This window comes from Hymenobacter sp. BT18 (assembly GCF_012273015.1).
Taxonomy (GTDB): domain Bacteria; phylum Bacteroidota; class Bacteroidia; order Cytophagales; family Hymenobacteraceae; genus Hymenobacter; species Hymenobacter lutimineralis.
Window position 1 is genome coordinate 3,578,304 of record NZ_CP050954.1, and the last position, 57,671, is coordinate 3,635,974.

At 57.6% G+C, this 57,671-nt stretch carries 47 protein-coding genes and 1 tRNA gene (2 of these 48 cut by a window edge); 26 read left to right on the forward strand and 22 right to left on the reverse strand.

Annotated features, from left to right (window positions below):
• Window positions 1-1,055, reverse strand: partial view of a proton-conducting transporter membrane subunit gene (locus tag HER32_RS15390; protein ID WP_168682501.1) — the 5' portion only. 283 nt of this gene lie to the left of the window's left edge; only the first 1,055 of its 1,338 coding nucleotides appear in the window; it begins with the start codon at window positions 1,053-1,055; its stop codon lies off the left edge, out of view.
• Between the two features lie 103 nt (window positions 1,056-1,158).
• Here HER32_RS15390 and HER32_RS15395 point away from each other — a divergent pair, with 103 nt between their 5' ends.
• On the forward strand, window positions 1,159-2,001 hold the full coding sequence (locus HER32_RS15395) for a LysR substrate-binding domain-containing protein (RefSeq protein WP_168682502.1): 843 nt from the start codon (window positions 1,159-1,161) through the stop codon (window positions 1,999-2,001).
• Between the two features lie 689 nt (window positions 2,002-2,690).
• Here HER32_RS15395 and HER32_RS15400 read toward each other — a convergent pair.
• The 3 genes from HER32_RS15400 to HER32_RS15410 all read right to left on the reverse strand — a co-directional run bounded on the left by HER32_RS15400 (window position 2,691) and on the right by HER32_RS15410 (window position 8,708).
• Window positions 2,691-3,485 carry an alpha/beta fold hydrolase gene (locus HER32_RS15400; protein ID WP_168682503.1) on the reverse strand — a complete coding sequence of 265 codons (795 nt, stop codon included), beginning with the start codon at window positions 3,483-3,485 and terminating at the stop codon, window positions 2,691-2,693.
• Between the two features lie 504 nt (window positions 3,486-3,989).
• Entirely contained in the window at window positions 3,990-5,441 is a 1,452-nt protein-coding gene (locus tag HER32_RS15405) for a RagB/SusD family nutrient uptake outer membrane protein (RefSeq protein WP_168682504.1), read from the reverse strand.
• A gap of 27 nt (window positions 5,442-5,468) precedes the next feature.
• Window positions 5,469-8,708 (reverse strand): SusC/RagA family TonB-linked outer membrane protein, encoded by a 3,240-nt coding sequence (locus tag HER32_RS15410; RefSeq protein WP_168682505.1) that lies wholly within the window; start codon window positions 8,706-8,708, stop codon window positions 5,469-5,471.
• Between the two features lie 524 nt (window positions 8,709-9,232).
• Between HER32_RS15410 and HER32_RS15415 the strand changes: the two genes are divergently transcribed.
• Complete coding sequence (locus HER32_RS15415; RefSeq protein WP_168682506.1) at window positions 9,233-10,810, forward strand: M28 family metallopeptidase; 1,578 nt, start codon at window positions 9,233-9,235, stop codon at window positions 10,808-10,810.
• Between the two features lie 110 nt (window positions 10,811-10,920).
• Here the strand turns inward: HER32_RS15415 and HER32_RS15420 are convergent, their stop codons facing one another.
• Together HER32_RS15420 and HER32_RS15425 are read right to left on the reverse strand one after the other, a co-directional pair.
• Entirely contained in the window at window positions 10,921-11,481 is a 561-nt protein-coding gene (locus HER32_RS15420) for a hypothetical protein (protein WP_168682507.1), read from the reverse strand.
• A gap of 10 nt (window positions 11,482-11,491) precedes the next feature.
• Window positions 11,492-12,358, reverse strand: coding sequence for a dienelactone hydrolase family protein (locus HER32_RS15425; RefSeq protein WP_149070124.1), 867 nt, complete (start codon window positions 12,356-12,358; stop codon window positions 11,492-11,494).
• A 191-nt stretch (window positions 12,359-12,549) separates the two neighbouring features.
• Between HER32_RS15425 and HER32_RS15430 the strand changes: the two genes are divergently transcribed.
• The 3 genes from HER32_RS15430 to HER32_RS15440 all read left to right on the forward strand — a co-directional run bounded on the left by HER32_RS15430 (window position 12,550) and on the right by HER32_RS15440 (window position 15,386).
• Window positions 12,550-13,326 (forward strand): hypothetical protein, encoded by a 777-nt coding sequence (locus HER32_RS15430; protein WP_168682508.1) that lies wholly within the window; start codon window positions 12,550-12,552, stop codon window positions 13,324-13,326.
• A gap of 147 nt (window positions 13,327-13,473) precedes the next feature.
• On the forward strand, window positions 13,474-14,514 hold the full coding sequence (locus HER32_RS15435; protein WP_168682509.1) for a sensor histidine kinase: 1,041 nt from the start codon (window positions 13,474-13,476) through the stop codon (window positions 14,512-14,514).
• Window positions 14,515-14,621: 107 nt separating this feature from the next.
• The gene (locus tag HER32_RS15440) at window positions 14,622-15,386 is read left to right on the forward strand and encodes a LytR/AlgR family response regulator transcription factor (RefSeq protein ID WP_149070121.1); all 765 of its coding nucleotides are present in this window, start codon (window positions 14,622-14,624) and stop codon (window positions 15,384-15,386) included.
• Between the two features lie 81 nt (window positions 15,387-15,467).
• Here HER32_RS15440 and HER32_RS15445 read toward each other — a convergent pair whose 3' ends face one another.
• Complete coding sequence (locus HER32_RS15445) at window positions 15,468-15,836, reverse strand: cupin domain-containing protein (RefSeq protein ID WP_149070120.1); 369 nt, start codon at window positions 15,834-15,836, stop codon at window positions 15,468-15,470.
• 12 nt (window positions 15,837-15,848) lie between these two features.
• Window positions 15,849-16,100, reverse strand: coding sequence for a Kazal-type serine protease inhibitor domain-containing protein (locus HER32_RS15450; protein ID WP_168682510.1), 252 nt, complete (start codon window positions 16,098-16,100; stop codon window positions 15,849-15,851).
• A 242-nt stretch (window positions 16,101-16,342) separates the two neighbouring features.
• Between HER32_RS15450 and HER32_RS20365 the strand changes: the two genes are divergently transcribed.
• Together HER32_RS20365 and HER32_RS15460 are read left to right on the forward strand one after the other, a co-directional pair.
• Complete coding sequence (locus HER32_RS20365; RefSeq protein WP_149070118.1) at window positions 16,343-16,777, forward strand: YtxH domain-containing protein; 435 nt, start codon at window positions 16,343-16,345, stop codon at window positions 16,775-16,777.
• Window positions 16,778-16,913: 136 nt separating this feature from the next.
• Entirely contained in the window at window positions 16,914-17,270 is a 357-nt protein-coding gene (locus tag HER32_RS15460; protein WP_168682511.1) for a YtxH domain-containing protein, read from the forward strand.
• 263 nt (window positions 17,271-17,533) lie between these two features.
• Here the strand turns inward: HER32_RS15460 and lysS are convergent, their stop codons facing one another.
• The 9 genes from lysS to HER32_RS15505 all read right to left on the reverse strand — a co-directional run bounded on the left by lysS (window position 17,534) and on the right by HER32_RS15505 (window position 30,320).
• Window positions 17,534-19,093, reverse strand: a complete 1,560-nt coding sequence (gene lysS, locus HER32_RS15465; RefSeq protein ID WP_149070116.1) for a lysine--tRNA ligase — start codon at window positions 19,091-19,093, stop codon at window positions 17,534-17,536.
• 153 nt (window positions 19,094-19,246) lie between these two features.
• Window positions 19,247-20,290 (reverse strand): hypothetical protein, encoded by a 1,044-nt coding sequence (locus HER32_RS15470; protein ID WP_232066274.1) that lies wholly within the window; start codon window positions 20,288-20,290, stop codon window positions 19,247-19,249.
• A gap of 226 nt (window positions 20,291-20,516) precedes the next feature.
• Complete coding sequence (locus tag HER32_RS15475) at window positions 20,517-22,664, reverse strand: carboxy terminal-processing peptidase (protein WP_168682512.1); 2,148 nt, start codon at window positions 22,662-22,664, stop codon at window positions 20,517-20,519.
• Between the two features lie 251 nt (window positions 22,665-22,915).
• Window positions 22,916-23,725: a hypothetical protein gene (locus tag HER32_RS20450; protein ID WP_373281605.1), complete on the reverse strand. Its 810-nt coding sequence runs from the start codon at window positions 23,723-23,725 to the stop codon at window positions 22,916-22,918.
• Between the two features lie 174 nt (window positions 23,726-23,899).
• Window positions 23,900-24,268, reverse strand: coding sequence for a hypothetical protein (locus HER32_RS15485; protein WP_168682513.1), 369 nt, complete (start codon window positions 24,266-24,268; stop codon window positions 23,900-23,902).
• 130 nt (window positions 24,269-24,398) lie between these two features.
• Window positions 24,399-25,589, reverse strand: coding sequence for a proline dehydrogenase family protein (locus HER32_RS15490; RefSeq protein WP_168682514.1), 1,191 nt, complete (start codon window positions 25,587-25,589; stop codon window positions 24,399-24,401).
• A 195-nt stretch (window positions 25,590-25,784) separates the two neighbouring features.
• Window positions 25,785-25,858: transfer RNA gene (locus HER32_RS15495), tRNA-Ala, on the reverse strand.
• A 141-nt stretch (window positions 25,859-25,999) separates the two neighbouring features.
• Entirely contained in the window at window positions 26,000-29,500 is a 3,501-nt protein-coding gene (locus tag HER32_RS15500) for a TonB-dependent receptor (protein ID WP_168682515.1), read from the reverse strand.
• Between the two features lie 145 nt (window positions 29,501-29,645).
• Window positions 29,646-30,320 (reverse strand): C40 family peptidase, encoded by a 675-nt coding sequence (locus tag HER32_RS15505; protein WP_232066275.1) that lies wholly within the window; start codon window positions 30,318-30,320, stop codon window positions 29,646-29,648.
• Window positions 30,321-30,333: 13 nt separating this feature from the next.
• Between HER32_RS15505 and HER32_RS15510 the strand changes: the two genes are divergently transcribed.
• Both HER32_RS15510 and HER32_RS15515 read left to right on the forward strand, forming a co-directional pair.
• The gene (locus HER32_RS15510) at window positions 30,334-31,746 is read left to right on the forward strand and encodes an FAD-binding oxidoreductase (protein ID WP_168682516.1); all 1,413 of its coding nucleotides are present in this window, start codon (window positions 30,334-30,336) and stop codon (window positions 31,744-31,746) included.
• 16 nt (window positions 31,747-31,762) lie between these two features.
• A complete protein-coding gene (locus HER32_RS15515) occupies window positions 31,763-32,173 on the forward strand; it encodes a sugar 3,4-ketoisomerase (protein WP_168682517.1) in 411 nt (136 codons plus the stop codon).
• Between the two features lie 72 nt (window positions 32,174-32,245).
• Here the strand turns inward: HER32_RS15515 and HER32_RS15520 are convergent, their stop codons facing one another.
• Window positions 32,246-32,776, reverse strand: a complete 531-nt coding sequence (locus HER32_RS15520; protein WP_168682518.1) for an acyl-CoA-binding protein — start codon at window positions 32,774-32,776, stop codon at window positions 32,246-32,248.
• 128 nt (window positions 32,777-32,904) lie between these two features.
• Here HER32_RS15520 and asnB point away from each other — a divergent pair, with 128 nt between their 5' ends.
• The 13 genes from asnB (at window position 32,905) to HER32_RS15585 (ending at window position 47,840) form a co-directional block, all read left to right on the forward strand.
• Entirely contained in the window at window positions 32,905-34,809 is a 1,905-nt protein-coding gene (asnB, locus tag HER32_RS15525) for an asparagine synthase (glutamine-hydrolyzing) (protein WP_149070108.1), read from the forward strand.
• 58 nt (window positions 34,810-34,867) lie between these two features.
• On the forward strand, window positions 34,868-36,205 hold the full coding sequence (locus HER32_RS15530) for a UDP-glucose dehydrogenase family protein (RefSeq protein ID WP_149070107.1): 1,338 nt from the start codon (window positions 34,868-34,870) through the stop codon (window positions 36,203-36,205).
• 67 nt (window positions 36,206-36,272) lie between these two features.
• On the forward strand, window positions 36,273-37,226 hold the full coding sequence (locus HER32_RS15535) for a UDP-glucuronic acid decarboxylase family protein (RefSeq protein WP_168682519.1): 954 nt from the start codon (window positions 36,273-36,275) through the stop codon (window positions 37,224-37,226).
• 203 nt (window positions 37,227-37,429) lie between these two features.
• On the forward strand, window positions 37,430-38,836 hold the full coding sequence (locus HER32_RS15540) for a lipopolysaccharide biosynthesis protein (protein WP_168682520.1): 1,407 nt from the start codon (window positions 37,430-37,432) through the stop codon (window positions 38,834-38,836).
• Between the two features lie 131 nt (window positions 38,837-38,967).
• Window positions 38,968-39,852, forward strand: coding sequence for a glycosyltransferase family 2 protein (locus tag HER32_RS15545; protein WP_168682521.1), 885 nt, complete (start codon window positions 38,968-38,970; stop codon window positions 39,850-39,852).
• A 161-nt stretch (window positions 39,853-40,013) separates the two neighbouring features.
• Complete coding sequence (locus HER32_RS15550; RefSeq protein WP_168682522.1) at window positions 40,014-41,090, forward strand: DegT/DnrJ/EryC1/StrS family aminotransferase; 1,077 nt, start codon at window positions 40,014-40,016, stop codon at window positions 41,088-41,090.
• A 3-nt stretch (window positions 41,091-41,093) separates the two neighbouring features.
• A complete protein-coding gene (locus HER32_RS15555; RefSeq protein WP_168682523.1) occupies window positions 41,094-41,750 on the forward strand; it encodes an acetyltransferase in 657 nt (218 codons plus the stop codon).
• A complete protein-coding gene (locus HER32_RS15560) occupies window positions 41,750-42,706 on the forward strand; it encodes a glycosyltransferase (protein ID WP_168682524.1) in 957 nt (318 codons plus the stop codon). Before HER32_RS15555 ends, HER32_RS15560 begins: the two co-directional genes overlap by 1 nt.
• A 38-nt stretch (window positions 42,707-42,744) precedes the next feature.
• Complete coding sequence (locus HER32_RS15565; RefSeq protein WP_168682525.1) at window positions 42,745-43,896, forward strand: glycosyltransferase family 61 protein; 1,152 nt, start codon at window positions 42,745-42,747, stop codon at window positions 43,894-43,896.
• Between the two features lie 34 nt (window positions 43,897-43,930).
• Complete coding sequence (locus tag HER32_RS15570) at window positions 43,931-45,172, forward strand: glycosyltransferase (RefSeq protein WP_168682526.1); 1,242 nt, start codon at window positions 43,931-43,933, stop codon at window positions 45,170-45,172.
• Window positions 45,173-45,202: 30 nt separating this feature from the next.
• The gene (locus HER32_RS15575; RefSeq protein WP_168682527.1) at window positions 45,203-46,375 is read left to right on the forward strand and encodes a glycosyltransferase family 4 protein; all 1,173 of its coding nucleotides are present in this window, start codon (window positions 45,203-45,205) and stop codon (window positions 46,373-46,375) included.
• A complete protein-coding gene (locus HER32_RS15580) occupies window positions 46,375-47,073 on the forward strand; it encodes an HAD family hydrolase (RefSeq protein ID WP_168682528.1) in 699 nt (232 codons plus the stop codon). The genes HER32_RS15575 and HER32_RS15580 overlap by 1 nt, the downstream gene beginning before the upstream one ends.
• Entirely contained in the window at window positions 47,070-47,840 is a 771-nt protein-coding gene (locus HER32_RS15585; protein ID WP_168682529.1) for a hypothetical protein, read from the forward strand. Before HER32_RS15580 ends, HER32_RS15585 begins: the two co-directional genes overlap by 4 nt.
• A 19-nt stretch (window positions 47,841-47,859) precedes the next feature.
• Here HER32_RS15585 and rffA read toward each other — a convergent pair whose 3' ends face one another.
• From rffA to HER32_RS15605, 4 genes are read right to left on the reverse strand one after another with little or no spacing between them, the layout of a single operon-like run.
• A complete protein-coding gene (rffA, locus tag HER32_RS15590) occupies window positions 47,860-49,005 on the reverse strand; it encodes a dTDP-4-amino-4,6-dideoxygalactose transaminase (RefSeq protein WP_168682530.1) in 1,146 nt (381 codons plus the stop codon).
• 3 nt (window positions 49,006-49,008) lie between these two features.
• A complete protein-coding gene (locus tag HER32_RS15595; RefSeq protein WP_232066276.1) occupies window positions 49,009-49,977 on the reverse strand; it encodes a glycosyltransferase family 2 protein in 969 nt (322 codons plus the stop codon).
• A gap of 33 nt (window positions 49,978-50,010) precedes the next feature.
• Entirely contained in the window at window positions 50,011-51,378 is a 1,368-nt protein-coding gene (locus HER32_RS15600) for a hypothetical protein (protein ID WP_168682531.1), read from the reverse strand.
• Between the two features lie 15 nt (window positions 51,379-51,393).
• Window positions 51,394-52,647 carry a tol-pal system protein YbgF gene (locus HER32_RS15605; protein ID WP_168682532.1) on the reverse strand — a complete coding sequence of 418 codons (1,254 nt, stop codon included), beginning with the start codon at window positions 52,645-52,647 and terminating at the stop codon, window positions 51,394-51,396.
• A 110-nt stretch (window positions 52,648-52,757) separates the two neighbouring features.
• On the opposite strand from HER32_RS15605, the gene HER32_RS15610 reads away from it, so the two are divergent.
• The 4 genes from HER32_RS15610 to hpt all read left to right on the forward strand — a co-directional run.
• Entirely contained in the window at window positions 52,758-53,672 is a 915-nt protein-coding gene (locus HER32_RS15610; protein WP_168682533.1) for a M20/M25/M40 family metallo-hydrolase, read from the forward strand.
• A gap of 29 nt (window positions 53,673-53,701) precedes the next feature.
• Complete coding sequence (locus tag HER32_RS15615) at window positions 53,702-54,895, forward strand: acyltransferase family protein (protein WP_168682534.1); 1,194 nt, start codon at window positions 53,702-53,704, stop codon at window positions 54,893-54,895.
• Between the two features lie 130 nt (window positions 54,896-55,025).
• Window positions 55,026-57,272: a sodium-translocating pyrophosphatase gene (locus tag HER32_RS15620; protein ID WP_232066277.1), complete on the forward strand. Its 2,247-nt coding sequence runs from the start codon at window positions 55,026-55,028 to the stop codon at window positions 57,270-57,272.
• A gap of 362 nt (window positions 57,273-57,634) precedes the next feature.
• Window positions 57,635-57,671 carry the 5' end (the start) of a hypoxanthine phosphoribosyltransferase gene (hpt, locus tag HER32_RS15625; RefSeq protein ID WP_168682535.1) on the forward strand. 503 nt of this gene lie beyond the right edge of the window, so 37 of the gene's 540 nt are visible here — the first part of the coding sequence; it begins with the start codon at window positions 57,635-57,637; the stop codon falls past the right edge of the window.

A 57,671-nucleotide genomic window follows, 5' to 3' on the forward strand; every position in this document is an offset into this window, starting at 1 on the left:
GTCCCCGGCAACATGCGCAGCGGGTTGGCCTGGAGGATGGGCAGGGCGAATTGGCTGGCGGTGAGAAAAGCCACGACAACCAGCACGAAGGTGGTATCGCCGGCTAACCAGACTTTACCACTGGAAACGGTGAAGCTGAAACTGCCGGCCAGCCCGCACACCAGAGCCGCCATAAAGGCTAGAGGGGTGGGCGGATAGGCCTGGTCGACGCGTTTTTCTTTCGCGGCACTGCCGCTGGAGAGAAACAGATAGGCTTTGAACATGCCATGCCAGACCAGATGCGCCACCGCCGCCGGGAACAGGCCCAGGCCACACTGCACAAACATGAACCCCATCTGGCCCATCGTCGAACAGGCCAGCATGCGCTTCACATCAGGCTGCAGGAGTTTCAATAAGGTCCCCAGCAAAGCAGCACAGAAGCCAATAACGACGATTGCCGTCAGTAAGACGGGGCTTTGCAAATAAAGAGGCGCAAATCGGGCCAGTAAGAAGCCCCCGCCGTTGATGAGCCCCGCGTGCATAATCGCCGAAACCGGCGTCGGCGAATTCAGCGAGCTAAGCAACCACCGGTGGAAGGGCCAAATGGCCGACTGGGTCATGGCCCCGATCAGCAACAAAACCAACGCCAGCAGCAGCGCCGGGGAAAGCGTTGGCTGTCGAATCACCGCCTGGATACTGGTTTGGCCCGTTGTGGCATAAAACAGCCCGAAAGCGGCGGCCACACCTACAGCACCCACGCCGAAGTTTTTGGTTGCCAGCAGCCCGGCAGCTTTGGCGGCTCGCCAACTGGTTTTGTACATCATTAACCGAACCAGCAGTCCGTTGCTCACGCACCAAGCCACCAGCAGGAGCAGCAGATGATCAGCGCTAACCAGCAGCATGACCGAGCTAATGAGCAACCCGAGCCAGATAAAAAACGATTGGTAGTGACTATCTCCTTTCAGGTACCGATACGCAAAGCTGCCCACGCATACCCCGATGAAAGCAACCAACCCCATCATGGTCATGGACAGCCGATCCACATGAAAAAGGCTACTGAGTACAAAAGTTGTCATGCCAAATTCGGTTATAAGTTATCTTTGTTTGAGCAATCAAAAGTATTAGGCATTCTAATATTAGAAAAACTCGAAATTCTAATATTGTGCATTAGAAAATCTTATGAACATCGATACAATAGCCCTGCAGTGCTTTATTGCCGTTGCCGAAACGGGTAGTTTTACCAAGGCGGCTGAGCGGGTAGGGCGCACACAATCAGCTGTTAGTCAGCAGATGAGTAAGCTGGAAAGCTTGCTGGGAAAGTTGTTGCTGGTGCGGGGTAAAGCGTTTACGCTTACGCCCGAAGGAGAAGTTTTTCTGGGGTACGCGCGCCGGATCTTTGCGCTTCACCGGGAAGCACTGGACCGGTTTAAAGAGCCCGAACTCGAAGGAGAAGTGCGCTTTGGTCTGCCGGAGAATTTTGCCAGTGTCTATTTAGCGGAGATACTGGCTGATTTTTCACGTATTCATCCGCGCATACTGCTCAATATCGAATGTGATTTGACGCTCAACCTTTTTGATCGTTTCAAAAAGAATGAGTTTGACCTGGTCTTGGTGAAAATGAATCGACCGGAAGACTTGCCCAACGGGCTGGACGTGTGGTCGGAGCCGCTCAAATGGGTAGGCGACCAGAGCCTGATCGACCCCGCCAAACCGGTTCCCCTTATTTTGGCTCCGCAACCCTGCGTGTACCGGGCGTCGGCCGTTAGGTCACTTGAGCAAGCGAGCCGGTCGTGGCGACTTGTTTTTTCGAGCCCCAGTTATGCGGGAGCGGTTGCGGCTGTGCGGGCGGGAATGGGCATTTCGGTGATGCCCCAAACCATGATCCCAGATGATTTGCAGGCTGTTGATGCGGCTGTGCTGCCGAAACTGGCCGATACGCATACCTCGCTTATCAAGCACGTAGCCAACAATACCGCGGTCAATACGCTGGAAGAGTTTGTCCTTCGCCGCCTTAAGCACTGACGTTCAATCTACTGCCTACGAAGCGGCTGTTTAAAGCGTATGAGCAAGGCCTTGAAACTATCCAGCCAGAAGTTGGTCCGCTCCACGACGAGGCGTTCCCGCTAAAGTTCCGAGTCCAGATACGGGTCTGCTTCGCCTGGGTTTGTGCGCCAATGTGGGGACCATTTTCCTATGCTCCAGGGCACGTCGCCCCGGCTTCCAGCAACTGTTGTATCAGGGCCAACAACTCCTGTAATTCCTGCAGGTGCTGGGCGAGCTGGTCGGTGGTGATGGGTAGCAAATTCAACTAGGAACACAATGCACCTTTCGCCCGCTCCTTCTCAGCCGGACCAATCAGGTAACTGCTCAAATCGGCGTGCTGCTAGGGGGGCACGTACACATCGTCCGGTCGGGCAGGGAAGAAAGCACGCACAGTTCGTAGGTGTGGTGCACGTTCGGTTCCGGGCTGTCTTCTGCGACGACCAATTTGCGACTGGCCGGTTTCAAAATCCGGTGGGCAGAACTGCCGGCATCTCCCGGCGCCGATACGGTAACGTATGAATTCAATGGTCTTGGCGCGCCGGGAAAGAAAGCTTTTTCGCCGCATTTTGCGCGGAAACTAAATCAGGCTCGCGCTATACTGCCGTGGGTCGTCCCATAGGCATACTGCTCCGCCACGTCCCGGAGGCGCGCAAGGCTTGCCGTCGGTACTACGCCTCCATATAGGCTTCCATGGCCGCCAGCGTTTCGCGCGGGGCACTCACGTGCGGGCAGTGCCCGCTGACGGGCAGCGTCACCAGTGTGGAACCGGGCAGGGAGGTATGCAGGTAAGCCCCGACTTCGAGCGGAGCAATCAGATCCTCGGCGCACTGCAGCAGCAGGCAGGGTGTGCGCAGTCGGGCCAGGTCGGAGCGGTTGTCGGAAAGGAACGTGACGCGGGCAAACTGCCGGGCAATGGTCAGGTCGTTCCGGCAGAAGGAAAGAATCAGCTCGTCCGAGAGGGAAGGGCGGTCGGGGTTGCCCATGATAAGCGGGACGAAGGAATCGGCCCACTCCGAGAAGTCGCGCTCCATAAAGCTGAGCATGCTCTCAATATCGACCCGGTCAAAGCCACCGTGGTAGCCGGCTTCGTTGAGGTAGCAGGGCGAGGGGCAGAGCAGCAGCAGGCGCCGGAACCGCGCAGGCGCGCCAATTGCCGCCAGGGCCCCAATCATGGCCCCCACGGAATGGCCCACCAGCGTCACCTCGTGTAAATCGAGTTCCTCGCAGATTTCGAGTAGATCCTGCGCGTAGCCGTGCAGGGACGCGTACTTAGATGGGTTGTAAGTGGTAGCATCGGAGAGGCCAGCGCCTACGTGGTCGAAGAGCACCATGCTGTAATGCTCAGACAAAGCCGGCAGCATGTAGCGCCAGATAGTTTGGTCGCAGCCGAAGCCGTTGACAAATAGCAGCATAGTCTGGCCCCGACCGACTACGTGGACGTTATTACGTTTTAAGGCATTCATGGGTATAATAGGATAAGTTTGCCGGTTTTGTAGAAGAATATTAAGAATTAATCGGCGATAAACAAGTTTTAGCCATTTGACAGGTCCCTAAGCTCAGCAGTAGGGGCTCTGTAGCGGAGGTCGGATCAAAATGAGAAGCTACCGCAGGGGTTATGGCGTACAGGTACCACTGTAAGCGCTGGATTCGTCCATTCTTTGCTGTGCCGGGTGCCCTCATCCTTGCGCCCTGGAGCAGCTTCGGCCGCGGCTGGAACATTGAGAAGGAGTATGGAAGCTATGCCCGTGCTACTACACCTGCTTAGCGCCCGCCTGCGCGTTAGGCACTGCCCGACCTGGCCGAATCAGGCACTGGCGCTTTGGTCTGCCCGCACGCTACTTCTCCTAAGGCAGTGGGCTTCCATAAGTCCGAGCGGAGAGTAGCTATTTGGAAAATCTATGGTTAAAAGCAAAAAAAGCCTCCCTGGATAACCAGGGAGGCTTTTGTAAGCGGCTTGTAAGTTAAAACTAGTAACCGGTGTTCTGCACGATGAGGCCGTTGCTGGTCTGCAGCTCGCGCTGGGGAATGGGCCACAGGTTGCGGAACTCCTGGGTAACCAAGGGCAGCGTCATCTGTACCAGCCCGGTGCGACGCAGGTCAAACCAGCGGAAGCCTTCGTTGGCTAGCTCTACCCGGCGCTCCTTCAGAATGGCATTTACCAGCAAAGTCTGATCGGCCGTGGTTTCGGCGGATAGTGCTGCCAGACCGGCCCGGGCCCGGACGCGGTTCACCAATGTTGCCGCCGACTCCAACTGTCCAGTGCGGGCCAAGGCTTCTGCCCAAGTTAGGACCACTTCACCGCTGCGAACCAGAATCACGTTATCGTCGCTGGAAGCTATGCGGTAATATTTACGAGTAGTACCGCTGGGAAAAACGCCGGGTACAGCAGTAGCAGCCGTTACCACATTCACGTTCCGACGCAGGTCGCCGGCCTCGTGTGCGGGCCCCAGGCCCGTGGCCGGATCTACTTCATTGCGGCCGCCCGAGGCGGCTGGAAACCAGAAGAAAGCAAGGGTGTTACCGTCTACCGGATCAAAACCTAGCTCCCAAATCGACTCTGACGAGAACTTCTGCGAAAATATGGCGTCGTAGCTAGCGCCTGTAATGTTGGTTGCTAGCGACTTGGCGGGGGTCAAGCCCTGCAGTGTTGCATCTACCTGCGAGGCATAGTCAGCCGCTGCTTCATAGTTGCGCAGACGAAGTTCCAGGCGGGCACGTAAGGCCAGCACAGTTGCCTTACCGATATAAGCCTTGGTGCTACGTTCGCCCGGTAGGGTTTGGGCCGCAAAATCCAGGTCTTCCCGAATAGCGGCTACTACTTCGGCTTCCGTGCTCCGGGCAATGGGCTTGATTTCTTCCCCCGTGATGCTGGTGGTCGGCGTCAGGCGCAGCGGTACGCCTACGCCACCGGCGTAGCCGTAGCCAGCCGGCGTGCCGCCCCAGTAGGCCAGTAGGTTCATATAGTGGAAAGCCCGCAAAGCACGAGCTTCAGCCAGTGCAGTGTTCTTGTCGAAACTGGGGTCGTTCAGGCGCTCCGCCTGCTGGATAACGTAGTTCACGCGGTTGATGCCCGCGTAAATCGTGTTCCACATGTTCGTGAGCTCCACGTTGTCGGGCAGGATGGCTGCGTTGGCAATGTTGGCGAAGCTGGGAAACGTGCCCGTGTGGCGGGCGTTATCGGCCCCCAGATCGGCAAACAGCTGGTAGCGCAGGCCCAGGTAGTTGGCGCTCTGCAGAATGTCGTAGCTGCCCCGGATTGCCGCTTGGATATCGGCCGGCGTTTTCAGGCCCGCCGTGGCATCCAGGCTGTTCTGGGGCTCTACGTCCAGAATTTTCTCGCAGGACGAGCCGCCGAAGCCCAGGGTAAGCATCAGTGCTGCGGGCAGCAGGCGGCGGCTAAAAGAACGAATATGTACCATGAAAATCAGAGAAGTAAAGGGGAGAGATTAGAAACCCAGGCTGATACCGCCGGTGATGGTGCGGGCCTGCGGGAAAACCAGGAAGTCGGTACCCAACGCTGTGTTGGACCCGCTGAAGGTGTTTACTTCCGGGTCGAGGCCGGAGTAGTCGGTGAGCGTCACCAGGTTCTGGGCCTGAGCATACACGCGCAGGGAGCTTAGCTTAAAGCGCTGGGTAACTGCCTGAGGCACGGTGTAGCCGATGGTCAGGTTTTTGAGGCGGGCATAGGAACCATCTTCGATGAAGCGGTCCGAGACCCGACGGTTGTTGTTCGGGTCGCCGTACACGGCCCGGGGCACGTTGGTGTTGGTATTGCTCGGCGTCCAGCGGTTCAGCACGGAAGCATCCTGGCCAAATACGCCGTTCATACCCTGGGCAAAAGCAATGTTGTTGTTGTAAATCTTGTTGCCGTAGCTGTACTGAATAAAGGCACTCAGGTCGAAGCCTTTCCAGCGGATGGTGTTCGTCAGGCCCCCAAAGAACTTGGGCTGGGCATTGCCCAGAATTTCCTGGTCGTCGCCGGTGATGCGGCCATCGGGGCGGCCCGTAAGGTTGCCATTCGCGTCGCGGCCGTTGATGTCGCGGAACTTAATGTCGCCGGGGCGGGTGAGAGCCGCCTGGTAGCGGGCCGTAGCCGAGCCGGTAGCCGCCCGAGCGGCGGCATCCAGCGCATCAATTTCCTCCTGGGTCTGGAAGATGCCTTCTACGCGGTAACCCCGGAAGGCCCCCAGCGGCTGACCTACAGCAAGCCAGCTGGCAAAGCCCCGGGCCGAGCCCTGGTCGCCTTCCGTCAGCTTGGTCACTTCGTTGCGGTTGAAGGCAATGTTGAAGTTCGTTTCCCAGCTGAAATTACCAGGCTCTTCGGCGCGCACGTTCACAGTGTTTAGCGACACTTCCAGCCCGCGGTTACGCATGTTGCCGATATTCTCGCTGTAGGAGAGGTAACCCGTATTGCCGGGTACCAGACGGTCGAGGAGCAGGTCGCGCGTGTCGCGGTTGTAGGCATCTACGGCCAGGTACACGCGGTTGTCAATCAGGCCCACGTCGAGGCCTACGTTGGCAGTAGCCGTCCGCTCCCACTGCAGGTTGCGGTTCTCAAGCTGCCCAATGGCCAGACCACCCACTTGCTGGAAGTTGGCCCCGGTGTTGATCAGGCCGCGGGAGGCGAAGTTGCCCACCTCCTGGTTACCCGTTTCGCCGTAGCTGGCGCGCAACTTCACATCCGAAACGATGCTATTGTCTTTCAGGAAAGCTTCTTCCGAGATGCGCCAGCCCACCGAGGCAGCCGGGAAAATACCGTAGCGGTTGTTTACCCCGAAGCGGGAAGAACCGTCGCGGCGCACACTGGCACCCAGCAGGTACTTGTCCCGGAAGTTGTAGTTGACCCGCACCAGCGTGCCAAACAGGCGGTACTGGGTTTCGCTGGAAGAGGCGTTGGTTTTCACGGCGGCGGCGGCCAGCTGCCGTACCGTGTTGCCGGGGAAGCCGGTGCCCTGGGCAATAACGGAGTTGAACGTGCTCTGCTGGTAGTCAAGCACCACCTGGCCGTTCAGCGTATGGTCGCCGAAAGTCTTGGTGTACAGGAACGAGCTGATGTGGTTGAAGTTGGCGTCGGTGTTGATGGCTGCAATGCCTGAGCCGTTGGTACCCCGGCCCGTGTTCGTGGTGGTCGGGAAGAAGGCTTCGTCCTTGAACTGGAGGTAGTCGAGGCCGAAAGTAGCCCGGTACTTCAGGTCCTTAATAAACTCAAACTCGGTGTAGTGCGTGCCAATCACGCGGGAGCTGATGCCTTTCAGATAAGGCTCCCGGGCGGCGGCCAGGGGGTTTTCGGTGGATGAGGCCGGGTCTTTGGCGTAGGTGCCATCGGGGCGGAACACCGGAATGTCGCTGGCCACCAGCACGGCCGTACTCAGTACCCCGTTGATGTTGTTATCGTTCTGAATCCGGGTGTTCACGCCGCGGTTCAGGCCCAGGTTTAAGCCCATCCGGATGTGGTCCGACAGCTTGTTGTCCAGCACGATGCGGCCGCTGGCGCGGTTGAAGCCCGAGCCGATGATGATACCGTCCTGGCTGAAGTAGCTGCCGCTTACCCGGTAAGAGTTCCGATCCGTGCCGCCGCTGATGTTCAGCTCGTGGTTGGTGATGGGCGCGGTGCGCAGAATTTCATTGGCCCAGTTGGTGTTGGGTGCCGTGCTGGGGTCCTGGAACTGAGCCAGGTCGCGGATGCCGTCCCCGTTGTCGATGATGATGTACTGGCCTTGGTCGTCTACGCCCAGGTTGGCATCACTGAACAGGTAACCCGTCAGGTCGGCGTAGCTGCGCCAGTTTACCCCAAAGGCCGAAATCTGGCCGTTAACAAGCGGGTAGCGGTTGCGTGCCTGATCCAGGAACAGTTCCGTCTGCTGCTGGCCGGTGAGGGCCTCGGGCTTTTTCCAGGCCGTCTGCGCACCCCGGTAGTAGTCGATGCCCACGCGGGTGCGGCCGGCTTTACCCCGTTTGGTGCTGATGAGCACTACGCCGTTGGAACCGCGGGAGCCGTAAATAGCGGCGGCAGCGGCGTCCTTTAGCACTTCAATCGATTCGATGTCGTTCGGGTTCAGGTCGGAGAGGGCGTTAGTGAGCTGGCCCCCGGTGCCCACGTTGGTGTAGCTGCCGGTGTTGATGGGCAGGCCATCAATCACGTAGAGCGGCTCGTTGCCGGCCCCGATGGAAGCACTACCCCGTACGCGCACGGCAATACCGGAGCCCGGTGTGCCGGAGTTTTGCGTAACCTGCACCCCAGCCGCGCGGCCCTGCAAAGCCTGGTCGACGCTGACGATGGGCTGGTTCTCGAAGTCCCGGGCCTTCACGGTGGCAATAGCGCCGGTGAGTTCCTTCCGCTCCTGCGCAATGCCAAAGCCGGTCACTACTACTTCACTTAGCTGGCGGGTGTCGGCGGCCATAATCACATCCAACCGGCTTTCATTGGTTACACTCCGCTCTACTGACGTATAGCCGATGGACGAAAAGGAAAGGGTACCGCCTGCCGCTGGTAACGAAAGAGTGTAGGTGCCGTCGGTGTTGGTGGAAACACCAATGGTCGTGCCCTTCAGCAATACAGTGATGCCCGGCAGACCTTCGTTCGTATCACGGTCCGTGACACGGCCTGTTATGGTGCGGTCCTGCGCTAGTGCAATTTGCCCCAGGCCTACCACCAACAGGAAAGTCAGAAGTAAGAGTTTTCTCATGGGTTAGAGAGTTGTGATTAAAGAGGTTTTAATGTGTTCAGCTGTTTAGGCTGAGTTGGGGGATGGTAAGGCAATTATACATTCGTATTGGCTAAACAACTAGAATTTCTTGTTGTTTTTGACAATAAGCCCTGGATATGCTTGTTTTAGTAACATATAGATAAATGATATGTTTAGACGCTTAATGTAATATTACCTATATGATCAAATTTATTTTAGAGGCGATGCAACCATAGAGGGTGCTGAGTTAAGTCATAAATCGACTTTTTAGCCGAAAATGCTATGTGTTCTTTTATCTCAGATAAATCTTCTCAGGCACCGATTCCCCAACATAGCTATGGTACTGGCTGGCCCTTTAAGGCGGATACCTGACGAGGGTTGTGCAGTCTGACAGGCGCTGACTACTTAGCCGCGCGGGCTCAGGTGGTGGCCGTGTCGTCTAAGGCATTGCCTGGGCGCAACGCCTGCAACGGTCTGCTGATTCGCGGTTCTTTGGCTTCGAATCCTTTATTAGTTGTTCCTGTATGCTTTCATACCAACTCCTCGTATTGGCGGGTGGCCTCACGCTGGCGGCGCCCGTAATGGCCCAGCAAGGCACCAAGGCCGATGCTGCCACTCTGGCCAAAATCAAAGACGAGGGCCTAAACCGCTCCAAGGTGATGGAAACGGCCTTTTACCTGACCGACGTGTGCGGCCCGCGCCTGGCTAACTCTGAAGGCCTGAACCGCGCCAACGAGTGGACCAAAAAGCAGCTTGCCGACTGGGGCCTAGCCAAAGCTGCTATTGAGCCTTGGGGTACCTTCGGGCGGGGCTGGGACATCGAAAAATCGTACGTCGCCATGACGGCGCCGTACTACCATACCCTCATTGGGGCGCCCAAAGCCTGGACGCCGGGCACGAACGGGGCGCTTAAAAAAGCGGTGGTGGTCGTGAAGGCTGCCACTGAAGCCGAGCTTGATAAGTACAAAGGGCAACTGCGCGACAAAATTGTGCTGCTGAACGTGACGAATGTGCCCAAGCCGTCCTTTGAACCCGATGCCTGGCGCTACACCGACGAGGAGTTGAAGAAAATGGCTGACTTCAAGCCCGAAGTGCCCACCGCAGCTCGCCCCGCCGATGCGGAAGCAGAAAAGCGCCTGGCCGAGCGCAAAGCCCTGATGGCCCTGCGCACCAAGCTGGCCGACATGCTGGTGAGCGAAGGTGCCGCCGCCGTGCTAAGTTCCCGCGGCGGTTCCGATGGCACGTTCTTCACCAGCAATGGGGCACCCTATGCCGTCGACGCCAAGCCCGTGCTGCCCGAGCTGGAAATGGCTCCCGAAGACCAGTTGCGCCTGATTCGGCTGGCCGAAGCGGGCATTCCCGTGGAAATTGAACTTGAAACCCGCACCCGCTTTCAAACCCAGGATTTGAAGGGCTACAACGTGGTAGCCGAAATCCTCGGCACCGACAAAAAGCTGAAAAGTGAAGTAGTAATGCTGGGCGGCCACCTCGACTCCTGGCACGCTGCCACCGGTGCCACCGACAATGCTGCCGGCTGCGCCATCATGATGGAAGCTGTCCGTATTTTGAAAGCCACCGGCGTGCAGCCCCGCCGCACCATTCGCATTGCACTCTGGGGCGAGGAGGAGCAGGGCCTGCACGGCTCCCGCGGCTACGTGAAAAACCACTTCGCCGACCCTGCTACCATGCAACTGCTGCCCGAGCACGAGAAGCTGGCTGCCTACTTCAACCTCGACAACGGGGCCGGCAAAATCCGGGGCATTTATGCCCAGGGCAACGAAGCAGTGGCTCCCATTTTCCAGGACTGGCTGAAGCCCTTTGCTGATATGGGTGCTACCACCGTCACGCTACGCAACACCGGCGGCACCGACCACCTCTCGTTTGATGCCGTGGGCCTACCCGGCTTCCAGTTTATCCAAGACCCACTCGATTATGGCACCCGCACCCACCACACCAACATGGACACCTACGAGCGGCTCCCCGCCGACGACCTCAAGCAGGCCTCAGTAGTGGTGGCCTCTTTCGTGTACCAAGCCGCCATGCGCGACGCCAAGCTGCCGCGTAAGCCCCTGTCCGCCGCTAAGCCGGAAGGACGAATGTAGTCTCCAAGGGCCCAAAGGCCTAATGCCCCACTGGTTGCTTTCGCTTACAGCAACCAGTGGGGCATTGTTGTTTTCCTAGAGCCAGATGGTTAGTCGAGTGGATTATGCTCTCAGCTGTTTTTAGCCCGCCACTGCTTTATTAGGTGCGTTCGGGCTTTACACGCGGCGTGTGTAAGCATAGAAGGCTCTAAAACCATTTCTCTTTCAAATGCCCGGATTGTTCGCTGAGCTTGTTCATCTGTTTCCGCAGGAAAAGAACAGGCCTTGGGGTTCCAACCTGCTTGCTGCTGCCACCAAGTCATATCTACCGGGCAACTCTCAGGTACGGCAGTGGTTGCCGCAGTAGGGAAGCTAGCCTGACCAAGCACATACTGAACAAAAGATTCTGGTAAACGAACCAGGTGACGATGTACATAATGCGCGAGTCCCTCCGGCCAGCAATAAGTGCCATCTGTAAGGTCCGCAGCGCCCATGCTCGCCGCTGCAGTGCCGCAGCGAAAACGGCACCAGCTGTACCCCATCCAGTAGCACAAGGGCTTGCCTTGGAGTAAATAGTCCAGCACCATCTGGCGTTCGTGCTGCGGCCACTGCGCATCAATAAACCAAGCTGGGTCAGGCAGTTCTGGCTCCAGCAGGCTACGCCAGAAACCAATACCGATTAAGGGCTCCATATGTACAGAGTTACCCTAGCTGCTCTTTGAATAGCCGCAGTGTCCGTTCCCAGGCTAGCTTGGCGGCTTCGGCATTGTAGCGGGCGGGGGAGGAGTCGTTGTTGAAGGCGTGATTGACACCCTCATACACGAACTGTTCAAACGGCACACCGGCGGCTTTCAGGGCGGTTTCGTAGGTGTCCTTACCGGCATTGACTCGCTCATCGAGGCCGGCGTAGTGCAGCATGAGGTGAGCTTTGATGCGGGTGAGGTCGGCGGTGGCTTCGGGCTGGGTTCCGTAGTACGCCACGGCGGCGTTTAGCTGCGGGTCGTGCAGGGCCAGCTGGTTGGCCATAGCCCCGCCCCAGCAGAAGCCCACGCAGCCGGTGCGGCCGTTGCTTTCCGGGCGGGCGCGCAGGTAGCGTAAGGCGGCGAGGTAGTTGTTCAGGTTCTGGGGCTTGTCCAGCTTGCCGATGAGCGTGCGTCCTTCGTCTTCGTTGGCGGGCGTACCCCCGAACACCGATAACGCATCCACGCCCAGGGCCAGGTACCCGGCCTGGGCTACGCGTTGGGTTACGTCTTTGATATGCGGCGTGAGGCCCCGGTTTTCGTGAATGACCACCACGGCCCCGCGCTTTTTCTTGTCTTTGGGGTGCACCAGCAAACCCTTCATGGTCACGCCGGCGTCGCCGGGCCAGGTTACTTCTTCCGCTACCAGCTTGCTTTTCTCGTTGTCGCCGGGGGTAGCCGCCTGCGCGTAACCGGGCTCCAGGGCTGCCAGGGCCGCGGCTGCCAGGGCCGTGCCGCCGGTTAACTTCACGAGGCGGTCCAGGAAATCCTTGCGGCTAAGCGGGGCGTGGGTGTATTCGTCGAACAGGTTGATGATGCGCTGATCCATGCGGCGGGGAAGGGGAAGTGGTGGAGAAAGATAGGTAAACCCGCCCGAAGCTGCACCGGCGCTTTAGGCACTCGCGCCTCAGTTTCCGGCACTCGCACGATTTTTCCGGCACTCCCGCGAAAGTGCCTGCATTTGGGGCAGCGCAAGCGCAGTTTTGGGTCATCAATCAACCCTCAACCACTTCTTTTGCTATGGACACGAACAAGCTTACCCGCGACGTGAAATTTCTAAAAGCCTACGCACTAAGCACGCTGCTAGTCCCGGCGGTAGCCCTGCTCTGCGCCTTCGGCAAGCCCGATAAGCCAGTGCGTTTCGGCGAAATATCGGTAGAGCGCCTGAACCTGGTGGAGCGCGACGGCACCGTGAAGATGATGATGAGCAACAAGGAGCGGTTTCCGCAGGGCGTCACCATCGACGGCAAGCACATCGACTACAAGCGGCCCCACCCCGGCATATTGTTCTACAATGACAAGGGCGAGGAGTGCGGTGGTCTAATCTTCGGCGGTGAGAAGGGCCCGGATGGCAAGCCTTCGGCCGGGGGCCACCTGTCGTTCGACCGGTTTGGGCAGGACCAGGTTATTGCGCTCAACTACCAGGAACAGGGCGGGGGCTACAAGGCCGGCCTCACCTTCAACGATGCTCCTGAGGAATCGGTGGCCGTGCTGAACGAGAAGTACAAGAACGCCACGCCCGAGGAAAAGCAGCAAGCCCAGAAGGAAGGCAAGCTGGGGCTGATGACGCGCATGTACGTGGGAACTACTGCCGGCCGCTCCTCGGCCGTAATTATGGCCGATCAGCGCGGGGCCACCCGCATGATGATGGTGGCCAACACCGACCAGTCCACCCTCGACTTTAAGGACAGCCAGGGCCGCACTCGCCTGACCATCGGGGTCGATAAAAACAACCAGCCTGTGCTGCGCTTCCTCGACGAAACCGGCAAGGAGATGAAGCCGGCCGGCCAATTCTAAATCTGTGACAGCAGAAAACGAGTCTGTCATCCTGCGCTTGCGAAGGTTCTTACCACGTTGTAACAGTCTGTTCATGCGTGACAAGGTCCTTCGCAAGCGCAGGATGACAGGGGAGTTTGGCTAGCTTACCGCTAAAATCCGTTACGCATGCGCAAAAAGCCCTGGTTCTACCTGTTCATGTTCGCGCTGTCGTTACTGCTGGCGCTGTACACGCGCCTGACCATGGCCGTAACGGCGGAGGACTTTTACCTGTTCCCGGATGCGCCGTTCTGGACGTTTCTGCAGGCCCTGCTGATTGTGTGGCTGCTGGACCGGCTGCACGCCCGGGCCTTGCGCCGGGGGCAGGCGTCGGGGCAGGCCCGCTACTTCTTTGGGCTGCTGTGGCGCGGGGCGCTGCTGTTTGTGGGCCTGACGCAGCTGCTCACAGCGGTGCTGGAGTTCACCCACATTGGGCACGACAATTACGCCGGCTGGTACCCGGTGGTGCGTAACCTTTCGTCGGATATATTTCTGTACCTGTTGGTAGGCAGCGTGTACCTGCCGTTTCTGTACCAGCAGCACGCTGCCCAGGTGCGAGTGGAGGTGGAGCGCCTGGAAAAAGAAGCCACCCAGGCCCGCCTGCAGGCCCTGCAGCAGCACGTCGATCCGCATTTTCTGTTCAACAACCTCAACATCCTGGCCGCTCTAATCGAGCCTGCCAATACCGCCGCCCACGACTACGTCACCCATCTGGCCAGCCTATACCGCTACCTGGTGCGCACTCGCCAGCACGATGCCGTGCCGGTGGCCGAAGAAATGGCCTTCCTGCGCGACTACCAGTTTCTGCTGCAGCGGCGCTTTGGGGCGGCGTACGTGTTTGAGGAAGATGTACAGATCTCCGCCGATGAGTTGCAGCAGCTGCTGATTCCGCCCGGGGTAGGGCAGGAGTTGCTTACCAATGCCCTCAAGCACAACCTGGGCAGCCGTGCCCGGCCGTTGCGCGTGCGCCTCACCCTCACGGCCACCAGCCTGCAGATAAGCCACGCCCGCCAACCCCGCCCGGTGCCGGCAACCGGCGAAGGCAGTGGCCTGGCCGGGCTGCGTGCCCGCCTGGCCCTGCTCCATGATACGCCCGTGCGTATCGACGACACGCCCGAGCATTTCAGCGTTACGCTGCCCCTGGTGCGCCGGGCCTTGGTGCCAGCGTAAACTGAATTCTGCCGCGTTTTCTGCGCTTTTTACCCAGTTTTGACACCCTCTCCGCGTAGCCACTCACTACTCACTACTCACTACTCACTACTCACTACTCACTTCCTATGCTGCGTCTGCTGTTGATTGAAGACGAGGAACCCGCTCTCGACCAACTCCGCCGCTTTGCCTTGCAGTACGCGCCGGCCGCCACCATTGTGGGCGAGTGCCAGCAGGTGAGCGAAGCCGTGGAGTTCCTGCGCCAGCACCCGGCCCCCGATTTGATTTTGTCGGATATCGAACTGCTGGACGGCAACGTGTTTCAGCTGTTCGGGCAGGTGGCCGTTAGCAGCCCCGTCATCTTCGTCACGGCCTACGACTCGTTTCTGGTGCAAGCCTTCGAGCAGAATGGCATTGCCTACGTGCTTAAGCCAGTCCAGTACGCGCAGTTTGCCGCCGCCATGCAGAAGTTTGAGCGGCTGCGGCAGTCGTTTCAGGGAGCGGCGCTGCAGCAACTGGCCGCCACGCTGGGCCAGGCCACGCCGGCTCCGACCCATAAGCAGCGGCTTGTCAGTAAAACCCGCCAGGGCCTGTACCTGCTCGAGGTGGCCAATCTGCTGTATTTTCAGCTGCGCAACGGCGTTACCCACGCCTACGACGCTCAGGGGCGGGACTATGTACTCAACGAAACCCTCAGCCAGCTGGAAGCCCAGCTCGATCCGACCCGCTTTTTCCGCCTAAATCGCACCGAAATCGTGCAGCTAAGCGCCATTGAGCGGCTGGAGCCTTACTTCAACGATACGCTGGTGGTACACTTGCGTGGGCAGCCCGTGAGCCTTACCGCCAGCACCCACCGCACCCCAGAGCTGCGGCGCTGGCTGGGCCTGAAATAACAACTGCTTGGCAGCAGCAAGGCCCGGCAGTTCCCTGAGTGAGGAAAGACCGGGCCTTGCTGTTGCCGCCAATTAGCCCGGTTATTCCTCCCGGTTTACGGTAGCAGGGTTGAAGGCCGGTACGCACACCGACCAATACTCGCACTCGGCGTCGAAGGGGTTGGAGTAGCGCACCCGAGCGCCTCCTTTGATCAGCAGGGCTTGCCCGGCCTGCAACTCCACGGTTTCGCCATCAATTTCAAACCGCTTGCGGCCGCGCACCACAATGGTGATTTCGTCGAATTCGGGAGTTTGGTGGGGCTCACTCCAATGCGGCGGGGCCACCATGTGCGCCAGGCTGTACTGGCCGGTGCCGGTGCTGGCGTGGCCTACGTGCTCCTCAATGAGCTTGCCATCGGTGGTGGGTACCACAAAGGGCGCAGGGTTCAGAATATAACGTTTGTCGGACATAGGGCAGCAAAACTAGTTGGTAGACGCAGGGGGGCATTCCCCTTTAGTAAAGCTCGTTACGCCAGCGTTGCTGGCCTGGCACGCATTGCCATACGTTTTGCCGTCGCAGCCACATACTGGGTCGTACTGCATCGTGCACATGGCATCCTTCCGGATTTTGGAGGCATCGATGCACTCCTTTGCAGTAGTAGCCGGGCTATCCGAGGTTTGACAGCCACCCGCGAGGGCCGCAAGCAGGAAGGGCGCCGCAAACAGAATTTTCATAGCAAAGTAAGTAGGTGAAGATTGCGCCAAAGTACGCAAGCCTAAACAAAACGGACCGCAGATGTGGGAGTATTAGCCAAAAGCTATTTTTTTGTGGCTCCCGTATAACCCCCGGCAAAAGCCTGCGTATAGGCAGGGCATCAGGTTTGGCTGCTCCTGCTTATGTTTGGGCCGCAGCCGGCCAGCCGGAGGCATCAGCTTCCAGTATACCTCAATCATTCACTTCCATTCTCTCCCTACTCATGTCGTATCACGAAGAAGACAACTCTGGTAAAATTCTCCTCGCTGCCCTAGCTGGCGCCGGTGCTGGTATCATTGCCGGCCTGCTGATGGCCCCCGACAAAGGCAAGGCTACCCGCGAAAAGCTGGGCACCGTAGCTACTAAATACAGCGGCCAGTTTGGTGAGCAGCTGTCGAAGTACGGCGAAGAGCTGGATGCCAAATTCAAAGGCTACGTAGAGAAGCTCGAAGACCTCGGCGTAACGCTGCCCGGCAGCAGCCTCAAGCTGAAAGGCGACTGGAACGAAGCCAAAGGCAAACTGCGTCAGCAGTACGCGCAGCTCACGGACGAAGATCTGGAGTATGCCGAAGGTCAGGAAGAAGACCTCGTAGGCCGTTTGCAGCAGAAGCTGGGCAAAGGCAAGCGCGAAATCCACAAGCTGCTGAACGATCTGTAAGTCGACGGCAACGTGCATAACGAATCAAAAGCCCTTCCCCCTTTCCGGGGAAGGGCTTTTTTTATCAACCCTTTTTCCGCTTCTCCGTTATCTTGCCACACACGCGAGTTGTTCACCTTTTACTTCCTTTTGCTTTATGAAAGACGACAAGGGTAAAATCATTTTGTCGCTGCTGGCCGGGGCTTCCGCTGGCGTTATTGCCGGTTTGCTGTTGGCGCCCGAAACCGGGGACGAAACCCGGGCTGGCCTGCGGCAATCAGCCAGCCGCTTTTCCGACGACCTCTCCAAGCTGCTCAAGGAAGGCCTGAGCCGGCTGAATGACCTGAAAACGGGCGGTGTATCCGCAGAGCATTCCTCGGACCGCTCCGCCGCCGACTCCCTGCTGAATGACCTGGACAGCACCGCTCTCGGTGGCAGCAGCCTGAGTGAAGCGCCGGCCGCTACCACCGAGAGCGGTACCGCCCCAACGCCCGAAAAGCAGGGTGAAGTGTAAGATTCGGGCTTTCAGTAACCTCCGGGTATTGCTTCCGTTAAAGACTGTAACAAGAGCTTGAAAGAAAATTGCTTAAGGCTAAAGCAAAATTGCCGACAGTAGGAGCTTCTACCAGGATTGGTTTAACAGCCCGGTAGTAAAATCAGACTTGTCCATCGCACATTTCTTTAGGTACCCAGGCAATTGGAAGGGTAAGTTTCTTGTAAAGAAAAGCCTCCTGCAATTTTTACTGCAGGAGGCTTTTTGATTTTAGGGCTGCTCGCTTATTCCTGGGTTTCAGGTTTCGGCGCATTTTCCGATTTCGTGTATTCCGGCTTCATCTGCGGGAAGAACAGCACGTCTTGGATGGAGTTGGAGTTGGTCATAATCATGCTCAGCCGGTCAATGCCGATGCCCAGGCCAGCCGTGGGCGGCATGCCGTACTCCAGGGCCCGCAGGAAGTCCTCGTCAAGCACCATAGCCTCAGTATCGCCGCGCTTGCCCAGCTCCAATTGGTCTTCGAAACGCTGGCGCTGGTCAATAGGGTCGTTCAGCTCGGAGAAAGCATTGCAGATTTCCTTGCCGTTGCAGATAGCCTCAAAGCGCTCCACCAGGCCCGGCTTGTCGCGGTGCTTCTTGGCCAGCGGCGACATTTCCACCGGGTAGTCGGTTATGAACGTGGGCTGAATGAGCTTGGGCTCCACGTGCTCCCCAAATATCTCGTCGATGATTTTGGCTTTGCCCATGCTGGGGTCCAGTGGCACGTGCAGCTGCTGGGCCGCGGCACGCAGGCCGGCCTCATCCAACTCCGAAATATCCACCCCCGTGAAGTGCTGGATAGACTCGGCCATGGTGAAGCGCTTCCAGGGACGCTGGAAGTTGATCAGGTTCTGGCCTACCTGCACTTCGGTCTTGCCGTGCAGGGCCAGGGCTACGCGCTCTACCATTTCCTCCACCAGGTCCATCATCCAGTAGTAGTCCTTGTAGGCTACGTACAGCTCCATCTGAGTGAACTCCGGGTTGTGAAAGCGGCTCATGCCCTCATTGCGGAAGTCCTTCGAGAATTCGTACACCCCGTCGAAGCCGCCCACAATAAGGCGCTTGAGGTACAGCTCGTTGGCAATGCGCAGGTAAAGCGTCATGTCCAGCGTGTTGTGATGCGTTTTGAAGGGCCGAGCTGCCGCACCACCATACAAAGGCTGCAAAATGGGCGTTTCCACCTCCAAGTAGCCTTTGTCGTTGAGGTAGTTGCGCATGGCCTGCACCAACTGGGTGCGCTTCACGAAAGCGTCGCGCACGTGCGGGTTCACTACCAAGTCCACGTAGCGCTGGCGGTAGCGTTGCTCGGGGTCCGTGAAGGCATCATAGGTCGTTTTGTTGCCCTGCTCATCCACCGATTCCTTGACGACTGGCAAGGGGCGCAGCGCTTTGCTGAGCACCTTCAGCTCCTTCACGTGAATGGAGGTTTCGCCTACCTGCGTCTTGAACACGTAGCCTTTCACGCCCACGAAGTCGCCCAGGTCGAGCAGCTTCTTGAAGACAGTGTTATACAGCTCCTTGTCGTCGCCGGGGCAGATTTCGTCGCGGTTTACGTAAAGCTGGATGCGGCCCGTCGTATCCATGAGTTCGGCAAACGAGGCTTTACCCATCACCCGCACCGACATCAGCCGGCCTGCCAGGCTCACTTCCTGGAAGTTGTTGAGCTCGGGGTGGTAGTTGTCATGAATTTCCTGCGCGTAGAAATTCACGTCGTACAGCTCGGAGGGGTAGGGCTCGATGCCGAGCTTTTGAAGTTCCGCCAGCTTGTGGCGGCGAAGCTGCTCCTGTTCGCTGAGGTGCTGCATGAAAGTAGGTCGTTGAATAAGCCTGCAAAGGTACACACTGAGCGTTACGCTTTATGCGGGTTTTGATAATTGGGCCTGGCTCAGCTAAAAACAAAAAACGCTGCCCCAAAGGAGCAGCGTTTACGTGTATATGCAGTAAGGCTTTGAGTAGCGTTAGGCAGCAATGCCCATCTGGACCTCGGGCTGAGAGTCGCTCAGCAGCGGCTGCACTTGTTTGCGCAAGCGTTCCACTACAAAGGACCCTTGCAGGTGCTTGGGTAATTCGGCAATCAACTGCTCATACTGCGACAGCCCCATGGCTTTGGCCACGTAGCTTTCGTGCAGCCCGTTGAGGTAGCTCACGATGTTGAGCAGGGACTGGTGGAAAAGCTTAAAGTCGATTTCCGCTTCCACGTAGCGCTCAATCTCACGGCTGGTCTGGGAGATGCGCAGGCGGCCCAGCAAATCGAAGATGGTGGTATAGCCGAGGCGCCAGGTAATCTGCTGCCAATGCGTGGCCGTCCACTTATCCAGCGGCTTGCCGGTTTTTTGGCTGCGAATGGCCGTGTTGGCGTTAGCCTGAACCTGCTGGCGAGTCCACTGCGCTTTTAGCTTGCGGGTGGTGCGCAGGAACTGGCCAATCTGGGCCTGAGCTTCGATTTCCTTACCGGCAATGTGCAGCCCAGGCTTGTAGCCCGCCAGCGGCAGCCGGTGGATGCTAAAGTCGCCGTAGGAGCCAGCAGCGTAAAAGGAAATCGGGCGGGGATAGGCATTGCGCACGACTAGGCGGCCAACCTCGCGCCGAATCAGCGAAGGGTTGTTGCTGCGGACGCCCGCCGTGTACAGGAAAGCCTGCAAGCCCGCCATAATGGCGTGGTAAGCCTGCGGAAATGTCCAGTGCAGGGCATTGCGCAAATAATCCTCGTCACCCAGCTCAGCCGTGGCCCGCAAGGCATACTCCGTGCTCCAGCAAGCGTGTAGCAAACGGGTAACTGCCTGCACGTCCTGCGTCGTTAGCTCGGCCTGATGCGCCCGAAAGAAAGGCAAATGCTGCAACCCACCCAAGGCATCATCAGCCTCCTGAATGTGGTAGTTGATAGCGAAGAAGTAGTTAAGGAAAACCTGGGCCGGAATGGATTTGCGCCACGTTTCCTCGGCTTGTTTCTGCTCGTCCGTCAGTACAAGCGGAATGATGTTGTTTTCCATGTTGTCTGTCATGCATTGTTAACATGACAAGATAAAAAACAGTTGCTTGTTTGCTAAAAATATTCGCAATTATTTTACCGGATTAAGTGCCTGAAATTTATAGAGTTAAAGATAATTATCATAGTTGTAAATAGCTGCTTTATATAGATCTATTTGCTAAGTGTGATAGGTAAAGGGCTATTGACAAAAAAAGCCCTCCACAACAGCTTGCGGAGGGCCTTTCGAATAAGTGAGCAGCTTAGAGCTGATCTTTCACCACGGCTACTGCCTCCCGGAGGTCAATATCCGTTTTCAGCGTTTTTGTAAAGCGGGAAGCCCGGTTCACTTTCACCGAATCAGTGCCCAATGCCTGCACATCGGTAGCCAATGGCGCAATGGCGAGGGTAGGGGCCGTCTTCTTCATCTCCTCATACCGGTCCGACTCCAGCTTGGCTTTTTCCTGCTCCGTACGGAAAGTAGAGAGCTTCAGGGAAACGTTGGTTTCATCCTTCCGCTTGCGCATGCGCTGTACCATTTCCGAAACCATCTTGTAAGAGGCGCTGCCGGCAATACGGGCCTGACTTTGCGCCTTGATCTTATCGAAGGGTACGGATGGCGAGTTCCAGGTCTTATAACGGGCTGGACCAATTTCGTCCCACTTCAAGGCATACTCCTGCTCCTTCTCGCCTTGGTCGAGGTAGCTTAGCGCATCGGGCAGAATAATATCGGGTACTACCCCTTTAAACTGCGTCGAACCACCATTGATGCGGTAAAACTTTTGCGTTGTGAGCTTGAGCGAGCCAAACGGCTTAAGGCTGCTGAAGTCACCCAGCACATCATCCAGATCGAAGATGCGTTGTACGGTGCCTTTGCCGTAGGTGCTGGCCGAGCCCATGACCACACCACGCTTATAGTCCTGAATAGCGGCAGCCAGAATCTCCGAAGCTGAGGCGCTATACTTATTCACCAGTACCACCAGCGGACCACTGTATTGCACGCGGGGGTCACGGTCGTTGAGCACCGTTGGGGCGCCCTGGCCGGAGCGAACCTGCACAACCGGGCCACTATCAATGAAGAGGCCGGCCATTTCTACCGCATCCTGTAAGGAACCGCCACCATTGTAGCGCAGGTCGAACACTACGCCATCGACGTTTTCTTTTTTCAGTTTTTCCAGCTCTTTACGCACATCGGTGGCGCTGCTGCGGCCGCCGTTGTCGTTGAAGTCGGCATAGAAGGTAGGTAGACGGAGGTAGCCGATTTTCTTGCCATTCTCGTTGATGACGGCTGACTGCGCGTAGGTTTCTTCCAGAATCACCACGTCGCGGATGATAGGAATGACCTTAATGCTAGCATCGGGCTTCTTCACCGTAAGGCGCACTTCCGTGCCTTTCTTGCCCCGGATCAGGGAAATGGCCTTGTCCAAGCGCCAGCCCTCTACCGAAACCGGCTCGTCGGCACCCTGGGCTACGCGCATAATCACGTCTCCCTTCTTAAGCTCACCCTGACGGTAGGAGGCCGAGCCGGGTAGAATATCATCTACTTTGATCTGGCCTTCCTGTTCCTTCAGCGTGGCGCCAATGCCTTCAAAGCGGCCAGTCATGGCCAGGTCAAAGTTTTCCTTGTCGCGGGGAGCGAAGTACTCCGTGTGCGGGTCGTAGGTGTTGGCAATGGTATTGGCGTAGAGAGCCAGCCGGTCGTTGGCGTCGTTCTGCAGCAGGTCGCTGAACTTGTCGTTATAGTTCTTAAGCACCCGCTTGCGGGCCTCGGCCTCCATCTCGGCGGGTGTTCGTACCGGTTCTGCGGCGGCAGTAGTACTGGACTGAGGGGAGCCAGCGGGCTTCTTACCGCTAGCTTTGCTTTGCGCATCCATCATCTCCGAAATACGCAGCATGGTTTCGTACTTCAGGAACTTACGCCACTGCTCGCGCTGCGCTGCCTTATCAGCAGGAAAGGAGAGCTTGTCAGAGTCCGTTTCTACCGATTCCTCCGTAGCGAAGTCAAAAGGTTTCGACAGGATGTCGCGGTAAAGGGCCTGCACCTCTTTGGTGCGCTGGTCAATCAACTTCGTGCTCAGGTCCAGAAACTCGTGCGTCCCGGCTTTTACCTGATCATCAATGCTGTTCTGGTACTTGCGCAGCTGGGCTACGTCCGACTGCAGCAAGAACATCTTGTTGTAGTCAACGCGCTTCAGGTATAAGTCGAATACCCGCTTAGAGAAGTTATCGTCTACTTTTTCGGGCTGATAGTGGGCCTGAGACAGGCCTTGGAGCATAGCCTTGATCAACACCTCGTCCTTTTGCGGACTACGCGTATCGGAACCACGGTGGTACAATTTGTATGAGGCCAGCACAAACACTGCTGTCACCAAGAAGGCATACAAACCTATTTTCAATCGGAATGAAGACATGAATCCGAGGGGTAAAAGAGTCCTAAACAAATATACGCAAAAGCGTATGCAAAAGCCGGTCTGTAAGGTACGCGTCTGCCGCCATGTCCGGTTGTTCTTAAAACGTGTTTCTCCTAGAAATAAGTGCCCACGTACCTGCATAAGGGCGCTGCGGGCCAGTAGATGTTGCGTAGAGCTGCGAAAAGAGACAACAAAAAAACCGCCCCTCTTCTCTGCAGAAGAGGGGCGGTTTTTAGAAGGTCGCTCAACTACTAATAGTTGATACGGTCACCGTTGTGGCGGCGGAACTCGCTCTCAAAGTAGCGAGCATCTTCTTCGTTGCGGGGTTTTACGCCCATCACGATACCACCATTCTTAATATCAGACTCGTACTCAGCAGCACGCTCTTCCGGGATACCCGAGCCAACCAGTGCACCTACCAGGCCACCCGTGAGGCCGCCGGCACCAGCACCAGCCAAAGCTGCTGCAATAGGACCAGCAATTACCAAGCCCAGGCCGGGCAGAGCAACCGAGGTTCCGATGGCGGCAATAGCACCAATTACGGCACCTGCAGTTCCACCAATGGCCGAGCCTACACCGGCACCTTCCATGGCTTTATCACCCAGGTCGGTATCGGGAGTGTTGTCACCGAAATGACGCTTACGAGTATCGTCGGACATCAGCAGGTTTACGTCGTCTTTCGAGTAACCACGCGAAGAAAGGGAGCTATAAGCACGCTCAGCGCTGTCACGGTCACGGAAAGTAGACGTCAGTACGCGAGGGCCCGAAGTATTCTGATAAGGCTGGCCAGTTACAGCGTGTGCTGCTTCGTCGGTAGCGTTCTGTACGGCGTCAATGCCACGGCCTACTACAGCACCGGCAGTGCCTGCTACAGCAGCGCCTTTAGCGGTAGCGCTATAATCATCGCCGGAAGCACCGGAACCCGTGGACGAGTTACCCATGTTGCCGCTCGAAGTTGTATTTGCACCCGTGCCGTAGCCGGTGCCGGCCGAGCCGGAACCATAGTTAGCGCCTGAACCGGTACCAGTATTCTGTGGGTTGTTTGATTCGTTGGTATTCATTGGTAGTGGGAGTTAAGAGTACTTGAATGGGATGAGAACCAGCACCTAAGCGCTGGCGAATCTCAACGTGGGATTCGAGTAACTTAACGGCCGACCTCAACAAGGGGTTACACCTGACATCAGAAAATGCCTAAATTATATTAGAATATCAATATATGTTATCTACTATACTCATCAGGCAAACGCTTGATAGTTTGCATCGTTCTGCCAAAATTCCCGGCACTGCTGGCGCAGATTCACCAGAAACAGTTCATCCTGTTTGAGAGTACGCCACTCGCCAAAACCCAACCGCTCACAAAGCTTGAAGAACTGGTCGCCCTGGCCCTTTGACCCTTTTACCTTTACCAAGCAGCTCAGCAAGGGACGGCCCGCAGCAAATTCGCTTTCCGAAATTTCAGCTAATATCTCGTTCAGACGGGATTTTTCGTGAGATATATCCAGATTGAACCCCAGTTCAGCTTCTTGTACCAAATTCAGATAACTGGTGGTGCCTACTTGGGTGCGGGCAAACTTAATTAAGTGGCTACGAACTCGGCCGGTCATACAATGAAGAGAAAAAGGGAAGTAAGGAGGGAATCAGATGCGGAAAGTACAAAAAAAAGCCGCTGTAGCAGCCAATAGCTACTCCAGCGGCAAATTCAGTGCTAGAAAATTTTCAGGGGCCCCATCCAGCCTACTTCTGCTTCCGCCGCGTCATTTCCTTCTGAATTAGCAGGAACTCGCGGCTGCTCTGCCCGGAAATGGCCGTATTCTCGTCGGCCCGCCGGAGCAGGTAGGGCATTACGGCCTCTACAGGGCCATAGGGGACATATTTGGCGGTGTTATACCCGGCATTAGCCAAGTTGTAAGTGAGGTTGTCGCTCATGCCATACAGCTGGGCAAACCATACCCGCTGGTCGTCGGGCTGCAGGCCGTGCTCTTGCATTAGTTTTGTTAGCAGCAGAGAACTGGCCTCGTTGTGCGTACCAGCGCACAGGCTGATGCGCTCGGCATGCTGCACGCAGTAGCGGAGGGCCTCATCGTAGAGGGCGTCGGTAGCGTTTTTAGTGGGATTAATGGGGTTGGCATAGCCGCGCTGAGTTGCTACGCGGGCTTCCTTTTCCATATAGGCTCCCCGCACCAGCTTGCCACCCAGAAAGTAACCACCCGCAACGGCAGCGGCGTGGGCCTGCCGAATGGCTTCCAGCCGGTCGTGTCGGTACAGCTGGTAGGTATTCCACACAATGGCCGACTCTTTATTATAACGAGCCATCATAGTATATGCCAGGTCATCTATAGTGGCTTGGAACCAGCTTTCCTCCGCATCCACAAAAACCCGGACCCCATAGCGGTGGGCCTGGGCGCAAATAGCGTCAACGCGGGCCTGCGCCCGCTCGTATCGGGCTTTCTCGCTGGCCGTGAGCGTCTGGCCGGCCTGCACTTTTTCCAGCAGACTGCTGTCGGCTACGCCCGTAACTTTAAAAACGGAGAAAGGAATATGCTCGGAGCGGTGGGCCAACTCAATGGTGGCCAGAATCTCGTCCCGGGTCCGGTCGAAGCTTTTCTCGTCCCCCTCGCCCTCTACTGAGTAGTCGAGGATGGTGCCGATGTGATAACGGCCAAGTTCCTGAATGACGGGCAGGCATTCCCGGATGGTTTCGCCGCCGCAGAACTGCTCAAAAATGGAATGCTTGATTAAGAACTTGCTGCCGGGCAGGCTCCACTTAAGAGCGGTTTTCATCAGCCCCCCGCCGGTTTTCACCAGCAGGTTGTTATTCATGGCCGCGAAGAGGGCGTACATCTTGCGTAGGTCGCCATCTGATTTAGAGGCAAAGGCAACAGCCGTGTCGTCGAAGGAAACCGGAGGGGCTTGGGTGGTGGGCATGCAGGAAGTGGAATTAAGCGAGGGCGGGTGGTCTACGCTGCTGGCAACAAAGATAGGCGCTAAACCATTCTCGTTGGCTTGAACAACCAAGTGCACCGGCGCATGTTTTGCCCCGCCTTACACGGGTTGCGCTTATCCTACGGTCGCGTTTAAAACAAAAAAAGACCACTCGTTTCGGAGTGGTCTTTTAGGAAGTGGAGAATATCGGAGTCGAACCGATGACCTCTTGCATGCCATGCAAGCGCTCTAGCCAGCTGAGCTAATCCCCCTAATAAGTCCAGCCGCCGGTTGCGTTTGGTGGGACAAAAGTACAGCCGAAATCTGAACCTGCAAGCTACAGGCGTATTTTTTTCAAAAAAAGAAGGCGGGAAATATTTCCCGCCTTCTCTGAAAAGAACTAAACCGCTGGCTTAGTTGAAGATGTAGCGCAAGCCAATCTGACCCTGCCAACGCGAATTGAGAGTACCGGTATCATTGCGGAACGTTCTGGAAAGCGGAACGGCCGAATTAACCGTGCTCGTGGTGGAATTGAGCGAAGGGTTGGTGAAATACGTGAACTGGAACGCGGGCTGACCCTGGGGCGTGTAGCCCGAGAACGTGAGTGGGTTCACGCGATTAGCCGTCTGGAAAATGCCCCATTGGTTGTTGAGCAGGTTACCCACGTTGAAGATATCGATGCTCAACTGCAGAGTATTGCGGTTCTCACCCAGGTCCGTGAACAGATCCTGCAACAAGCGCAGGTCGATGCGGGTCTGCCAGGGGCGAACGGCACCGTTACGCTCGGCATATTCACCACGACGCTTGCTCAGGTATTTGTCCTGGCTGATGAAGGCATCCAGGTCAGCCCACTGGTTGGCGGCCGAATACACACCACCGCCCTGGGCAGGTGTGAGCGTGATGTCACGCAACACGATTTCGCTCTGGTTGCGGGGAATGTACATCAGGTCGTTCGACGTTTGGTTGTCGCCGTTCATGTCGCCGGAGTACACGTAGGAGAAACGGCCGGCCGGAGCTGACTCGAAGAAGGCCGAGATGGTAGTAGCCAGGTGGCCAATGTACTCCTTCTTGTAAGCCAGGGAGCCAATTACGCGATGCGACTGCAGGAACTGCGAGTAGCTCAGCGCTTCGGCATTCGGGTCACCCGATACGGAACGGTCACGCCAGATCGACTGGGCAATTGAGCCACCGTCGTTTACCGAACGGGCATCTGAGTAGGTATAAGCGGCGCTCAGGAACAACCCGCTGCTGAAAGCCTTCTGCAGCTGGGCCGTTACAGCGTAAGAATAACCTTTGTTGGTATTCTTCATCACGATGGCGTCGCTGATGTTGGGGCGGGCCGCCGTATTGCCACCCTGGGCTGCCGGGATGGGACCGTAAATCTGGAAGTTGCGGCTAGGCGAGTAAATGCCGGTCCGCGTGGGGTCGAGAGTGTAGAAGATGGGGCGGTTGTCGGGACCAGCGGCGCGAGCATACGGCGCATTCTCGCTACCGGGCAGGTTCACGTTCTGGTGATACACCGCGTTGAGGTCCTTGGTGTAGAACGCTTCCAGAGTACCAATAATACCACCGGGCAACTCTTGGTCAACAGCCAGGTTCGTACGCCATACCTGCGGGAACTTGAAGTCGTTAGCGGTTACGGCTAGGTTATAAGCCGTGTTAGCTACTGCGTTCTGCGGACGGTAGGCATCTACATTCCCAGAGAAGGGGTAGATGGAGGCGTTGGGGTTAACCGAACCATCAGGGCGCGTGGTAGGCACCGAACCAGCCGTGCTAAACGAGCCAAACTGCACGCCGTTGTTGCTGGCTTGGTTCGACAGCCACACGAAGGGCACGCGGCCAGTGAAGATACCCGTACCACCACGCAGCTGGGTTTTGCTGTCGCCGTTCACGTCCCAGTTAAAGCCTACGCGGGGCGAGAACAGTACGCTTTTCTTCGGAACAGAGCCCGTGTTGATTTTCACGCCGTCGCGGAACGTTAGGTTCGCCACATTCGTGTTCTGAGGCAGGTCGGAAGTCAGGTACGGCAAGTCAGCACGTACCCCGTACGTTACCTTCAAGTTGGTGAGGGGCGACCATTCGTCCTGGGCATACAAACCGAGCTGGATGGCTTCGATGTAGGCGAAGGGGAATTCCCCGCCGGGCAAGGCCGAGTACTGCAGGTTGTAGCGGGCGGGGCCGGGGCGGGTAGCCGAGGCATCCAGCGGGCTGTACGTCCCGGCGGCACGGTCGTAGCTGTAGCCAGCCGAGGCGTAGAAGTCCTCCAGTGAGTTAAAGCTGTAGTTGCCGTAGTAGTTCGGCGCGAAACCGTTCTTGAACTTGTAGTACTCGTTATAAGTACCTACCGTCACGTTGTGCTTGCCGAGGTAAGCCGTGAAGTTGTCGCCGAACTGGTATACATCCGAGTTCAGGATGTTATTAGCTGAGAAAGGCTCGTAACCGAACGACGTCAGTGAGTTGTTGGCCGTGATACCGTTCAGGCCAGCGCCCGTGCTCAGGCCTACCTGGGTACCAATGTCTACCAACGGGAAGATGCCGCCGCTGCTTTCGCGGAAGTCGCGGAAAGCCGTGTAGCCAGCCGTCAGGTTGTTGGAGTACTTACCCCCGCCCAACGTGCTGTTCAACTCCGCAATATAGGAGTTCAGGTTGTTGTTGATGGTGTAGTACGACGAGGAGAAAGGCAGGCCAAACTGCGACTGGGAGCGTTGGCCGGCAATGGCGCCCGAGGTGCTTGGGGGGATATCGGCGTACGACTTGAGGAAGTTGTACTTGATGTTGAAGCGGTGATTCTGGCTGATGTTCCAGTCCAGTTTCACGGTAATCTTGTCGCTGTTGGCGCGCAGTTGATAGTTCTCGTAGTCGCCAGCGTTGAAGTTGTAACGCTCGCGCAGGAAACGCTGCAGGGCGTCCAGGTCCTTGGCCGAAGCCTGCGAGGTCTGCGAGCCAGCGGGCGGAGGCGTGTCCGAGCGGTTAGCCGTGAAGTTACCGGTTGGGGGGTCGTTACGACGCTCCCGCTCCCCGTTCACGAAGAAGAACAGCTTGTCTTTGATGATGGGGCCACCCACACGGAAGCCTTGGTTCTGCAGGTCGAACTTGGGGTAGTCTTGTTCGAAGTCACCCACTTTGCTGCCTACCAGCTTCTGGTTGCGGTAGAAGCCGTAGATCGAGCCCGAGAATTTGTTGGTGCCCGAGCGGGTCACTACGTTTACCCCGGCGCCGGTGAACGAGCCCTGACGTACGTCGAAAGGCGCAATGCTCACTTGGATCTGGTCGATGGCGTCCAGCGAAATTGGCTGGGCACCGGCCTGGCTACCTACTGTCGACTGCAGACCAAATGCGTTGTTGAAGACGGCGCCATCAATTGTGATGTTGTTGAAGCTGCTGCTGCGGCCACCAAAGCTGTTGCCGTTCGACTGGGGCGTAAGACGCGTGTAGTCGCTCAGAGAACGGTTGATGGTGGGCAGACGCTCAATCTGCTCGCGCTGTACCGTGGTGGCGGCACCCGTGCGGTCGGAGTTGATGATGGGGTTCTGCTGCCCGGTTACCGTTACACCGGCCAGCTGCTGGGTTTGCTCGCTGAGGTTGATGTCCAGGCGCTGGTTCTGACCCAGCGTCAGGAAGATGCCTTCACGGGCGGCTTCCTGGTAGCCAATAAAGGTTACCCGTACCGTGTAGGGGCCACCCACCCGCATGTTCTGGATGTTAAAGCGGCCTTCCGAGTTGGTCGGAGCCACGTACTGAGTGTTGGTTGGAGTGTGCACGGCAATAACCGTAGCACCTGGCAAACCCGAGCCGGCCTTGTCGGTAATTGTACCGTTCATGGCTGCTGTGGTCGTGCCTTGGCTCCAACCCACGTGCGCTGACAGGACCGTCAGCAGCAGTAGAAAGAGGTGGCGTAAACCTAAATTTTTCATAAAGGGGAAAATTGGTGGAAGAAAAGGGTACTCTGAAAAAACGGGGGCAAAACTACGGGGAGAGGTCGTAGCGGGAGTTACCAAATCATTACCATTAAACCGGCCTTAATGCCGCGACTGTCGAGCGGCAAAGGTAAGGGGGAATTTAGATTTTAGGGCGCACGGCTTTGATAAACCGACTGAGATAATAGTCGGATTCTAAGCTGCTTTCGACCACGCCCTGCGAGGAAGAAGAATGAATGAACTGTATGCTTTCGGCTGAGGCTTCCGTGACGAGGCCCACGTGGGTGATGGTGGTGCTACCGGGAGAAGCTCCAAAAAATACCAAATCCCCGGCGCGTAAATCCTGGGGCCGCACCGGGTCACCCCATAGGGCCTGTTCGTTGGAGGAGCGGGGAATCTGAACTTCAATGGCGTTGAACGATGCGCAGAGCAGCCCCGAGCAGTCCATGCCCAGGCGAGTGGTACCCCCATACTTATAAGGTGTGCCCTGGTAGGAACGGGCCGTTTCGATAACCGTGGCTAGGCTGCGGCTGACGCTGGCCGGGCTGCTGGAGCGCTTTACCACTACCTTGCTGCGCCCAGCCGGACTGCGAGTCACGGTTTTCGCTTTGCGGCTGCGCTCAGCGGCTTTGATCCGGGCCATTTCGCGGGCGGAGTGGTAGCGCCCGTCCCGGTAGTTTACTTTGCGCGTGGTATTGCAGCTGGCCACTAGCACCAAAAAAATGCACGCTAAAATAGAAAGCCAGCGGAGGCTATAGGTCGAAACCTGTACTTTAGCAGAGTGGTGCCGCATCGGCACAAAGATACGCGACTTCATTCGTAACCGGAAAATGTCTGAGTTTTCTTCCATCACGCCCGCCCTACTGGTAGCCTTTGAGCAGGTAGTAGGCGAGGCCCATGTACTGACCGCGCAGCGCACCGAGGCCGCTGCCTACGCCGATTATGGTCGCGACCACACGGAAGACTTTCACTTTGAGCCCAGCGTGGTGCTCCGGCCCGAAAACGCCGAGCAGATCAGTGAAATTGTGCGCCTTTGCCATGAGCACCGCATTCCGGTAACACCCCGCGGGGCCGGAACGGGCCTGAGCGGCGGAGCGCTGCCCATCCACAATGGCGTGGTTCTGAGCACCGAACGGCTGAACCGCATCATCGAAATCGACGAGCGCAACCTGCAGGCCACTGTAGAGCCCGGGGTAATTACGCAGGTGTTTCAGGACGCCGTGCGGGAGCGGGGACTGATGTACCCGCCCGACCCGGCCAGCAAGGGCAGCTGCTTTCTGGGCGGCAACCTGAGCGAAAGCAGCGGAGGCCCTAAAGCGGTGAAATACGGCGTTACCAAGGACTACGTACTGAATATGCAGGTAGTGCTGCCCACCGGGGACATCATCTGGACGGGAGCCAACACGCTGAAAAATGCCACGGGCTACAACCTCACCCAACTGATGATTGGCTCGGAAGGCACGCTGGGCATTATCACGCGCATCGTGTTCCGGCTGATTCCGCACCCGCAGCAGGATATTACCTTGCTGGTGCCGTTTCGCCAGGAGGCCCAAGCCGCCGAAGCCGTTTCCGAAATCTTCCGCGCCGGCATTGTGCCCTCGGGAATGGAGTTTATGGAACGCGAAGCCATTGTGTGGTCGGCCGGCTACCTGAATATTCCCCTGAACCTGCCCGAAGATATTCGCGCCCACCTGCTGATTGAGCTGGACGGCAACGACCTAGAGCGGCTCTACCAGGAGGCTGAGCAGGTATACAGCGTGCTGGAAAAGTACGACATCGGGGAAATTCTGCTGGCCGACACGGCCGGGCAGAAGGAAGAGCTCTGGAAAATCCGCCGCAACATCGGCAACGCCGTGCGCTACAACTCCGTGTATAAGGAGGAAGATACCGTAGTGCCCCGCGCCGAGCTGCCCACGCTGCTGGCCGGCGTCAAGGAAATCGGCAGCCGCTACGGCTTCAACTCGGTTTGCTACGGCCACGCCGGCGACGGTAACCTGCACATCAACATCATCCGCGGCGACCTGGACGACGATATGTGGAACCACGGTCTGCAGGAGCCCATCAAGGAAATCTTCCGCCTGTGCGTAAAGCTGGGTGGCACCATTTCCGGGGAGCACGGCATCGGGCTGGTGCAGCGCCCCTACATTGGTATTGCCATTGGCGAGGTACAGCTCGACCTTATGCGGGGTATCAAGCGGGTGTTCGACCCGCACGGCATTATGAACCCAGGGAAGATATTTTAAGCCCGTGGCGGGTCAGATGCTAACGCCCCATCTTATTGAGTTTCCTAAGCTGGGCGCTCCGGATATCGGCTACATCTCGGTGGCGGAAGAGGGACAGTTACTGCCATTCGTACCAAAACGGGTTTTTTGGACCTATCACACGCCCGAAGAAATTGTACGCGGCCGCCACGCCCACTACAAAACCGAACAAGTGCTGGTGGCGTTGGCCGGCCGAATCGTGATTGTGATAGAACGGCCCGATGGGGAACTGCTCAGCTTCCGGCTGGACAGCCCACACGTAGGCCTGTACATCCCACCCAACAACTGGCACTCCATGCACTATTCCGAAACGGCCATTCAACTGACGTTTGCCTCGGAGCTCTACAGTGAAGCCGATTACATCCGGGACTACGCCACGTTCCGGAAAGTCTGGCAAGCGCCTACTTGAGAAAGTCCAGCCTAAACTAGAAAAAGCCCGTCCGTTTCAAACGGACGGGCCTTTTTTGATTATTCTGGAAGCTTATTGCTGAGTTTTGAGCAAGTCTTCGCCCCCGTACGGAGCCCCGGCGTTAATGTCGCCGCGCAGGCCCCCGGCAGACAAGCCGCCTTCATTTTCGAAGGGCGCTTTCGCTACTCCTGGCGCCGAGGCCTCATTCGCGCTGGGGGCTGGAGCACCAGTACCGGAGTTTACCTGCGAGGCGGTAGCGGGCTGGCCGTTGCCGGTGATGATAGTGGGTTGCTCGCCAACGGGGCCGGCCAACTCATTTACCTTTTCTACGTACTGGCGGCGGGCGTCGTCTTGGCTTACACCCTTGAACTTGCTCCAGGCATCCCACTGGGCCTGCGAAAGACCTTTGGGGCCATTGGGGTTGTCGGGAGTATCGTCGCCTACCTCGTCGCGTTTGGTGTCGTGGTCACCTTCGGTAGCTTGTTTGTAGAGGCCATACAGCTCGTGCATGTTGGGGCCTGCCTTATCACTGGGCAGGCTGTCTACGCGCGATACGGCGGCTTCAAATTGTTGCTGAAGGTCGAGCTGCTGTTGCAAATCCATGGCGCTAAAAAAACGGGGTGAGGGAAGTTGATTGCTTGCTTTACTGCGCCCGGCTGGCTTTTGTTGCAGCGCCGTTCTGTACTTTTCGGCATCCAAGTCCCAATAGTTCGTACTTTTGCCCGCCAATTATGTGTGGAATCTCCGGAGTATTCGCTTTCACGGAGGCAGGTCGCAGCTCGCTGGCCTCCCTTCGTGCTTCTACCGACGCCATCGTCAGCCGTGGCCCCGATTCGCAGGGGCATTTCGCGTTTGAAGGCTGTGGGCTGGGCTTTCGTCGCCTGGCCATTCTTGACCTGACCGCCGACGGCAACCAGCCCATGACCGACGAATCGGGGCGCTATACCATTGTTTTCAACGGCGAAATCTTCAACTTCAAGGAGCTGCGCCAGAAGCTGGTGCAGCGCGGGCACCGCTTCCATTCCCAGACGGATACGGAAGTCGTCCTGAACCTTTACATTGCCGAAGGCCGCAATTTTCTGAAGAAGCTCAACGGCTTTTTCGACTTTGCTATCTACGACAAAGAAGAAGACTCTTTGTTTCTGGCCCGCGACCGGATGGGGGAGAAGCCCCTGCTGATTTACCGCGACGAAGACAAGCTGCTGTTTGCTTCGGAAATGAAGTCGCTGCTGGCTTTGGGCATCCCGCGCAAGCTCGACTACGTGTCGCTTAACCACTACCTGCAGCTCAACTACATTCCCGGCCCGGCTACCATCTTCAAAGGAGTGAAGAAGCTCTTGCCCGGGCACTATATGTATGTGAAGGGGAAGAAGGTGGTGCGCAAGCGCTGGTACAAAATTCCCTACGACCCCAAAAAGGCCGAACGTAACAAGCTGAGTTACGAGCAGCAGCAGGCCAAGCTCGTTGATTTGCTCGACGACGCCACGGCCCGCCGCCTCGTGGCCGACGTGCCCCTGGGCGCTTTCCTGAGTGGAGGCATCGACTCCTCGGTGATTGTGGCCCTGGCTTCGCGGCATACGCAGCACCTGAACACCTTCAGCATTGGCTACCGCGACGAGCCGTTCTTCGACGAAACGAAGTACGCCAAGCTGGTAGCTGACCGGTACAAAACCAACCACACGGTTTTCTCGCTTACCAACCAGGACCTGTACGACCACATCTTTGATGTACTCAACTACATCGATGAGCCGTTTGCCGATTCCTCGGCGCTGGCCGTGTACATCCTGAGCAAGCGCACCCGGGAGAAAGTAACCGTAGCCCTTTCCGGCGATGGGGCCGACGAGCTGTTTGCCGGCTACAACAAGCACATGGGTGAGTTCCAGGTGCGGCAGGGCGGCTTCAAGGCCGAGGCCGTAACGGGCCTGAACCTGCTGTGGGACGTGCTGCCCAAATCGCGCAATTCCTTTTTCGGCAATAAAATCCGCCAGTTTCAGCGCTTCTCGCGCGGCATGCTCAGCGGGCCCAAAGACCGGTACTGGGACTGGGCGTCGTTTGCTTCAGCCAAGGACGCGCGTAGCTTACTGAGCGCCGCTTCCCGCCGCAAAATCGGGAAGAAGCTGGCCGAGAAGCGCCGGCGGGACTTGCTCGAAGGCCTGCACGCCGATGGCGACCTGAACGAGGTGCTGCTGACGGACACCACCATGGTGCTGCCCTACGACATGCTGGCCAAGGTAGACCTGATGAGCATGGCCAACTCCCTGGAGGTGCGCCCGCCCTTCCTCGACCCCAACGTCGTGCGCTTTGCTTTTTCCTTGCCCGTGTCAAGCAAGATTGACGCGAACATGAAAAAGAAAATCGTGCAGGATGCTTTCCGGCCCATGCTGCCGGAAGAGCTGTACAAGCGCCCCAAGCACGGTTTTGAAGTGCCCCTGCTCAAGTGGTTCCGCGGCGAGCTGCGTCCGCTAATCGAAGACGACCTGCTGTCTGATGCCTTCGTAGAAGCGCAGGGCGTATTCGATGTGGAGGCCATTCGCGCCCTTAAAACCCAGCTTTTCTCCCGTAGCCCCGGCGACGTGCATGCCCGCATCTGGGCGCTCATCGTGTTCCAGTGGTGGTGGAAAAAGTGGATGATGTAGGCATCTAACCAAGTAATAAAATCATAAGCACAGCTTTTTTGACCTTTCTCAAGCCAGTATGAAAATAGCAGTAGTAGGTACCGGGTATGTAGGGTTGGTTACCGGAACGTGCTTTGCCGAAGTAGGCATCGACGTTACCTGTATCGATATCGACCAGAAGAAAATCGACAACCTGCACAAAGGTATTTTGCCGATTTATGAGCCTGGCCTAGAAGAAATGGTAACCCGCAACACCGAGGCGGGCCGCCTGCACTTCTCCACGAAACTCGGCGAGGCTATCAAAGATTGTGATGTGGCCTTCATTGCAGTGGGCACGCCTCCCGGCGAGGATGGCTCCGCTGACCTGAAGTACGTGCTGGCCGTAGCCCGGGAAATCGGGGAGAACATGAACAGCTACGGCGTGATTGTGACCAAGAGTACCGTTCCCGTAGGCACGGCTGCCAAAGTGCGCAACGAAATCGAAAAAGCCCTCGAGAAGCGGGGCGTTCAGATTGACTTCGACGTAGCTTCCAACCCAGAGTTCCTGAAAGAAGGTGCCGCTATCGACGACTTCCTGAAGCCGGACCGCATTGTGGTGGGTATTTCCTCGGAGCGGGCCGAAGACGTGATGCGCAAGCTCTACAAGCCCTTCCTGCTCAACGGGCACCCCATCATCTTCATGGACATCCCCTCGGCGGAGATGACGAAATACGCGGCCAACTCCATGCTGGCCACCAAAATTTCGTTCATGAACGACATTGCCAACCTCTGCGAAATCATGGGCGCCGACGTAAACATGGTGCGCAAAGGCATTGGCTCCGACGCCCGCATCGGCACCAAGTTTATCTACCCCGGCATTGGCTACGGCGGCTCCTGCTTCCCGAAAGACGTGAAAGCCCTCATCAAAACGGCCTCCGAAAATGGCTACGAGATGCAGGTGCTGAAAGCCGTGGAAAGCGTAAACGACAACCAAAAAGAAGTGCTCTTCAACAAAGTGAAGAAGCATTTCGGCGGCGACCTGAAAGGCAAGAAGCTGGCCCTGTGGGGTCTATCCTTCAAGCCCAAGACCGATGACATGCGCGAGGCTCCTTCGCTGGTCATCATTGAGAAGCTACTGGCCGAGGGCTGCACCGTATCGGCCTACGACCCGGTGGCCATGCCCGAAGCCAAGCACACCCTGCACGACACCATCACCTACGCCAAAGACCAGTACGACGCCGTTATCGACGCCGACGCGCTGCTCGTAGTAACAGAATGGCCCGAATTCCGCGCGCCTAACTTCGACGTAGTAGCCCGCCTAATGAAAGGCAAGGTGGTATTCGACGGCCGCAACATCTACGATGCGGCGGAAATGGAGCAGGCTGGTTTTGCTTACCACTGCATCGGTATTCGTACGCATCACCAGGAACCGGCTTAGTTGTCCGCTACTGGCCAGCTAATCGGCCAGCGGCGCTTTTCACTTCACCACTAACAGCGAACAGCTTATGGCTAATAGCTCTGACAAGAAACGTATTCTGATTACCGGCGGCGCCGGCTTCCTGGGCTCGCACCTGTGCGACCGGTTCCTGGCCGAAGGGTACCACGTTATTGCCATGGACAACCTGGTAACGGGGAACCTGGCCAACATCGAGCACCTTTTCGGCAAGGAGGACTTTGAGTTTCATCACCACGATGTGTCGAAGTTCGTGTTCGTGCCCGGCAAGCTGGACTACATCCTGCATTTTGCCTCGCCGGCTTCACCCATCGACTACCTCAAGATTCCGATTCAGACGCTGAAGGTAGGCTCCCTGGGTACGCACAACCTGCTGGGCCTGGCCCGTGTGAAGGGTGCCCGCGTGCTGATTGCCAGCACCTCGGAAGTATACGGCGACCCGGAAGTGCATCCCCAAGTGGAGGAGTACTACGGCAACGTAAACCCCGTAGGCCCCCGCGGCTGCTACGATGAGGCCAAGCGCTTCCAGGAAGCCATTACCATGGCTTACCACAACCACCACGGGCTGGAGACGCGCATCATCCGCATCTTCAACACCTACGGCCCGCGCATGCGCCTCGACGACGGCCGCGTATTGCCAGCATTCCTGAGCCAAGCACTGCGGGGTGAGGCCCTCACCGTATTCGGGGATGGTTCGCAAACCCGCTCCTTCTGCTACGTGGATGACCTCGTGGAAGGCATTTACCGCCTGCTATTGAGTGATTATCACTTGCCCGTGAATATTGGCAACCCGGCTGAAATCACGATCAAGGAGTTTGGTGAGGAAATAGCCCGCCTGACGGGCGTGGAGTTCAAGCCCGACTTCCGGCCGCTCCCCGAGAACGACCCCATGAAGCGCCGGCCCGACATTACCAAAGCCAAGGAAATCCTGGGCTGGGAACCGAAGGTAGACCGCGCCGAGGGCCTGAGACGTACGCTGGAATACTTCAAAGAGCACGTACACTAAGTGAAAAGCCCCGGTGCCAGTCCGCACCGGGGCTTTCCGTGCCAAGGCATTTTTATGGTGGCATGCATGCCGCCTGCCTGCGCGCGGCCAAGACTAGGGCAAATGGGCTGTACTGAGTGCTCTTGGTTACCTCCCGTGCAACACTCGTCAGTTTATACTTTCTGAGCCGGCTTCCTGCGGCTGTTGATTCGACCTCCTTACCCATGAAAGAAAAAGTGCTAACCCAAGCCCGCGGTATTCTGGCCGGGCTGCGGAGCAAAGGGTCCTTCACGCAGAATCTGGCCGTGGCGTTTTCCAGCAATGCGCTGGCCTTCGTCATTACCTTTCTATTCACGCCCATCTTTTCCCGGATTTACACCCCGGAAGCGTATGGCCGGTTTTCGCTGTTCAACTCCATTGCGGTTAATCTCATAGTCTTTGCGTCGTTGAACTACACGAATGCCTTCGTGCTGCCCCGCACCAAAGAGTCGTTCATGAACCTGGCTCGGCTGGCTCTGGGCTTGTGCGTGGGTATTTCGGTGCTGACGATGGGCGTGTTTTTGCTTTTCGGGCACCAGATCCTGGCCTTCTTTAACGCCAGCGACTTGGCGGGCTACATGTACCTGATTCCGGTGGCCGTATTCCTGGGTGGGCTGAGCAACATCTGGAACAACTGGAACCTGCGCGAAAAGGAGTTCCGGCGCAACGGCGGGGTGCAGATTGCCACTTCGTTGTCTTCGCGCCTGGTGGGCTTAGGCTACGGCCTGCTGATCGGGGGAAATACGCCCGGCCTTATCCTCGGGGATTTGGTGCTGAAAACCACCAGCGCCGTGCTGGCTGTGGGGCAATCTATCCGCAGCCAACTGGGCGAGCTGCTTCGGCACTGGAACGTGGGCGAGCTGCGCCAGATTGCGCACGAGTACCGCGGCTACCCGCTGTATGCCATGCCCGGTACCTGGATTTCCGTGCTCACGTCGCAGGCGCCGGTATTCCTGCTTTCCCGGTTTTATGGGGTAGCCGCCGTAGGGCAGTTTTCGTTTGCCAACTCCCTGCTCAATATTCCTATTCAGCTGATTGCCTACTCCATGGGGCCGGTGTTTCTGCAGCGGGCCACGGAGCTTCACCACGAAAATCCGGAGCGGCTGCGCGACCTGGTGAGCAATATGTACACCAAGGTCTTCTATATCGGGGTGGTGCCTTTCGGGATTATCAGCGTATTCGGGGAGTACATCTTCACCATCTTCTTAGGAAAGCAGTGGCAGCTGGCGGGGGTATTCGCCGGCTACATGGGGTATTACTATATCTTCTACATGATTTCCTTTTTTCTGGCCAGCTTGTATACCGTGCTCAACAAGCAGAACTACACCCTGCTTTCGCACATTATCAACCTGGGCCTGATGGTTATTTCCTTTATCCCGGGCGTGCTACTAAACGATAGCAAGCTGTTTGTTATGTGCTTCAGCATCTCCAGCGTGCTGGCTTTCCTGGCGAATATTCTGATGGTTTTCCGCCTGTTCAAGGTGAAAGCCACCAAAGTATTGCTGCGCAGCTGGGGCGTACTGCTGGCCGTGTTCGTGGTATTGACGTTGTTGCGCCTGGCTCTGGAACTGGTTTTTCCCTTGCCGAAGTAAGCAGTTCAGCCAACACCCGGTCCGCCTGTGGAGTTAGGCTAAAAACCCGGATAGTTTCATCTTTGCAGCGCAGTGTCTCGTACACGCTGCGCCCACGGAGGCACGAATGCTTCTGATTTCCTTTACGTCGTATGCAGGATCCTTTCTTCTCAGTCGTTGTACCCTGTTACAACCGGGCCACCATTGTGCCCGACACCATCCGGGCCATTCTGCGGCAGGAATTTCAGGACTTTGAGCTCGTGCTCGTCGACGACGGCAGCCGGGACAACCTAGCCGAGGTAGCCAAATCGTTCAACGACCCCCGCATCCGGTATTTCTACAAGGAAAACGGGGAGCGGGGTGCCGCCCGCAACTATGGCACCAAACAGGCCCGTGGGCAGTACGTCAATTTCTTCGACTCCGACGACGAGATGTACCCCAACCACCTGCGCGTGGTGAAGGAGTACATCGACAAAAATGGGACGGTGGAAGTGCTGCACACTGGCTACGAGGTACTCGACGGCGCGGGCCGGCAGGTGCACGAGGTCATTGACTTCTCCAAGAGCACGAACGACGAGCTGATTCACGACAATTTCCTGGCCTGCAACACAGTGTTCGTGCGGCGGGATATTGCCTTGGCCAACCCTTTCGAGGAAGACCGCAAGCTGGCTTCGGCTGAGGACTGGGAGCTGTGGCTGCGCCTGGCCAGCAAGTACACATTCCACAGCATCAGCGCCAAAACGTTCTGCCTGCGTGAGCACGACGGCCGCAGCCTCAACACCATTGCCCCCGATGCCGTAATTGCCCGCGACGAGCTGTTTGGAAAGCTCATGCAAAAGGACCCCGATTTTCGGCGGCGCTACAAGGGGCAGGTAAACTACTTTGTGGCCAACCGCTACACGTTTATCACCCTGGTGCTGGCTTTGGCTAAAAACCGGCGTGCCGATACCGTTCACTACCTCTGGAAAGCCGTGCAGGCCGACCCTACCGTGCTCTGGCGCCGCCGTTTCCTGGCTTCGGTCAAGCACCTGCTTTAGATAGCTAATGAATTGGCTGACTTGCTGTTGATGGTTAGCCAATTCCCCCGCCGGGTTTTTGCCCTATCTTTGCCGGTCTCCGGCCCAACCCTGCCGGGCAACTTTAGTAGCATCAGGTGGTAGCCTGGTAGCTGTATGTTTCGACTTTCTCGCTTTTGCTCATGATTAACGTTACGCGTACCTATCTGCCCCCACTAGAGGAATACACCAAGTACCTGGAAGGAATCTGGGAACGGGTTTATCTGACGAATGCGGGGCCGCTGGTGGTTGAGCTGGAGCAGCGCCTGCGCGACTATTTGGGCGTTAAGCACTTCTTCTTCGTGAATAATGGCACCATCGCGCTGCAAATCGCGCTGAAGGCCCTGGAGATTGAGGAAGGCGAAGTCCTGACCACGCCTTTTTCCTACGTAGCCACTACGTCCAGCATTGTGTGGGAGGGAAGTGAACCCGTCTTCGTGGATATCCACCCCGAAACGCTGTGCCTGGACCCGGCTAAAATCGAAGCTGCCATTACTCCCCGGACTCGGGCCATTATGGCCACGCACGTGTACGGCAACCCGTGTGATGTAGAAGCCATTGAAGCCATTGCCCAGCGCCACCAGCTCAAGGTCATCTACGACGCAGCCCACGCATTTGGGACGCTGTATAAAGGCACCTCGGTACTTAACTACGGCGACGTATCCACGCTCAGCTTCCACGCCACCAAGCTGTTCCACACGGGCGAGGGCGGCGCCATCGTCACGAATGATGATGACATTGCGCACCGCATTGCCTACATGCGCAACTTCGGCCACAACGGGCCGGAGGCGTTCTGGGGCGTAGGGGTGAACGGCAAAAGCTCGGAGCTGCACGCGGCCATGGGCTTGTGCGTGCTGCCCAAAGTGCCCGAGCTAATTGCCAAGCGAAAGGCCTTGGCTGAGCTGTATGATTCCTTATTGGATGGCACTGTCTGCGTACGCCCGGCGCTGCAGCCGCATACTACCTACAACTATTCCTATCACCCCATTCTGCTGCCCTCGGAGGAAGTGCTGCTGAAGGTGCGTGACGCGCTGAATGCCCAGGAAATTACGCCCCGGCGCTATTTCTACCCATCCCTCAATACCCTCAACTACGTGCGGCCCCAGGCCGCACCCGTTTCCGAGGACGTATCGACCCGGGTGCTCTGCCTGCCGCTGTACTACGATCTGGAGTTTGACCAAGTGCGGCTGATAGCCTCCATTATCAACCAGGCCCTGTAGCCTATGCTGGTTATTGGTGCCAAAGGCCATGCGCTGGAAGTATTGCAGGTATTGGAAGATGCCGGACAGGCCCAGCATCTGTGCTTCTACGACGATGTGACGCCCGACGCTCCGGACCTGCTATTTGGCCAGTACCCGGTGCTGCACTCAACGGCCGAAGCGGCTGAGCACCTGCGCACCGACGCCCGCGTAGTTATTGGCATTGGCGGCCCCCAGCTCCGGCAGCGCGTAGCTGCCCGCTTTCGGGAGCTAGGGGCTGAGCTATATTCCGCCGTGGCTCCGCAAGCCCACATCGGCCGCCATGAAGTACAGCTGGGCGCTGGCTTAAACATCATGAACGGGGTGCTCGTGAGCAATGAAGTAAGCGTCGGGGAAGGCACCCTGCTCAATGCCCGCGCTTCCTTGCACCACAACGTGCAGGTAGGCAGCTACTGCGAAATTTCCCCCGGCGCACAGCTATTGGGGCACGTGCGCGTCGGCAGCTACTCCCAAGTAGGAGCCGGGGCTATTATCCTGCCCCGGGTGCGCATCGGCTACAATGTGCTGGTAGGTGCCGGTGCCGTCGTCACCGCTGATGTCCCCGATAATACCGTTGTAGCCGGCGTGCCTGCCCAGCCACTTCGTCAGCTTGCTCCTTTACCTACAGCCTTACTTATCTGATGTCTGCTTCCCCTTCTGTACCCAGGAACGTAGCCGCTCCCAGCGTGGACGTGGCCATGATTACCTACAACCACGAGGCCTATCTGGCGGAAGCTATTGAAGGAGTGCTTCAGCAGCAGACCACCTTTCCGGTGCGCATGGTGATAGGGGAGGACTGCTCTACCGACCGCACCCGCGAAATTCTCCTGCAGTATCAGCAGCGCTACCCCGACCGGTTTCTGCTCTTGCTGCCCGAGAAGAACATCGGGGTGATGCCCAACCTCAAGCAAGTGCTGGAAGCCTGCACCGCGCCCTACATAGCCTTGCTGGAGGGCGACGACTACTGGACGAACCCGCACAAGCTGCAGCGGCAGGTAGACTTCCTGCAGGCGCACCCCGAGCACAGCATGACCCTGCACGACGCCGAAATATTCTGGCAAGATGGGGCCACGCCGCCGGTTTCCTTTAGCTCCACCAAAACTCAGCTACAGCAGGGCGAGCGGGACTTCACCCATGCCGACGTGGTGAAAAACGGTTGGTTTATGCCTACGGCCTCTCTGGTGTTTCGGCGGGAGCCGGTGGCCAAGCTGCCCGAGTGGTTTACCACCGTCTTCAGCGGCGACTACAGCCTGCATCTGCTGATTTCGCGGGCGGGCAAGGTGCATTACTTCCCCGAGGTAATGTCGCGCTACCGGATGCACTCGGCCGGCCTTAGCCACAACCAAACCATGAACCGGCCCGACCAGATCATCAAGAAGGTGCAGGAAAATGAGGCCTTTCGCCAGCATTTCGACGCCGAGCACCGGGCGCACTTTACGCGCAGCATCAGTGATTTGCAGGTGCAGCACGGCACTGCGCTGCGCCGGCAGGGCCAATACGGAGGTATGACCAAAAGCTGGCTGGCCGCCATTGCCACGGACCCGGTGCGGGTAGCCCGTAACTTTGTGGGTAAGCTTATTCGCGGGCAGTTGTTTTAAGCCTCCTCAGAGCAGGCCAAGCGTAGATCTGAAAAAACATGTCGTCCGTTAAGAAAATCCTTAAGCAGATATTTCCGGTTGTGCTGCTCAAACGCGCACACCTGGAGTATAATAAGCTGCGCATCAAAACGATTGACAAGCTGCTGTTTCCGGAAAAATCCTTCCAGCAGGCTGACTTTCGGATTCGGCGCGACGATTATCCCTTCCGCCTGATTCCGGTGGTACTCGGCCACTTGGACGAGCGGCTGCAGCGGCAGTTTCGCTCCAATGATGACTGGACCCAGGATGAGTACCTGCTCGTCTACAACCAGCCCTGCCTGATTGAGCCCCACTACGGCTGGGCCCTATCCCAGGACAACCAGCTAATCTACCCTTCCCTGGGCTTTAGCCGGGTGCCCTACCTGCCCAAGCCCGATCTGGCGGCGAAAGGCATGTGGAGCCAGCCGCTGGAAGAGTTTGAGGAGCTGGTTTCGCTGCGGGACACTGGGGAGGAAAACTACTACCACTTCTACAACGACGTGCTGGCCAAGCTGTTCTTCCTGGAAGAGCAGGGCCTGCTTACTCCCCAGACGCCGCTGCTGATTGCTGATGCCCTGTGGCGGAAGCCCTTTTTCCAGTACTTCCTAGAGCATCCCTACCTGAAAAACCGGCGGTGGGTAGTGCAGCAGAAGGGGCAGTATATCCGGAGCCGCAAAACGTACTTCTGCAAGCCGCTCACGCACACGCCCCAGTATTACGCCCGCATCCTCGACATGGTGCGCCCCGCCGACCGGGCCACAACCGGGCAGGAGCGCCGCATCTTCATCACCCGCAGCCCCAAGCGCCTGCGCTTTATTGAGAATGGGGCCGAAGCCGAGCAGGTTTGCCGGGAACTGGGCTTTGAAGTGGTAGACTTCGACGAAATGACCCTGGCCGAGCAGATCCAGACCATGGCCAACTCGCGGTATGTGGTAGGCATTCACGGGGCGGGGCTGTATAACATGATTTTCCGCGGTCAGCAGCCCATGGGTTTGCTGGAAATCTATCCACCGGCCAGCTACTACCCCTTCCATTATGTGCTGGTGGCTACCCAAATGGGCTACGCCTATGACGGCCTCATTGGGCAGCCCGGTACCCAGAAATTCTCGGGTGGCTTCTACGTTGATCCAGCCGAGCTGCGCCAGCGCATAACGGCCCTGCTGCAGCGCTAGGCGCGGTCAATCTGCTTTACTTTTTGCTTTGCTTATGCCCTCTGCTTCTTCTCCCCAGAATATACTGCTGCTTATCCCAAACTTTGGTTTCGGGGGAGCCCAACAAGTGTTTCACGACCACAGTGTAGAGCTGGCGAAGCAGTTTCAAGTAACGGAGTGCGTCTTCAACCTCGACCAAGCCGATGCCTACCCCAGCGGCAACCCCGTGGTCAACCTGGATGTGCCGGGGCATGGCTCTACGCTGGATAAGATCAAGCACTTTGTGCAGCGGTGCACGCGGCTGCGTTTCCACAAAAAGCGCCTCAATACGCAGGTATGCATCAGCCACCTCGAAGGGGCCGACTACGTGAACCTGCTCAGCCGCACCGGCGAGCGGACCATCCTTTGCATTCACGGCTCTAAGGTGCACGACGGCGAAATCCAGGGCTGGGTGGGCTGGTTTCGGCAGAAAGTGTTTATGCCGTTCTTCTACCGCCAGCCCGACCACATTGTGACGGTAAGCCGCGACATCCGGCAGGAGCTGATTGACCACTACAAGCTGGACCCGACGCGCATCACCACCATCAATAACTTTTTCCACCCGGAGAAAATTCTCGGCCGCGCCGCTGAGCCCATCGACCCGCAGTACGAGCCCCTGTTCAGCCAGCCCGATGTGCTGATTACCTCAGGCCGCCTAGCCCGGCAGAAAAATCAGGCTCCGTTGCTCGATGTTTTCGCCGAAGTGCTCAAGTCCCGCCCCACCACCAAGCTAGTGCTGCTCGGCGACGGGGAGCTGCGCAATGAGTTGGTAGCTCAGGCGCGCGAACTGGGCTTGCGCTTTTACCAAGCCTGGAACAACGACCCGCTCGACCAGGAGTACAGCCTTTACTTCCTCGGCTACCAGCAAAATCCCTTCCGCTACATCCGGCGGGCGGCCATGTTCGTGTTTCCCTCGGGCTGGGAAGGCTTCCCGATGGCGCTGGGGGAAGCCATGATCTGCGGCTTGCCCGTTGTCTCGACGGACTGCCCCACGGGGCCCCGAGAAATGCTGGCGCCCACCACGCCCTACGGCCAGAAAATCAGCGAAGCGGAGCCGGCCGAGTACGGCGTGCTGATGCCCCTGCTGGGCGCCGACTACCGCAACCATACCCGGGCCGTATGGGTACGCACGCTGCTGGAGCTGCTGGCCAACCCCGCTCAACGGGCCCACTACGCGGCCAAAGCGCAGGAGCGCATGCAGGATTTCACCCGGGACCGGATATTCCAGAAGTGGGAACAGGTAATCCGGGGGCAGTAATGTTGGCCGGTTAGCCTACCTTTGTTGCTTATGCCTACCTCACCGCAACCTCCCGCCAATCCCTACCGCATTCTGATTGTAGACAACTGCGTGGCCTTAACCGGGGCGCTGAAGGCTATTCTCAACTCAGCGCGGGCCCTGCGCACGGAGTCGCCGGCGCTGTTTGAGTTTGAGTTTGTGCTGCCCGTAGGGAGTACGGCCATTGGGCCCATTTCGGCGGAAGGGTACGTGGTACATGAGCTGCCGTTCGTGGAAATCAGCAAGCGTCCCGGGGCTTTGCTGCAGTATGCGCCCATGCTCCTGCTCAACAGCTGGCGGCTGCGGCAGCTGGCCGCCCGGCGCAAGGCGTCGTTGGTGCATCTGAATGACTTCTTCAACCTAGCGGGCATCGGCGCTAAATGGCTGGGCGGCCCCAAGCTGCTCACGCACGTACGCCTGCTGCCCCAGAACTTTCCGGGCCCGCTGCGCAACCTCTGGATAGGCGCCGACACGCGTTTTGCCGACAAGGTGGTGTGCGTGTCCGAAGCGGTGCGCGAGGCATTCCCGCCTGCGCCCAACGTGCTGGTGGTAGCTGACCCTATTCCCGAGCACGAAAACCATCCGCTGCCGCTGCCCGATCGGGCCGAAGGCCGGGCCGGCACCGGGGAAATCCGGATGCTGTACCTCGCCAACTACATCCAAGGGAAAGGCCAGGACCACGCCGTAGCCGCTTTTGAACAAGCCTACGCCCAGAATCCGCGGTTGCGTCTGCAATTCTATGGAGGAGATATGGGCCTGGAAAAAAACCGCGAGTTTCGGCGTACGCTGGAAGCGCGTATCCAGGCGGCGGGCTTGGCGGACGTGGTGCGCTTCGGGAATTTTGTGAAGGATGTGGAGCGGGAGATAAAGTCGGCGGACATCTTGCTGAATTTCTCGGAAACCGAGTCTTTCTCCCTAACCTGCCTCGATGCGCTATTCTACGGAACCGCCCTCGTCGCCTCCGACTGTGGTGGGCCGCGGGAGCTGTTTGAGCACGGCCGCTCGGGCTTGCTCGTGCCCAACCGTGACGTGCCGGCCATGGCAGCGGCCATTGTAGAGTTGGCCGCCGACGCTGGGAAGCGTGCAAGCTTTGCTGCCGCTGGGCGCACGTTTGTGCGGCAGAAATTCAACCCCGACCATACGTACCGGAAACTCCGGGATGTTTACCTAACGCTGCTGTCGTAATGCTACCTACTGCCCCGGCTCCCCACGCAGACGTGTTTGTCTTCGACGTGTGCGACACGCTGTTTTACTCCAACACCACCTTCGACTACCTGGAGTTTGTTCTGCGGGCTCAGAAAAGAGGTGGGGCACAGCGCTGGCTCACGCTGCTCACCAAACGCTGGTCGCCGGCGTTTGTGGGCCTGGCCGTGCTGCAAAAGCTGCGCGGCGGCGACCCGATCAAAACGGTGGCCCTGCGCCTGCTGCGTGGCATTCCCAAAGCGGAGCTCTACCGGCTGGGCCAGCAATTTGTGCAGGAGTACCTAAGCACGCGTAAAATAGCGCACACCCACACGCTACTAGCTGGCGTGGCGGGCGTGGGTACCCGCGTTATTTTGTTGTCGGCCAGCCTGGACCCCATTGTGGCGGCCATTGCGGCCGAGCTAAAAGTGGAGTTTGTATCGTCCCTGCTTGGCTACGATGTGCAGGGGCAGTGTACCGGTGAGCTAGTGCGCGAATTGGGCGGCGACAAGCCCCGGGCCCTGCAGGAGCTGCTGGGACCCAATGCACCCGTGGGGCGCTTGGCTGTGGCTACCGACAATTTCACCGACCACGGACTGGTTTCTTCCGCAGCCTGCCGCTACGTGGTGGTGCACAAGCCCGAGGCCAAGGGCTTCTGGCAAGACTTACAACCTGAATTCATCGAGGCATATTCTGCATGAATCTTCTCCGCTTTCTGCTGCCCTACACCTACTTCTACGGCAGCCGCGTTAAGGGCCTGAAGTACAATCTGTACTACCTGATCATTGACTGGTTTGTGCCGTTTGTGTTTCTCACCTATTGCCTGAATCTCGACTGGCAGCAGGCGCTGCTGAAGTTTGTGCTGGCGTACCTGGCCTTTATCTCCATCTACGAAATAGGCTACCTCGGCAACGATGTGTACAGCGTCCGGACCGAAACCAACCCCCGTCGCCGCGTCAAGGACTTCGACCCTTCCGATGCTACCGTTGGCATTTGGGTATTGGTGCGCGTGGCAGCCTTCGTGGGCATCAGCTGGTACCTGGATGTGCTGACCAACCCCCTGTGGCTGGCGTTCTACGGCGTGCTGGCTGTCTTTTTCTACTTGCACAACGTGCTGAAGGAGAAAGAGCTGAAGGTTATGACCTTCGTCAACCTGGCGTTTGTGCGCTATTTCGCCCCGATTTTCATTTTCCTGACTCCCGAGCAGCTCATGCTGTTTGCGGCGCCCGTCTTCCTGAACTACGTGTTCTACCGCACCCTCATGTACATCGACAGCAAAGGCATGCTCAACATGCCGAGCCGCCGGCTGCCTTCCTATAAGGTAAACTACTACCTGCTGGCCGGTGGCGTAAGCCTGCTGCTGTCGTTGATGGGCCACTCCTGGGTGCCGCTAGCCGTTACGGGGTACTACCTGGCCTTCTGGCTGGCCGTGCGCATGGCCGGTATTGAGCCACCCCAGGCCGAATAGCCGCTGCCGTGCTAAGTGACTAGCTTCGGTAAAAGGCTAGTACCGCATCAATGACAAAGGCCTGTTCCGCCTCACTCAAATCAAAGTACAGGGGCAGCCGCACCAGCTGCGTGGCGTAGCGGTGGGCGTGCGGCAACGGGCGGCCATCGTGCTGCTCCCGGTAAAAAGGACTGTCGTGCAGGGTTTGGTAGTGAAACACCGCCAGAATTCCCTGCTGCCGCAGATGCGCTAACAGGGCTTGCTGCTCGGCAGCTGAACGGCAGATCAGGTAGAAGATGTGGCCGTTGTGCTGCTGCGCGTAATCGGGAATTATCGGCAGCTCAACGCCCAAAGCCTGCAGGGGTGCCAGCGCCTCGGCGTACTGCTGCCACTGGGCCAGGCGCCGCTGCTGCAGCACCTGCCGCTGCTGGAGCTGGGCCCACAGGTAAGCGGCCGTCATTTCCGAAGGCAGAAAGGAGGACCCCACGTCGACCCACTGATAGCGGGCAGTTTCACCGCGGTAGAAGGCCGAGCGGTTAGTGCCTTTTTCCCAGATAATCTCGGCCCGCTGGGCCAGCTCGGGTGCATTAATGGCCAGCATCCCACCTTCCCCCGCAATCAGGTTTTTGGTTTCGTGGAAGGAAAAGGCGGCCAGGCAGCCGAAAGTGCCTAGGCGTTGCTGGTGGTAGTAGCTTTCCACGGCCTGCGCGGCATCCTCCACAATGGCCAACGAATGAGCCTGCGCCAGCGAAGTAAGCGCCGCCATGTCGCAGGCCACGCCCGCGTAATGGACGGGGACGATAGCGCGCGTGCGGGGGGTGATGAGGTGTGCTAAGCGGCTAACGTCTATATTAGGATGGGTAGGGGAGCTGTCGGCGAAAACGATGCTGGCCCCGCGCAGCACGAAAGCATTAGCAGTGGAAGTGAAGGTGAAGGAGGGCACTATCACCTCGTCGCCGGGCTGCAGGTTGAGCAGCAGGGCCGCCATTTCCAGCGCCGCCGTGCCGCTGTGGGTCAATAACGCCCGATGTATTGCGTAGTCCGACTCGAAGAATGCGTGACAGCGCTTGGTAAAAAGTCCGTTCCCAGCCAGCTGGCCCGCCTCAATAGCCTGTCTGATATACTCCAACTCGGGGCCCACCAGGGCCGGCTTGTTGAAGGGAATGCGGAACTCGGTCGGATGCATGGGTTAGGTAGTCTGGGCTACCACGTATAGCGGCCGATTGCGCACGCCTTCGAAGGTTTTGCCGACGTATAAGCCTACCACGCCCAGCCCGAGCAGAATTAGGCCTGAGAAAAAGCTGATGGAAATGAACAGGCTGGCGTAGCCCGGAACGGTAATGTAGCCCAGCAGCCAGCGCACCAGCGTGACCAGCCCCAGCACGAAAGCCCCGCCCGCCAGCAGCAACCCAAAATAGGCCGTCAGCCGCAGGGGCTTATCCGAGTAGGCAAGCATAACATCGGTGGCCAGTCTTACGCGGCGGGCCAGCGTGTAGCTAGTTGATGCGGGGCGGTAGCTACGGGCGTGAGCCACGGGTAGCAGCGCCTGCCGAAAGCCAGCCCAGCGCACCATGGTGGGGAAATACCGGATACTTTCGCGCAGCTGCCCTACTACATCTACCACGCGCCGGTGGTAGATACCAAAATTGGCTACCTGATAATCCTGCCGGGTGCCCGTGAGGTAAGAGAGGGTAGCGTAAAAGGCGCGGGACAAGCTGCGGGTAAGCCAGGAGTCCTGCCTATCCTGCCGGCAGGCAAGCACCACGTCGTAGCCTTCCAGGGCTTTGGCGTAGAGCCGCTCAATCTCCTCGGGCTGGTCTTGTAGGTCACAGTCCATTACTACTATCCATTCGCCCTGGCTCAGGTCGAGGCCAGCCGTGATGGCGTGGTGCTGCCCGAAGTTGCGGCTGAGACGCAGACCCCGCACGCGGGCGTCGCGCGCGGCGTGCTGCTCAATAAGCGGCCAGCTTCCGTCCGAACTGCCGTCATCTACCAGGATGACCTCATAGGAGCCGGGCCAGAACTGCAGCGCCTCTGTTAGTCGGGTAACTAGGGCATCCAGCACTGCTTCGGCCTGGTATACCGGGCTGACCACCGACAGCAAGGAGCCAGGGCCGGGAAAAGCAGGCGTAACGGGCGGTGACGTAGGAAGAAGCACAGACGAATCAGAGGCCAAGGCAGACAGAAACCGCTAAGCGGAGTGAGCAGCAAAAATAGGCTTGGGCCGCCGCACAACGGGTTTTGTCTTGTTTTTACGCAGGCTCGTGGCTTTTTCTGTCATGATATACAGGGCGGCCATGTAAAACGGCATCAACGGAATTTTGTACCGGACGAGCGTGCCAAAGTTGCCACTGTTGGTGCCCACCCCCACGGCCAGTACAATGGCGAAAATAAAGCAGAAAGTAAGAATTGGGGTGGCGGCAATAAGCTTAAAGCTGCGTACCAGTCCTGTACGCCAGAAGAGCGTGAGGGTCATATACAGGAAAACACTGGCTTCCAGCGCAGATAAGAGCATAATGGGGCTCTTCGCTTCCCACAGAAATGGGCGGAACAAGCTAACGGCCACAGCCTGCGGAGCTACCTGCACAATGCTGCTCATGCTGCCGTCAAACGTACCAATGTTGTAGGCGGAGCCTTTTTCTTTCGTTCGGCGAAACAGGTATTCCTGGGTTATTTTGGTACGCTCCCCAATTTTCGAAACGTCGTATTCACTGTCACCCGCCGTTAGGTTGGTGGCTCCGATGTAAGCAGCCCCAGCGCCGAAGGCCAGGAACAATGGTCTGAGCAGAACGCGCAGGGTTTTGTTGCGAATTCGGTTGCTGTTCTCGACGAATATCCAAATAAGCGCCGGCGGCAGAAAAGATAGGAGGATGTATACTTTGAGGCTGTAAACAAGGTAAGCAGCCAGAAAGCCAATAATCACGGAGCGCAGAATATGACGCTTTTGGATGGTGCCGGTATAAAAGGCGTAAAACAGCCACCCCAGCGCCCCAATACAGATGGTGTCCTTCATCAGTCCCGAGCCCCAGAAGAAAACCGAGGGAATAAACAGGCAGGCATACGCCAGGCGTTTATACAGCAGCGGACTGATGTGCATAAACGCCATGTACATAGCCCAGGCTCCCGAAAAGCTGAATACGGCAAACATAAGCGCCATCACAGCATAGGTATTGAAGGCAAACAGGCTGGCGACGCTGGCAATTTTTACGAGGAAGAACTCCGCCTCGGCGCCTTTATACCAATACAGGCGGGCGGCATAGGCCGAAGTTTCCGGGTCATATTCCCCGTGGGAGAATAGCAGCTTCAGACCGGCCGAAAAGGAGTTGGTAAAGGCCTCGTACATGACAGAGGCGTGGTTGTAGTAATTAAAGGTGTCGCCGCCGCCGTAATAAAAACGGTAAATGAGACCCAGTGCCAGGGCCCCGGCAAATTTTACCGTTAGCGCCGGGATAAAGTACTTTTTGGTATAGGCATTAGTATAATGAGGCCGGACTGCAAAAGCAATGGCGTAGAAAATAAGCAGGTACAGCGGGACCAGAAATATGTCGCGGTAATACATAAGAGACGGGTTAGATTATTTCTTATGTTTTTTCAGGTACGCCACGGCTTCGCGGTATTGCTCGGTCTTATGGCTGGCCTTTTCGGCTACTGTCTTGTAGTAGCGAATGGCCGTGGCCGTGTCAGTGGCTTTGCTAGCCATGCGGGCCAGGTTCACATTGGCATAGATGTAGAAGCCGCCTTCGGTGTCGCCGGTGGTTTCGGCAAACACAATGCAGCGCTGGAAGTAATCCTGCGCTTTCTGCATGTCCTTATACTTGGTTTGCATCAGCCAGCCCATGAAGTATGTGGCGTAGCGGCCACTGATGCCTTCGTAGCCGGGCATGCCGCGGTTGAGCTTATCCAGGATTTCCTTGCTTACTCTTTCCAGCTCCATGAACTCGCCCTCGTGGAAGCATAGCAGCGCGTAAAATCGTTGGAAGTAGGCATTATCGGGGTAGGTGCTGGCTAGATAGCGGGCTACGGGCAGGGCCGCCGCTGAGTTGTCCTCCTCATTGGTCAGAATCCGCATCAGGAAGGTTTTGGCCTCCGCCCCGGTGTAGAACCCGTTGTCGGCTACGTTGCGCAGCTGCTGCAGGCCCAACTGGCGGTTTCCCTTGGGGAAGAACAGCAGCACTGGCCGCAGCAGCGGGTACTCCTGCGAAATCCAGACGGCGTAGTAGTTGAACAGCGCCTGCCCGAAGAGAAACTCCGGACTGAGGCCGTTGGCTTCCTTGCTCTTCTCCAGATAATCGAGGGAACGTTTGCTGCTGACGGTGGCCTTGCGCCAGTTTTTGCGCTCGGCATTCAGGCGGGCGTCGAAGCCGTAGGCCGCCGAAAGAAAAAAGCAGGCTTCGTAGTTTTTGTTGTCCTGGTCGTAGAGCTTTTCACCTTTTACGATGGCCGTATCCATGTAAGCAAAGAAGAGCTTGTCGTACTGCTTCGTTTGCACATTGGTGGGCACAATCTTCCACCACGTGCTCAGGCCCAGCAGAAAGTAGGGCATGGGGTGGTTGGGGTAGCGGCGGCGCAGGGAGCGAAACTGCCGCTCGGCCTTGTCGAACTTGAAGTTGTAGAGGTTTTCCACCGCCCCGCCCAGCTCAATCTGGATGTCTTTGTCCAGCAAAAGCCACCCTTTCGTGTCCACGGCGCCGGGAGCTACATCCACATTCTGCAGCTGAATGTTGCGGATGGGGTCGGCTTTGCGCGCCGTGTCGGGCTCCTGGGCCTGAGCCAGGGCTGAGCCGCTGCACAGGAGAAGCACCAGAACAAGACGCGAAAGGAAGGTCATAGAGGAGGGAAAATACGTTGTTCCGGCTAGGAAAAGGCTAGTAGAACGCCCCGAGCCTAAGAAACGAAAGTAGGACAATTATGCTAGATTTGGACGGCTAAGACGATGACATGCAACTACTCCACACGTTGTGCCGGCTGCCGGCACCGGCCGGTAACGAAGCCGCACTGTCCCAATTTTTACAAAGGTACATCACAGCGGAGAAAGCAGCCTGGCGCGTACAACCAACCCTATTGGTGGGAGATGAGTTTCAGGATTGCATTTTACTGGTGTTTGGTACCCCACGCACAGCGGTGTTTGCCCACCTCGACTCCATTGGCTTTACCGTCCGGTACGGGCGGCAGCTGGTGCGCATTGGCGGCCCCGATGCCAAAGCCGGTTACCGCCTGGTAGGGGAGGACGCCCAGGGGGCCATCGACTGCATCCTCACAGTTGACGAGGAAACCAAGGCCCTGGGCTATGATTTCCACCGCGAGATAGAGCGCGGCACGGAGCTTACCTACTTCTGCGACTTTCGGGAAACTGAAACCACGGTGCAAAGCTGCTACCTGGACAACCGGCTGGGCGTGTGGAATGCCCTGAAGCTCTGCGAAACGCTGGAAGACGGAATTGTTGCTTTTTCCTGTTGGGAAGAGCACGGGGGCGGGAGCGTGGCCTACTTGGCGAAGTACATCTACGAGAACTACGGCGTACGTCAGGCCCTGATTTCGGATATAACCTGGGTAACAGAAGGTGTGCAGGCCGGCCAGGGCGTAGTCATTTCGCTACGCGACTCGCTAATCCCGCGCCGGGCCTACGTGAACCGGATTCGGCAGTTGGCCCAGGAGGCTGGTATTGCGCATCAGCTGGAGGTAGAAGGCAGCGGCGGCTCCGATGCCAAAGAGCTGCAGCACGGCGCCCAGCCCTGGGACTGGTGCTTTGTAGGCGCCCCAGAAGGCGAGGTGCATACCCCCAACGAAATCGTGCACAAAGCCGATATAGACAGCATGCAGCAACTCTACCAAGTGCTGATGCAGAAACTATAGGCCCGTAGCTGAAGCCTTATTATCTACTTTTGCACGCTCACTTCACCCTCTCCTACATGACGGCACCTGCTACCACTGCTTCCCGGCGTAGCCTATCGTATCAAGAACTGGATATTCTGCACGCCTTGCGGGGGTTCTGCGCCTTTTACGTTGTGATATTCCACGCCAAGTTCATTTTGTGGTCGGGCGGGCAACAATACCTGCAAGCCTTTCCGCGGTCGGGGTGGGGCATTAAAGAATACGCCGCCTTTGCCGTGGATATGCTGAGCTCGGCCGGGTACGAGATGGTCATTTTCTTTTTCGTGCTGTCAGGCTTCTTTATTCATTACGCCCAGCAGCGCAAATACCGCGGCCCCAAAGACTTCTACCTGAACCGGGTAGTGCGCATCTATCCGCCCTTTGTGGTTTCGTTGGTACTGGCCGCGCTGGCACTTACGGTGCTGGCTACCCAAGTACCCCAGGTACTGCAGCCCGAAGCCGGCCGTGAACTAAACCAGACGCTGACTACCGCCTGGCAGGAACTGCGCCAGTTTAACTTGGTGGGGGCCCTGCGCTCTTTAGCCTTTCTAAAGCTGGGCGAGCAGTACCTGGGGCACAACACAGTGTACTGGTCCTTGCTGCCCGAAGCCCTGTTTTACCTGTTGGTGCCCTTTGTTTTGCGCACCCCGCGCATCTACTACGTGCTGTCGGTTATCAGCTACGGGGTTGGCGTGCTGCTGGAGCGTTTCGGGTACGGTGGGCTGTCCACTTCCATGCTCCAGTACAACCTGTTTTTTGCCATGGGCGTGGCCCTCTACGATGTAGTGGTACAAACGGCCGTGGTAGAGCAAGTGCGCCGCCTGCCCCGCTGGCTGGTCTGGCTAGGGTTGGCCGGCATGTTGCTGGTCTTGATTGGGCTGGCCCTCGTGAAATTCAAGATTGCGGCGGCGCTGGTTTCCGCCGTGCTGGCCGTAGTGGCCGTGCTGGCACTGCTGGCCGGACACGTCTCCGCTAAAAATCTACTGGTTAGAGTGCTGCACCGGCTGGGTGTTTACAGCTTCTCCCTGTACCTCTACCATTTCCCGCTACTGCTGTTGTGCTACGGCATGTTGGTAAGCGCCACGGGTCAACTGTTTTGGTATCAGCGGTATTACCTGCTCATCGTGCCGGTAGTGGCGCTGGTCTGCTACGCGTTGTACTGGCTGACGGAGCGCGTGTCCGTGAATTATTTCCGGAAAGTATAGGGCTGGAAAGAGGGCGTGGCAAAAATCAGGCGGCGGCAGAAACTTGGCGTTTAGGGAATAACCTCTATTTTACAGCCCTTTACGCGTTTTAGCTTCCTGTTCCCACCATAACCCTCTTCACCATCTTTCTATGACCCCATTTCTTTACGTAGTACCTGGGCTGGGTTTGCTGGCTCTACTGTACACGTGGTTTCGTTCTGGCTGGGTTTCCCGTCAGGATGCCGGCGACGAACGAATGCGCACCATTGCCGGCTACATAGCCGACGGAGCCATTGCCTTCCTGCGCGCTGAGTACCGCGTGCTGGCACTATTTGGGCTCATTGCCAGTGCGTTTCTTTTCTACCTCGGAAGCACCGGGGAGAAGTCAAGCCCGGTCATTGTGGTGGCCTTTATCATCGGCGCCGTATTCTCGGCGCTGGCGGGCTATATCGGGATGAAGATTGCCACGAAAGCCAACGTACGCACGGCCCAGGCCGCTCGTACCAGCTTGTCGCAGGCCCTGAAGGTATCCTTCTCCGGCGGCTCCGTGATGGGAATGGGCGTGGCCGGCCTGGCGGTGTTGGGCTTGGGCACGCTGTTCATCATCTTTTATCAGATGTTCGTGCTCAATCACGGGGGCAGTGCCAATGGTATTGAGATGGAGCGGGCCCTGGAAGTGCTAACGGGCTTTTCCCTGGGCGCCGAAAGCATTGCCCTGTTTGCCCGCGTAGGGGGGGGCATCTACACCAAAGCGGCCGATGTGGGCGCTGACCTGGTGGGCAAAGTGGAAGCTGGAATTCCAGAAGACGACCCGCGCAACCCCGCTACCATTGCCGACAACGTAGGCGACAACGTGGGCGATGTAGCCGGCATGGGCGCCGACCTGTTTGGCTCCTACGTGGCGACCATTCTAGCTACCATGGTGCTGGGCCGCGAGGTAGTAGCCACCGGCGACCAATTTGATGGATTGTCTCCCATTCTCCTGCCCATGGCCATTGCCGGCATGGGCATCATTGCTTCTCTCATCGGCATTCTACTGGTGCGCGTGAAAGAAGGTGGTAACGTGCAGGCGGCTCTCAACTTTGGCAACTATGTATCAGTGGTTGTTTCGGCCGTGGCTTCCTATGCTCTCATCAAGTGGATGATTCCCTCCGGCTCTTTGCTGATTCGCGGCATCACCTTCACAGCTATGGATATTTTCTATGCCGTAGCTGTCGGGCTCGTAGTAGGTACACTCATGAGTATTATCACGGAGTACTATACGGCCATGGGCAAGCGGCCCGTGCTGAGCATTGTGCGCCAAAGCAGCACCGGTCACGCCACCACCGTTATCGGCGGCTTGGCCATTGGTATGGAGTCTACCGTGCTGCCCATCATTGTGCTGGCTGCGGGCATTATCCTGAGCTATGAATTCGCTGGCCTCTATGGGGTGGCCATTGCCGCCGCCGGCATGATGGCCACTACCGCCATGCAACTGGCCATCGACGCTTTCGGGCCTATTGCCGACAACGCCGGCGGCATTGCCGAGATGAGCGAGTTGCCCAAGGAAGTGCGCGAGCGGACCGATATTCTGGATGCGGTGGGCAACACTACCGCGGCTACGGGTAAGGGCTTTGCCATTGCCTCGGCGGCCCTTACGTCCCTGGCTTTGTTTGCCGCCTTTATGGGCACGGCCAACATCACGTCCATTGACATCAGCAACGCCCGCGTATTAGGCGGTTTGTTTGTTGGGGCTATGATTCCCTTTATCTTCTCGGCGCTGGCTATTTCGGCGGTAGGCCGGGCGGCCATGGCCATGGTGCAGGAAGTGCGCCGGCAGTTCCGCGAGATTCCGGGTATTATGGAAGGCACTGGCCGCCCCGAGTACGAAAAATGCGTGGCTATTTCCACCCAGGCCGCCATCCGCGAGATGATGCTGCCGGGCGCCATTGCCCTCATCGTCCCCATCATTGTAGGCTTCACCTTTGGGCCCGAAGTACTGGGCGGCACCCTGGCCGGCGTAACGGTATCGGGCGTGCTGATGGCCATGTTCCAGAGCAACGCCGGCGGCGCCTGGGACAATGCCAAAAAGTCGTTTGAGAAAGGGGTGCTGATTGACGGCGTGATGCAGTACAAAGGCTCCGATGCGCACAAAGCCTCCGTAACCGGCGACACCGTGGGTGACCCGTTCAAGGATACTTCGGGCCCCAGCATGAACATCCTCATCAAGCTTATGAGCATTGTGTCGCTGGTAATTGCCCCGCACATTGCGGCTCCGGATGCCCCTCCGGCCCGCGGCGTGGCCATGCCTCAGCCCATCGAAAAAACGGTGGAAAGCCTGCGCCCCAAAGTGCGCTACGCCGATTTGGCCCCCGATGCCGCCCGTTTTATCCTGACGCTGGTGACGGAAGGCCGGTAGAGCTTGATGTGCTGATGTGCTAATGACGCGTGTCATTGCGAGGACGAAGGACATTCCGCGCATCAAGCGGCGTCAATCCGTCCTGAACAACGCACGCAGCCCTGAAAAGGTGAAAAGCCCCTGATGTTCAAACGTCAGGGGCTTTCTGTTGGAAGAAGGATGCTAGCGTTGCCCAGGACGGATGGCTTCGCGCCGCTCGCCAAGACACAAGCTCCCCATCAGCACACTCAACCAAATTTTTCACATTAGCGCAGCGGAGGACATCAGCACATTCATTCACATGAGCACATTAACGAAGCACATTCCCCCAGATAAGCTACCTTTGGCCTCGCTTTCGCCTCGCTACCAATCCCCCGCGCCGAATGACGCCACCCAACATCTCGCTGCACGACAAACAAT

Bases quoted from the DNA above. Each gene is read 5' to 3' on its own strand.
- HER32_RS15395 (WP_168682502.1), top strand. From the start codon at position 1,159: ATGAACATCGATACAATAGCCCTGCAGTGCTTTATTGCCGTTGCCGAA.
- HER32_RS15400 (WP_168682503.1), bottom strand. From the start codon at position 3,485: ATGAATGCCTTAAAACGTAATAACGTCCACGTAGTCGGTCGGGGCCAG.
- HER32_RS15405 (WP_168682504.1), bottom strand. From the start codon at position 5,441: ATGGTACATATTCGTTCTTTTAGCCGCCGCCTGCTGCCCGCAGCACTG.
- HER32_RS15410 (WP_168682505.1), bottom strand. From the start codon at position 8,708: ATGAGAAAACTCTTACTTCTGACTTTCCTGTTGGTGGTAGGCCTGGGG.
- HER32_RS15415 (WP_168682506.1), top strand. From the start codon at position 9,233: ATGCTTTCATACCAACTCCTCGTATTGGCGGGTGGCCTCACGCTGGCG.
- HER32_RS15420 (WP_168682507.1), bottom strand. From the start codon at position 11,481: ATGGAGCCCTTAATCGGTATTGGTTTCTGGCGTAGCCTGCTGGAGCCA.
- HER32_RS15425 (WP_149070124.1), bottom strand. From the start codon at position 12,358: ATGGATCAGCGCATCATCAACCTGTTCGACGAATACACCCACGCCCCG.
- HER32_RS15430 (WP_168682508.1), top strand. From the start codon at position 12,550: ATGGACACGAACAAGCTTACCCGCGACGTGAAATTTCTAAAAGCCTAC.
- HER32_RS15435 (WP_168682509.1), top strand. From the start codon at position 13,474: ATGCGCAAAAAGCCCTGGTTCTACCTGTTCATGTTCGCGCTGTCGTTA.
- HER32_RS15440 (WP_149070121.1), top strand. From the start codon at position 14,622: ATGCTGCGTCTGCTGTTGATTGAAGACGAGGAACCCGCTCTCGACCAA.
- HER32_RS15445 (WP_149070120.1), bottom strand. From the start codon at position 15,836: ATGTCCGACAAACGTTATATTCTGAACCCTGCGCCCTTTGTGGTACCC.
- HER32_RS15450 (WP_168682510.1), bottom strand. From the start codon at position 16,100: ATGAAAATTCTGTTTGCGGCGCCCTTCCTGCTTGCGGCCCTCGCGGGT.
- HER32_RS20365 (WP_149070118.1), top strand. From the start codon at position 16,343: ATGTCGTATCACGAAGAAGACAACTCTGGTAAAATTCTCCTCGCTGCC.
- HER32_RS15460 (WP_168682511.1), top strand. From the start codon at position 16,914: ATGAAAGACGACAAGGGTAAAATCATTTTGTCGCTGCTGGCCGGGGCT.
- lysS (WP_149070116.1), bottom strand. From the start codon at position 19,093: ATGCAGCACCTCAGCGAACAGGAGCAGCTTCGCCGCCACAAGCTGGCG.
- HER32_RS15470 (WP_232066274.1), bottom strand. From the start codon at position 20,290: ATGACAGACAACATGGAAAACAACATCATTCCGCTTGTACTGACGGAC.
- HER32_RS15475 (WP_168682512.1), bottom strand. From the start codon at position 22,664: ATGTCTTCATTCCGATTGAAAATAGGTTTGTATGCCTTCTTGGTGACA.
- HER32_RS20450 (WP_373281605.1), bottom strand. From the start codon at position 23,725: ATGAATACCAACGAATCAAACAACCCACAGAATACTGGTACCGGTTCA.
- HER32_RS15485 (WP_168682513.1), bottom strand. From the start codon at position 24,268: ATGACCGGCCGAGTTCGTAGCCACTTAATTAAGTTTGCCCGCACCCAA.
- HER32_RS15490 (WP_168682514.1), bottom strand. From the start codon at position 25,589: ATGCCCACCACCCAAGCCCCTCCGGTTTCCTTCGACGACACGGCTGTT.
- HER32_RS15500 (WP_168682515.1), bottom strand. From the start codon at position 29,500: ATGAAAAATTTAGGTTTACGCCACCTCTTTCTACTGCTGCTGACGGTC.
- HER32_RS15505 (WP_232066275.1), bottom strand. From the start codon at position 30,320: ATGAAGTCGCGTATCTTTGTGCCGATGCGGCACCACTCTGCTAAAGTA.
- HER32_RS15510 (WP_168682516.1), top strand. From the start codon at position 30,334: ATGTCTGAGTTTTCTTCCATCACGCCCGCCCTACTGGTAGCCTTTGAG.
- HER32_RS15515 (WP_168682517.1), top strand. From the start codon at position 31,763: ATGCTAACGCCCCATCTTATTGAGTTTCCTAAGCTGGGCGCTCCGGAT.
- HER32_RS15520 (WP_168682518.1), bottom strand. From the start codon at position 32,776: ATGGATTTGCAACAGCAGCTCGACCTTCAGCAACAATTTGAAGCCGCC.
- asnB (WP_149070108.1), top strand. From the start codon at position 32,905: ATGTGTGGAATCTCCGGAGTATTCGCTTTCACGGAGGCAGGTCGCAGC.
- HER32_RS15530 (WP_149070107.1), top strand. From the start codon at position 34,868: ATGAAAATAGCAGTAGTAGGTACCGGGTATGTAGGGTTGGTTACCGGA.
- HER32_RS15535 (WP_168682519.1), top strand. From the start codon at position 36,273: ATGGCTAATAGCTCTGACAAGAAACGTATTCTGATTACCGGCGGCGCC.
- HER32_RS15540 (WP_168682520.1), top strand. From the start codon at position 37,430: ATGAAAGAAAAAGTGCTAACCCAAGCCCGCGGTATTCTGGCCGGGCTG.
- HER32_RS15545 (WP_168682521.1), top strand. From the start codon at position 38,968: ATGCAGGATCCTTTCTTCTCAGTCGTTGTACCCTGTTACAACCGGGCC.
- HER32_RS15550 (WP_168682522.1), top strand. From the start codon at position 40,014: ATGATTAACGTTACGCGTACCTATCTGCCCCCACTAGAGGAATACACC.
- HER32_RS15555 (WP_168682523.1), top strand. From the start codon at position 41,094: ATGCTGGTTATTGGTGCCAAAGGCCATGCGCTGGAAGTATTGCAGGTA.
- HER32_RS15560 (WP_168682524.1), top strand. From the start codon at position 41,750: ATGTCTGCTTCCCCTTCTGTACCCAGGAACGTAGCCGCTCCCAGCGTG.
- HER32_RS15565 (WP_168682525.1), top strand. From the start codon at position 42,745: ATGTCGTCCGTTAAGAAAATCCTTAAGCAGATATTTCCGGTTGTGCTG.
- HER32_RS15570 (WP_168682526.1), top strand. From the start codon at position 43,931: ATGCCCTCTGCTTCTTCTCCCCAGAATATACTGCTGCTTATCCCAAAC.
- HER32_RS15575 (WP_168682527.1), top strand. From the start codon at position 45,203: ATGCCTACCTCACCGCAACCTCCCGCCAATCCCTACCGCATTCTGATT.
- HER32_RS15580 (WP_168682528.1), top strand. From the start codon at position 46,375: ATGCTACCTACTGCCCCGGCTCCCCACGCAGACGTGTTTGTCTTCGAC.
- HER32_RS15585 (WP_168682529.1), top strand. From the start codon at position 47,070: ATGAATCTTCTCCGCTTTCTGCTGCCCTACACCTACTTCTACGGCAGC.
- rffA (WP_168682530.1), bottom strand. From the start codon at position 49,005: ATGCATCCGACCGAGTTCCGCATTCCCTTCAACAAGCCGGCCCTGGTG.
- HER32_RS15600 (WP_168682531.1), bottom strand. From the start codon at position 51,378: ATGTATTACCGCGACATATTTCTGGTCCCGCTGTACCTGCTTATTTTC.
- HER32_RS15605 (WP_168682532.1), bottom strand. From the start codon at position 52,647: ATGACCTTCCTTTCGCGTCTTGTTCTGGTGCTTCTCCTGTGCAGCGGC.
- HER32_RS15610 (WP_168682533.1), top strand. From the start codon at position 52,758: ATGCAACTACTCCACACGTTGTGCCGGCTGCCGGCACCGGCCGGTAAC.
- HER32_RS15620 (WP_232066277.1), top strand. From the start codon at position 55,026: ATGACCCCATTTCTTTACGTAGTACCTGGGCTGGGTTTGCTGGCTCTA.